Here is a 57,205-nt window from a genome sequence, read left to right as displayed (position 1 = left end):
GCTGGCGCCGACCGCCACGTAGAACAAAGTTCCAGCGCACGAACAAAGTTCTGGCCCGCGAACTGACGCTGGTTGCGGAGCATCGGCGTGGTCACGGCGCGATGTATGACGGGCTGAACCAGGGCCGGATCGACGTCGAACGGCTGCGTACGGCCCTGGCCGGGCTCGGGTTGCCGCGGGCGCGGGACGGGCGGTTGATGCTCGCGGTCGATGTCAGTTCGTGGCTGCGGCCGGACGCGGCGACGAGCCCGGACCGGTTGTTCTGCCACGTCCACGGTCGTGGCCGCAACGCCGATCAGTACATTCCGGGCTGGCCGTACTCGTTCATCGCCGCCCTCGAGTCGGGCCGGGCGTCGTGGACGGCGGTCCTCGACGCGGTCCGGCTGGGACCGGACGACGACGTCGCCGAGGTCACCGCCGCGCAGGTCCGTGCCGTGGTGGGCCGCCTCGTGACGGGCGGGCAGTGGCGTGCCGGCGACCCGGATGTGCTGCTCGTGTTCGACGCCGGGTACGACCTGGCCCGGCTGGCGTTCCTCCTCGCCGATCTGCCGGTCGAGGTCCTGGGCAGAATCCGCGCCGACCGGGTCCTGCGACTGCCCGTCGCGGCCCGGGAACCCGGTTCGAACGGACGGCCGTCCAAGCACGGCAGGGAGTTCCGGCTCGCTGACGCCGACACCTGGTCCGACCCGGCGGTGATCACATCGACCGCCACGACCCGCTACGGCACCGCGATCGCCATCGGCTGGGATCGGCTGGCAACGTCGGCCACCGTCAACACCGCGCAATCAACGTCGACCATTGTCAACACCGCGCAATCAACGTCGACCATTGTCAACACCGCGCAATCAACGTCGACGATTGTCAACACCGGGCAGTCAACGTTGACCACTGTCAGGTCACGCGATCAGCACCACGCCATCGACGTCGACCATGACCCGGGCGGCCCGCGTCAGGCACGTCGGCCGGCGCTTGGGGCGGGTGGCGTGTGGGTTGACGGTTGGATGTGTAAAGAATCCTTGACACGGTGTCGCGATCGCTTTACCTTCTTGGTGTCGAAGATGTTTGACATCGGAGTTGGAGTGGAGGGTGGATCGCTGTGTCCTACCTGGAGAAGCGGGCCTGGATTTATGCCGTTGTCGCGGTTGTGGTGCCGGTCGTCTACGCGATCGTGCTGGTCGCTCGGGCGCCGGCGGGCGGGCTGGCTGGGAGTGACTACACGCGGGCGCTGACGATCGCGGTCGGCGTGTCGATTGTGCTCAATGGGGTTGCCGGGGCGCTCGCGGGCGGGAGCGGGAAACGGGAGGCCGCCGACGAGCGGGACCGGGCGATCGGGCAGCGTGGCGAGTACATCGGGTTCTACGTCATGAGCATCGCCGCGATCGTGCCGCTGGGGCTGGCGATGCGTGAGGCGCCGTACTTCTGGATCGCGAACTCCCTCTACCTGTCGTTCACGCTGGCGGCGCTGGTGTCGGCGGTCGTGAAGATCGTCGCGTATCGGCGGGGGATGTAACCCGTGGGCAAGCCGACCCGCGTCACGAACTCGATCCGGGCACTGCGCTTCGCGCACAACGAAATGACGCAAGCGGAACTGGCGGCCCGCATCGGTGTCACCCGGCAGACCATCAACGCGATCGAGCAGGGAAAGTACTCCCCCACGCTGGAAGCCGCTTTTCAGATCGCGCGGGCGTTCGCAGTACCACTGGAAACCGTTTTTCAATATCCGGAGGAGGAGCCGTGAGAGCCATCGTCCGGGCGCGATATGGGGCGCCGCTCGAGGTCCAGGACGTTGCCGTGCCGGAGATCGGGGCCCGCGAGGTGCTCGTCGAGGTCCGGGCGGCCGGGGTCGACCAGGGTGTGTGGCATCTGGCGACGGGCCGGCCGTATGCGATCCGGGCGGCCGGGTTCGGACTGCTCCGGCCGAAGCTGGCGGGGCTCGGGATGGACGTGGCCGGGGTCGTCGCCGCGGTCGGCGCGGAGGTGACCCGGCTGCGCCCCGGCGACGCGGTGTTCGGGGTCGGCGACGCGACGTTCGCCGAGTTCGCCAAGTCCGACGAGGACCGCCTCGCCCGCAAGCCTGACAACGTCTCGTTCGTCCAGGCCGGGGCGGCCGCCTGCTCGGGCCTGGCGGCGCTGCAGGGCCTGCGCGACAAGGGCCGGCTGCGGGCCGGGCAGCGGGCGTTGGTCCTGGGCGCGGGCGGTGCGGTCGGCTCGTTCGCGGTACAGATGGCGAAGCACCTCGGCGCGGAGGTCACCGGCGTGTGCTCGGCCGCGAAGATGGACCTCGTCCGGTCGCTGGGCGCGGCGCATGTCGTCGACTACGCGGCGGCCGAACCACAGGGCACCTGGGACGTCATCCTCGACACCGGCGGCGGCCGCTCACTGCCGGCCCTGCGCCGCCTGCTGACCCCGACCGGCACGCTCGTCATCGTCGGCTCGGAGCAGGGCGGCGGGCAGTGGCTGCAGGGCAGCGACCGCCAGCTGCGGGCGGGCCTGCTCAACCCCTTCACCCGCCAGCGGCTGACCGGCCTGATGTCGAAGCCCGCACCAGAGCCCTTGGACACGCTGCGGCAATGGATGGCCGATGCCGCGGTGATACCCGCCATCGACCGCACATTTCCGCTTGCCGACGCCGCCAAGGCCATCGAACACCTGCGTGCCGGCCACCCGGGCGGCAAGATCGCCCTCACCGTCTGACGCCGCGCCAGCGGCACGGACATCAACGTCCGTCGTCAACCCGCCGCCCCTTACCGCGGGAGCCGGCGAGCGAACCTATCGGCCAGTTGCAGCATGGCGCCGTCCCGGCTCTGTCCGTGCGGGAGCGACATCGCCGCGTGGACCGCCTGCCACACCCGCCGGTCTTCGGCCGCCGCCTGGGTTTTGCGTTCGCGGGAGCGCTGCAGCGACGCGGCCATCGTGCGCAGCGCCGCCGTACCGGCAGCGGGAAGCACCGCGACGCCGGCGGTGACGATGCCGATCGCGAGACTCCCGAAGAACGCCAGCAGCACGCCGAGGACGGCCAGGATAAAGGTCAGCACGGCGGCGACCAGCATCGAGAAGAACAGCACGCGTTCCCGTGCCCGCAGGTCTCGAGCGTCCTGCTCCGCCAGCTCCGCCGCGGTTCGAATGTCGGCCTCCAAGCGGTGCAGGAACGCATCCGCCTGCGGCACGGACATCGCTGTTCCGGCCGGTTCGCCGTCCGCGGCCGACGCGACGGACCCGTCATCGGCCGCCTGCGATACCGGGTCGTCGGTGCCGACCTCGGACCCTCCGGCCGACCGGGACGCCACCAACGCGCGACGCGCGACATCGTCGATCGACGGTGCCGGGTTCCCGGCCGACACGGCGGCCCAGATTCGGGCCAGCAGGTCGAGCAGCCGCAGCATGAGCCGGGTCCACAAACGGGAAAGCGTCGAGGTCGACGCGTTCGGCCGGGCCGAGACCCGGATCGCGAGCCGTCCGAGAAGGCTGTCCTCCGGCAGTGTGGCTGGGTCGAACGCTCTCGGCCGCGATCCCGGCCCATTGATCGACGTCACCGTGAGACTCTCTGATAGTCGTCATGGAGCAGTCTGCGGCCGATCGGCTCCGCTCGCTGTCTTCCAGGGGACAACCCGTGCGACAGATCTTCGACGAACCGGCCTGCGCCCGTTGACACGTGGCCGCGTGCGGGCGGCCGAGCGCGTCGGGTCGGGACCTCGCATCTTCTGCTGTACGCGTTAACGTCGTCGCATGGGCGTACGGCTCCGGACCAGACAGGGTGGCCGGCGGGTCGACCTCGTGCTGGGACTCCTGCTGCTGGCCGGGGTCGCGACCGGCCTCGGCGCCAACACCGTCGGCGTCGACTGGCCGCTCGACCTCATCCAGCTGCACGCCGCCGGCGCGCTGGCCATGCTGCTGGTGGCACCGTGGAAGTACGTGGTGATCCGTCGCGGTCTGCGGCGGCCCGGGCGGCGCCCGGCCGTGAAATGGCTGTCGATCACGCTCGCGTTCCTCGTCCTCACCACCATCGCCAGCGGCCTGATCCACTCGACCGGCCACCTCGAGGACGTCGGCCCGTTGACACTCATGCAGATCCACGTCGGTGCCGCGGTGACCGCGCTCGCCGTCCTCGCCGCCCACTTCGGCACGCATGTCGTGCGGCCACGCCGCGCCGACGTCGACCGCCGGGCAGTGCTCCGGCTCGCCGCCCTGACGGCGGGAACCGCAGCCGTGACCACGATCTGGGACAGAGGACCCGGCGCCGGCCGGCGGTTCACCGGGTCCGTGCCCAAGCCCGATCTGCTCGTGACATCGTGGCTCGACGACAGTGTCCAGCGCATCGACCCGGCACATTGGACGCTGCGAGTCGGCCCGACCGCATTCGACCTCAACGCCCTGCACGACCTTCCACACGAGCGGTTCACCGCCGTGCTCGACTGCACCAGCGGCTGGTACAGCGAACAGCAGTGGGACGGCGTGCGGCTCAGCGTCCTGCTCGCGGCGGCGGGAGTACCCCGCAACGGCTGGCGCAGCGTCGAGGCCCGCTCAGCAACCGGCTACAGCCGCTGGTTCGGCGCCGCTACGCTCACCGACGTCTGGCTGGTGACCGGCGTCGCCGGCCGGCCGTTGTCATACGGCCACGGCTTTCCGGCCCGCATCGTCGCACCCGGCCGCCGCGGCTTCTGGTGGGTCAAATGGGTCACGTCCATCCAGCCGTCAGCACGACCGCCCTGGGCGCAGCCGGTGTTCCCCCTCACCTGAACCGGCCGCCGGATCTGCTCGCCGGCCGGGCCCGCCGGCCAGCGGGTCGGCCTGCCGCTACGACACGGCCCGCATGCACCAGACGGCTTTGCCGTCGGCGGTCGGGCGGGTGCCCCAGCGGTCGCACAGGGAGGCGACCAGTTGCAGGCCGCGGCCGTGTTCGTCGTCCGGGGACGGGCGTTGTTTGCGGGGGAGGTAGGGGGCGGTGTCGTGCAGTTCCAGGACGACGTGGGTCTGGGTGCGGCGGAGGCGGAGCTGGATCGGGGGGCGGCCGTGCAGGACGGCGTTCGCGGTCAGTTCGCTCACGACCAGGACCATGTCGTCGACGATGCGGGGTGGGGCGTTCCAGCGGCGCAAGGTTGTGTCGACCAGGCGGCGGGCGTCGCGGACCGCGCGTTCGTGGGCCGGGATGTGCTGGATCACCGACTGTTCCTCGCCGGGCTCGCCGACGACGCGGGTCATCAGCAGCGTGATGTCGTCGTCGGGGCCGTCCGGCAGGAGGTGGGCGACGAGGCGGTCGGGGGCGTCGGACAGCGGGCCCCGCAGGTCGCCGACGAGCGCGGCCAGGGCGAAGATGCCCGCGTCCAGGTCGCGGTCGCGGTGCTCGACCAGGCCGTCGGTGTAGAGGGTGAGCAGGGCGCCGACCGGGAGTTCGACGCGCTCCTCGGCCAGTGTGAGCGGGCCGGTGCCCAGAGGCGGTCCCGATGAGGTCAGCGGGCGGGGGGCGGTGCCGGGCAGGAGCAGCAGCGGCGGGAGGTGCCCGGCGTTGGCGTAGGTCAGGCTGCGCTCGCCCGGGTCGTAGACGGCGTAGACGCAGGTGACGATCTGGTCCTCGCCCAGGTCGCGCACGACGCCGTCGAGGTACTCCAGGACGTCGGCCGGGGGCAGGTCCAGGCGGGCGTAGGCGCGCACGGCCGCGCGGAGCTGGCCCATCACCGCGGCCGCCTGGACGCCGCGGCCCATCACGTCGCCCATGACGAGGGCGGTGCGGTCGGCGCCGAGCTCGATGACGTCGTACCAGTCGCCGCCGACCTGGGTGCCGGCCACGCCCGGGCGGTAGTAGGCGGCCAGTTCCAGGTGCTCGGGGGCCAGGGTGACCGGGGGCAGGAGGCTGCGCTGCAGCTGGTCGGCGATGCTGTGCTCGCGGGCGGCGGCCTCCTGGGCGGCGGCCGCGGCGGCGATGGCCTGCTCGGCGGTGCGCTGCTCGGTGATGTCCTGGTTGGAGCCGCGCAGCCGTAGGGGGTGGCCGGCCGGGTCGCGTTCGAGCTCGCCGATGGTGCGGAAGACGCGGACGGTACCGTCGGCCATGCGCACCCGGGACTCGTAGTCCAGCGGCGCACCACCCGCGGCGGCGTCGATCGCGGCGTCGACCCGGTCGCGGTCGCCGGGCAGGACCCGGCTGTTGATGACGTTGCGGCCGTGCTCGTCGAGCAGCTCCTCGGGGGTGACGGCGAACTGGCGCAGGAACTCCTCGGAGCCGCGGATGTCGCCGGTGGCCAGGTCCAGCTCCCACGAGCCGACCGCCGCCAGGCGCTGCGCCTGGTCGAGCAGCTCCCGGTTGCGTTGCAGCTCGTCGCGGGTGCGCCGGATGCGGTCGAACTCGAGGTTGGCCCGGACCCGGGCCCGCAGCTCCCGGGCGCTGAACGGCTTGACCAGGTAGTCGTCGGCGCCGGCGTCGAGGCCCTCGATGGTCGCCTCGTCGCCGGCCCGGGCCGACAGGACGATAACCGGCAGGTGGCCGAAGCCGTCCTCGGCGCGGATGGCGGCGATGAGCCCGAAGCCGTCGAGGTTGGGCATCATCACGTCGGTGAGCACCAGATCCGGCGCCTCCGCGCGCAGCCGCCGCAGGGCCTCCACGCCGTCGGCCGCCTCGACGACCTGGTAGTCGGCGCCGAGGACGCGGCGGATGTACTCGCGCATGTCCGCGTTGTCGTCGACGACCAGGACCCTCGGCCCGGCCGGGTCGGACGCCGCCGGTGCCACGAACGTGGCGGGGGCACCGACCATCCGTTCGACTTCGGCGAGGTATCCGGGCACATGCGGTACCACCGTGGAATCTGCTGTTGGAAGCACTGGGCCGGCGCCGAATGGGACCCGGACGGTGAACGTGGAGCCCTGGCCCGGGGCACTGCGCACGCCCACCGAGCCGTCGTGCAGGGCGGTCAGCTCGGCGACCAGGGCCAGGCCGATCCCGGAGCCTTCGTGGGTGCGGGCCTGGACGCCCTGGACGCGGTGGAAGCGGTCGAAGAGGCGGGCCTGGTCGGCGGGGTCGATGCCGACGCCGGTGTCGGTGACGGCGAGCTCGACGTCGTCGTCGGTCGACGAGAGGCGAACGGTGATCGTGCCCGTGAACGTGAACTTGAGCGCGTTCGACAGGAGGTTGAGCACGATCTTGGCCCACATCTCGCGGTCCGCGTACACGGGGCGCGGCAGCGGCGGGCAGTCGATCTCGATGCGCAGCGCCGCCCGGGCCGCGGCCTCGGCGAACAGCCCGGCCAGCTCGGCGGTGAGCCGGGCCAGGTCGAGCGGCTCCCGGTGCGGCTCCAGGCGGCCGGACTCCAGCTGCGAGAAGTCCAGCAGGGTGTTGACCAGCTTGAGCAGCCGTTCGGCGTTGCGGTGGACGACCTCGACCCGGGACCGCTGCACCGGCGGCAGCGGCCGCGCCTGGTCGGCCAGGGCGTCCTCGGCCGGGCCGAGCAGCAGCGTGAGCGGGGTGCGGAACTCGTGGCTGACGTTGGTGAAGAACGCGGTCTTGGCCCGGTCGAGCTCGGCGAGGCTCTCGGCCCGCTGCCGCTCGCTGTCGTAGGCGCGGGCGGCGGCGAGGCGGTCGGCGATCTGCCCGGCGACAAGGTCGACGAAGCCGCTGTAGACGTCGTCGAAGGGCCGGTAGCGGTTGAGTCCGGCGACCAGGAACCCGTAGTGGCCCAGGGGTACGACCCGGGCCGCGGAGGGCGGCTCGTCCCAGGCGCCGCTGGGCAGCCCGGACAGGCCGCCGACGGTGTGCGCGGCGCCGTCCGGAGCCGGCCACAGCGCGGGGTCGGTGCACGGGTGACCGGCGGGGACGCCGGTGGAGCAGGTCAGCACGGGCTCGTCGTCGGCGTCGTACAGGTACACCAGCGAAAATGGCAGGTCGTCCGAGCGGGCGCCGAGCGCTCCCGCGACCGCGGTCCACAGCTCCGTCTCACTCTGTGTCGTGCCCAGGTCGCGCAGGGTGGTCACGCGGCGTTCGGCGATGACGCGGTCGGTGTCCTCGCTGACGACGCACAGCATGCCGGCGATCGTGCCGTCGTCGTCGGTGAGCGGGCTGTAGGAGAAGGTGTGATAGGTCTCCTCGGTGTACCCGGCCCGGCTCAGGAACAGCCGCAGCGCCTCGTCCCAGGTCGCCTCGCCGGTGTCGATGACGCCGCGGATGCGCGGGCCGATGTCGGGCCAGATTTCCGCCCACACCTCGCTCGCCGGCCTTCCCAGGGCCCACGGGTACTTCTTGCCGAGCGTGTCGCGCCTGTATGCGTCGTTGCACAGGAACGTCAGCTCCGGCCCCCACGCCATCCACATCGCGAAGCGGGAGCCCAGCATGATGCGCACCGCCGAGCGCAGGCTCGGCGGCCACGCCGCCTGCGGCCCGAGCGGTGTGGCCGCCCAGTCGACCGCCGCCAGGTCGCGGCTGACCTCCGTGTCGCCCATCCGTCCCAGCTTAGGCAACATAATGCGTTTCCTGCAGTGCGGTGGCATCGTTGCTGGGCATGACACAGTTGTCTTACTCCGTCGGGTCCGCCGACGGGCCGATGCTGGGTGAGACCATCGGCGCCAACCTCGACCGCACCGCCGCCCGCGTCCCCGACGCCGACGCCCTCGTCGACGTCCCCACCGGCCGGCGCTGGACCTACCGCGAGTTCGCCGCCGACGTCGACGGGGTCGCCCGGGGCCTGCTCGCCCGCGGGATCGCCAAGGGCGACCGGGTCGGGATCTGGGCCCCGAACTGTCCGGAGTGGACGATCCTGCAGTACGCCACGGCCAAGATCGGGGCGATCCTGGTCAACATCAACCCGGCCTACCGCACCCACGAGCTCGCGTACGTCCTCGAGCAGGCCGGTGTGGGTCTGCTGGTCGCGGCCGAGCGCCTCAAGGCCTCCGACTACCGCGCCATGGTCACCGAGGTCCGGCCGGGCCTGGCCGACGTGATCTTCATCGATTCACCCGACTGGGCGTCCCTCTTCACAGACCAAGCCGCCGCATCGGTACTGCATGAGCGTGCGTCCCAGCTCGCGTTCGACGACCCGATCAACATCCAGTACACCTCCGGCACCACCGGGTTCCCGAAGGGCGCGACCCTGTCGCACCACAACATTCTCAACAATGGCTTCTTCGTCGCCGAGACCCAGGGCTGGACCGAGGCCGACCGGGTCTGCCTGCCGGTGCCGTTCTACCACTGCTTCGGCATGGTCATGGGCAACCTCGGCGCGACCACGCACGGCGCCTGCATGGTGATCCCGGCGCGGGCGTTCGATCCGGCCGCGACCCTTTCGGCAGTACAACTGGAGCATTGCACTGTGCTGTACGGCGTGCCGACGATGTTCATCGCCGAGCTCGCGCTGCCGGATTTCGCCGCCTACGACCTGTCCACGTTGCGGACCGGGGTCATGGCCGGGTCGCCGTGCCCCGTGCACGTCATGAAGCGGGTCATCGCCGACATGGGCATGGCCGAGGTGACGATCTGCTACGGCATGACCGAGACGTCGCCGGTGTCGACGCAGACGGCCCGCGACGACGACCTGGAGCGGCGGGTCGCGACGGTCGGGCGGGTCGGCCCGCACCTCGAGGTGAAGATCATCGACCCGCAGACCGGGCTGCTGGTGCCGCGGGGCGTCGCCGGGGAGCTGTGCACGCGGGGGTACAGCGTCATGCTCGGCTACTGGCGCCAGCCCGACGCCACCGCCGAGGCCGTCGACGCGGCCCGCTGGATGCACACGGGCGATCTGGCGACGATGGACGACGGCGGATACGTCAACATCGTCGGGCGGATCAAGGACCTGGTGATCCGCGGCGGCGAGAACGTCTATCCGCGCGAGGTCGAGGAGTTCCTCTACGGCCACCCCGACATCGTCGACGTGCAGGTCATCGGCGTGCCCGACGAGCGCTTCGGCGAGGAGCTGATGGCCTGGGTGCGGCTGCGCAACGGGGCCGAGCCGCTGACCGCCGCGGCCGTGCGGGCCTACTGCGAGGGGCGGCTGGCGCATTACAAGATCCCGCGGTACGTCAAGATCGTCGATGAGTTTCCGATGACCGTGACCGGCAAGATCCGCAAGGTCGAGATGCGGGCGGTGTCGGCGCGGGAGCTGGGTCTTACGATGACTGACTCATGAGACGGCGCACCGCCGGTGGTGCGGCCGCCCCCGTTGCAATCGGTCGCACCACCGGCCTGCTCCATCGTATATGATCTATCGTATATGATTGTGGGCCCGGGTGGTCCTGTCAAGAGTGGATGTGGCACGTGCACCCTGAGCCGTCCAAGCACGAGCTGGCCTACCGGGCGATCCGGGAGCGCATCATCGACGGCCGGTTCGGCCCGGGCAAGCGCCTCGTGCTGAGCAGTCTGGCCCGGGAGCTGGACGTGTCGCCGGTGCCGGTGCGGGAGGCGATCCGCCGCCTGGAGGCGGAGGGGCTGGTGCACTTCGAGCGCAACGTCGGTGCCCGGGTGGCAACGTTGCAGGACGACGAGTGGGAGCAGCTCGTCGAGATGCTGGCGCTGCTGGACGGCTTCGCGTTCGCCCTGGCCGCGACCCGCGTGAAGGTGTCGGACCTGGCCGAGGCGCGGGGGTTCAACGGGCAGCTGCGGGCGGTGGCGTCGGCCGAGCAGATCGACCACGCCCTGGTCATGGCGCTGCACCGGCAGTTTCACCGGGCCCTGTACCGCTGCTGCGGCAACCGCTATGTCGTCGAGTCCCTCGACACGATCTGGGACCGGATCGACGCGTCGCGGGTCCTGGCGACGTTGTATCCGGCACTGCGGCTGGCGACGGCCGTCGAGGAGCACGACGCGCTGCTGGACCGCCTGGATCGGGGCGAGGACGACTCGTCGGTCCTGGAGGCGTGCGCGCGCGAGCACAATCTGAACGCGATCCGCACGATCCGCAAGAACGCGGCCCTGGAGAATTAGAAGACCGGCATCCACGGGGGAAGATGCCGGTCTCGTGTTCGACTATACGACGCGGTTGCGTGTCCTGCCAGTGGCAGTTTGCTGACTTTTTGTTTACGAAATTTTCGTCAACGGACACCAGCTGGCGTTTTGGGTACTGTCCGCAGGCCCCGCGGCAGCGTGGGCTCGTTGGCGGCGATCTCGACCTCGAGGAAGCTGGTCTCGTGCCGCTCGGCTTCGTGGGCCGCTTTGCCGCCGCGGAGCCCGAAGAGGCGCTTGGACAGCAGGATGTAGAGCACGGCGATGATGTTGATGATGAGCGCGCCGATGCGGATGACGGTGACCTTCTCGGTCAGCTCGTAGATCTCGATGGGCAGGCCGAGGGAGGTGGCGACGACGGCGAAGTACTCGCCCCAGCGCTTCAGCATCCACAGGCCGACGCCCTCGATGACCTGCAGGGTGCCGTAGAGGGCGAGGCCGGCGGCGACCCAGAGCAGGGTCCGGGACTCGGCCTCGATGACGGTCCGGATGGTGTGGATCATCGCGGAGTCCTCGAACTTCCAGCCGACCTTGTCCATGAACGGCCGCAGCAGCGGCACGTCCTCGTTGAAGGCCTGCTCGACGCCGTTGCGGTGGGTGCGGAAGTGGAAGACGCCGTAGGCGGCGGCGAGGCAGAGGATGCCCTTGATGAACCGTTCGAGGGACAGCAGGCGCAGGATGAGCGCGTCGCGCAGGGCCCGGCCGCGCAGGACGATGGGCGCCCGGTCGGCGGGGCCACGCTGGTGCGGTTCGCCGATGACGAAGTCGCCGCAGCGCAGGCAGCGCCAGGCCGGGCCGACCGGGGTGGGCGTGTGCAGCCGCTCCCGGAACGTGTCCTCGGTGGGGGCGTAGGTCACGTGCCCTTTGCGCGCGCAGGTGCGCAGGTTCCAGTCCACGCGATCTTTGATACCGCATGGGTGCACGTTTTTATGTCGTCTTTGTGCCTTGGGCCGTGCGCTTGTTCGACGCGATGGTCCGCTGGACCTGCAGCGGTACCCGCGGCGACGGATGCTGGTGCCGGCTCGTCATCATGAGCAGGACCCCGACGATGATCCCGGCGATGACGCCGTCGAGCCAGTAGTGGTTGGCGGTGCCGGCGACGACGAGCATGGTCAGGATCGGGTGGGCCAGCCACAGCCAGCGCCACCGGCTGCTGGTGGCGTGGATGAGCCCGGCGGCCATGACGATCGCCCAGCCGACGTGCAGGGACGGCATCGCGGCGTACTGGTTGCTCATCGTGTCGGTCTGCGGCGGCCCGTAGACCGACGGCCCGTAGACGGCCGCGGTGTCGATCATCCCGAGGCCGCTGAGCATCCGCGGCGGGGCGAGCGGGAACGTGAAGTGCACGAGCAGCCCGATCGCGGTGAGCCAGGCGAGGATGCGGCGGAACCGGATGTAGTGTTCGGGCCGGAACCAGTACATGAAGATCAGGAACGCGATCGTGGCGGGGAAGTGCACGACGGCGTAGAACACGTTCGCCGCCCGGACCAGGGCGTCGGCGCTGAGCAGCAGGTGCTGGACGGCGGCCTCGTCCGGCAGGCGCAGCGCGCGCTCGAGGCTCCAGACGAGCCGGGCGTCGTCGAAGGCCGCGCTGACCCGCCCGTCGACCGCCAGGCGGCCCGCCTTGTAGGCCAGGAACAGACCCAGGACCAGCAGCAATTCGGTCCAGGCCCGGGGCCTTAAACGCGTGGTGGGTTCGTGTTCACCAACGTAGGCCCCCGTGTTCATCATGTGAAGCTACCCGATGTTGCGGTTCGCGCAAGATTTCTGATTCGTCGGTACCGTGTTGTGTGTCACGACTTTCGTTGACGCTTCAATTTTTTGAGGGAGTTGCATTGAGCACTCGGGCAGATCAGGCGATCGCCGCCCTGCGCAAGGGCCACGACGACCTGTCGGCGCTCGTCGCCGGCCTGACGGCGGAGCAGCTGACCGGCCCGTCCGCGGCCGACGAGTGGGACGTGTCGCAGGTCGTCAGCCACCTGGGCAGCGGCGCCGAGATCAACCTGGAGGTCGTGCAGGCCTCGCTCGAGGGCCGCCCCGCCCCCGAGTTCGAGTTCAACAAGGGCGTGTGGGCCCGCTGGGACGGCATGACCCCGCAGGAGCGCCAGGCCGCGTTCCCGGTCGCCAACCAGCGCCTGGTCGAGGCCTACGAGGCGCTCACCCCCGCGCAGCGGGAGACGCAGAAGATCGACGTCGGCTGGATGCCGGAGCCCGTCGACGTGGGCACCTCCGCGCTGCTGCGCCTGACCGAGTTCGGCTACCACGACTGGGACGTGCGCGCCGCCCTCGACCCGGCCGCCGAGCTCGCCCCGGAGGCCGCGGCCCAGATCGCCGACCGCGTGGAGGGCCTGTTCGGCTGGATCGCCAAGCCGGCCAACCTCGACGGCCGCACCGCGAACCTGCTCGTGCGCCTCACCGACACCGGCGAGACGCTCGGCCTCAACCTGACCGACCCGGTGACCCTGGGCGCGGCCCCGGCGACGCCCGACGGCGAGCTGGTGCTGACGCTGGAGGCGTGGCTGCGGCTGGCGGCGGGCCGGCTCAAGCCCGCCTACACTCCGGCGTCGGTCCAGATCGCGGGCCCGATCAGCCTGGACGATTTGCGCGCGGTCTTCCCCGGCTACTGAGCCTTTCCGCCGCGCCGGCCTTTCCGCCGCGCCGGTCTTTCGGTTTTTCGCCTTGGCCGCTCGAGCTCTTTCGTCACCGGGCTCGAGCGGCGGTCAGGTCGACGCCGATGCGCGGCAACGCTAGTTTTGTGAGGCGGGCCGGGCTCTCCTGGCCCGCCTCGTGCAGTCCAGTTCCTCGGTCGCTATTTCTTGGTGGACTGCAGGCAGAGAACGTCGCCCTTCTTGCCCGACTCGCCCTGCCAGAACGTATTGGTGCTGTCCGGCCACTGATCACACACGGACGTGAACGGGCTGGTGGCCTCGGTCTGCTCCTTGTCAGCAACCTTCCCGAGCACCTTGTAGTCAGCGTCCGCGCTGTCACACTTGACGATCTTCAGCTTGTCGTCGCCAGGATTGTGCAGGCAGTCGCCGACGTTCGCGTTCGTCGCCGCGTCGCGGTTGAAGAACCACGCGAGGCCGAGCAGCACCCCGAGCAGCACAACCAGCGAGAGCAGAATCGTGACCTGCCGCCGCTTGCCACCTTTACCCACCGCCGGCGACGCCCCGGGAATCGGCGACGGCTGCCCCGGCGGCATCGGGGCTTCGGCCGGCGCCCCAGGAACTCCGGCCGATGACGCCAGGTTTCCGCCCGCCGCCCCAGGAACTCCGGCCGATGACGCCGGGCTTCCGGCCGCCGGCCCGGGCACTCCCGACCATGGCGCTGGGTCTCCGGCCGACGGCACAGCCGCTCCCGTCGGTGGCGCCGGATTTCCAGCCGGCGGCGCAGCGGCTCCGGATGGTGGCGCCGGGTTTCCAGCTGGCGGCTGCGGCTCGGCCGGCGGCCCGGGCTGCGCGGGTGTGGTCATGGTTGGAGCCTCCAGGAATCCGGAAGGGTACCGGCTAGGCCTATCGGCTCCTGGTCGCACTTGCACCCAACTGTCCGCATTCCGACTGGCGTTGCCCCGAACGATAATCAACGTTGATTTTCGTCAACATTGACTCAAGCAACATGCACTACGCCCAGCCACGCTCCGGTGTTGATTACGGTGCCGGTTACGGTCAACCCAGCCGGTCCCGGGCGGCAAACGCGGGGTCCACATCAACGGCCGGCGGGATAAACGTCAACGGCCCGGGCCACCAAGTCAGCAGCCCGCGGGGTCCCAATCAACGGCCGGCGGAGTCAACGTCAGCAGCCGCGGTCACCACGTCAGCAGCCCGCAGGGTCCAAGTCATCGGCCGGCGGGTTAACGTCAACGACCCGCGGTCATCAGGTCAGCAGCCCGCGGTCACTGCGTGGATCGGCACCTCGGGCGGTCGGGCCGGACGATGGCGGCGGCCCGGGTCACCATGTGGATCGGCACCTCGGGGGGCGCCGGACGGTGGCGGCGCCCGCGGTCACCGGGCAGCCGCCATGACGGCGTGGACCTGACCGTTCTCGTCAGCGTTCGACCACCCGGCGCAGGGAGTAGGTCACCGCGTGGAGCCGGTGCGGCTGGCCGATGATCATCGCGGCGCGGTCGTAGGCCTGCCAGCCCTCCGCCCCCGCGCGGTTGAGGTGCCGCAGGTCGTTGAAGCGCTCATCGGTGCCCCAGCGCTGCACGCCTCCCGGGTGGTGGAAGACCGCGTCCCAGTCCTCGAACTTGTCCGTGCCCAGCGTGCCGGCCGCACGGTACTCCAGTCGCGCATATTCCCATTGCGTCACGCGATCCATCATGCCTGACATCGAGCGACCCCACCGTCACGGATAACCATGAATTACGCTGGGCGACGTGGAGCAGGACCGGGATCGCGACGCGCAGGGCCGAGCCCGCAACGCCCGCCCCCGCGACGAACTCGGCCGCCCGCTGCCGCACGGCACCCCCGGCATACCGACCATGCCCGACGACCTCGACCTCACCCCGGCCGAAGCCCTGCACCAGGCTCAGCACCTGCTCGACACCGGCCGCCCGTTCCACGCCCACGAGGTCCTCGAAGCCGCCTGGAAGACCGCCCCCGACGACGAACGCGAACTCTGGCGCGGCCTCGCCCAACTCGCCGTCGGCCTGACCCACGCGAAACGCGGCAACCCCGACGGCGCCACCCGCCTCCTCAACCGCGCCGCCCTGCGGATCGCGGCCTACGCCGACGCCCCACCCCACGGCATCGACGTCCACGGCCTGGTCGCCTTCGTGCACGCCGGTGCAGCGGGCACACCCCGCCTGCGCTCCTGACCTCATGCCGGCCGCCGCGCGATTATGCGCACACCGAGACGGCGGCGCCGGGCCGAGCGCCGCCGACGTCGGCGCGGACGTCGAGGTCGCGCACTCCGGGCGCACCGGGCAAGATTCGTGATTTTCGTCAACGTTGATTGCGGACGTTGATTTTCGTACGTGCCGGCAGAGTCAACACACCCGCTTGCGATCGCGAGCTCCCAACAGACGGCTCGCCTGCTACTCGCGTGGCCGGGGAGAACGCGGCCGACGACAACAGGACGAACGCACCACCCTCATCGCGGGTCGATCCGTACATCGCGACGGGTCCGCTCCGGCATGGAGTCGCGTTGCTCGTTCACAGAGCGGACTGGAACGCGTCGTTACCCCTGCGGCGGCGGAGAGCGGCGGCGGAGCAAGGCGGCAGAGAGCGGCGGCGGAGCAAGGCGGCAGAGAGGCGGCGGTAGAGCGGCGGTAGACAGCGGCGGTTGAGCGCGGCGGCGGCAGGGAGGGGCGGCGGCGGAGAGCACCGATGGCTTGCGGCGGTTGAGCGCGGCGGCGGCAGAGAGCGGCGGCGGTTGAACGCGGCGGCGGCAGAGAGCGGCGGCGGTTGAACGCGGCGGCGGAGAGCGGCGGAGAGCGGCGGAGAAAAACGGCAGGGAAGGGCGGCGGCGGAGAGCGGCGATGGCTTGCGGCGGTTGAGTGCGGCGGCGACTTCGGGAGGCGTCTCGTTGGGCTGCTGCATGGGCGCCGGAGCAGCCTGTGCTCGTTCAGGAAATCGGGGCGTAGAGGTCGCGGCGGGTGTGGACGAATGACTCGATCGTCTCCGGTGGGTGGCCGGTGATCAGCTCCACGTCGCTGGTCAGGCGGTCGTAGCGGTTCTCGCGGTGCAGGCGGGCGGTCGCGGCCACGTGATTCTGGACGTGGGGTGGCAGGCCGGAGCGGGCCAGGACCTGAGCCTCCCAGACGGCCGGGTCCACGTCGACGTAGACGATCTCGCGGGCCAGGGCCCGTGAGTACTCGGCGGCCATCGTCGGCATGTCGACGGTGCGCGGGCCGGTCAGTTCGAACACGAAACCCGTGTACGGGGCCGGGTCCCGCAGGATCGTGGCGGCGACCCGGGCCACGTCGGCCACCGCGACCGGCGACGTGCGGCCCCGGCCGAACGGCAGGACCAGCGCGCCCTCGCGGCGGATCGAGGCGGCGGCGAGGGTGGTGAAGAGCGGGTTATCGAGAAAAACAGTGGGCCTCAGGTGTACTGCCGGCAGCCCCGACCAGTTGAAGACCGCCTCGGCGAGGAAGTGCAGCCGGTGCTGGTCCGACTCTCCGGCGCTGGTCGTGGTCATCTGCGACACCGTCATCTGTGACAGGTCGACCAGGGCGCACAGCCCGCCGCGGTCCCGGGCCACGCTGGCGACCACCGTCGCGGCCAGAAGGTGGTCGCGGGACACCGGCATCGCGAAGCACACCGCGTCGACCCCGTCGAGGGCGGCCGCCACCTGCTCGGGCCGCGTCGGGTCGCCGACGACCAGCTCCGCCCCGCCCGCGTCGAACCACGCGTCGGCCTGCGGCACGAGCCCCCGCACGGCGACGCCGGCGGCCCGCAGCTCGGCCAGCACGGCGCGCCCGACACCGCCGAGGCCGGCGACCAGGACCAGGCTCACGGTCGGGCGCTACCCCTGGCCGGGGTCGGCAAACTCCAGGTCGGCGAGGATCGCGGCTCGGGTCGGGCGGCGGTCGATCTCCATGAAGCGCTGCGGGGCGGCGACGGGGGCGAAGCCGCTGCGGCGGTACACCTCGTGGGCGTCGCGGGTGCCGAGCAGGAACCGGTCGATGCCGGCGGCCGTCAGGTCCGCGACGATGCCGTCGACGAGCCACCCGCCGAGCCCGCGGCCGCGGTGCGGGCGGTCGACGTACACGTCGCAGATCCAGGCGAACGTGGCCCCGTCGGTGACCGCCCGCGCGAACGCCACCGGCACGCCGTCGCCGGTCAGCACCGAGTAGGGCCGCGAACCGTCGATCGAGCGGGACACGAGGTCGAACGCGCGCCCGGCGGCCCAGTAGGAGTCCTCCGACAGCCAGCGATGCACAACCGTCTTGTCGACGTCGGAGGGGTCAGTGCTGAGGCGGTACCCCGGACGAACGCGTTCGTTCACGCACTGACAGTACCGCCGCCGCAGTTTGCTTTGAAAAGAGCCACTTTCGGGTCAGCGGACCGGGTCCCAGCCGTCGGGACCGGCCAGGTAGGCGGCGATCGTGTGGGTGGCGGCCTGCTCCCGGGTCAGTTGCGGGCGGTCGGCCGTGATCGCCGCGCCGGGGCCACGGTTGCAGAACTCCGCGTACCGGGCGTCACGCCACGGCCACGTGCCGAAGTCGGTCCACGGGGCGGGGTTGATGTGCGCGCCCAGGACCGAGTCGCGGATCGTCACCTCGGCGACCGCGTTCGGGTCGTTGCTCGGGTGCCACGGCCGGCCCAGGTACACGGTGCCGGCCGGGGCGTCGCTGGTCAGCTTGCACTCGGTGAGCAGGAAGCCGTGCGGGTTGGACAGGTCGGTGCTGGCCGCGGTGACATACCCGTTGTTCGTCGCCGAGCCGCGGGTCAGCGAGTGGATGCCGCAGCGGTCGAGCACGGCGGTGGCCCGGCCGAAGATGAAGTCGACGTCACCCTCGATGTAACATTTGCGCAGGTACACCCGGCTGATCGTGGTCGCGGCCGGGCTGTTCAGATACAGCGTGTCCTGGTTGGCCAGGAACCGGCAGTTGTCGAACACGATCCGGTCGGCCCGGGTCAGCACGGCGACCGCCTGCCGATTGGTGATCTCGGGGTGGGCGGCCTCGTCGAACGTGTTCGCGAACGTGAGGTTGCGGGCGTAGAAGTCGCTGCCGGAGATCGTCACCGAGGCGCTGCCGGAGGTGCCCCACGGCGTGCCGTCCGGCTTCAGGGTGCCGTTGGCCCGGTCGTCGCTGATCACCACGGCGGTGGGGTCCGGCCCCTGGCCGCGGAAGGTGATGAACGGCTTGTCCGCCGGAATGATGACCTGGCCGTGGTACTGCCCGGGCTGGATCTTCAGCGTGAACGGCCCGGTGTTCCCGGACGGCACCGCGTCGACGCCGGCCTGGATGGTGCTGACGTCGCCGCTGCCGTCGGCGGCAACGGTCAGATACGGCCCCGGCCAGGCAGACGCCGGACGACCCGCCGCGGTCACGCCCGCGACACCGGCCAGAGCCCCCGCGAGCAGCACGGATCTACGTCGCATGCGAGCCACCTCCTAGAGGAATGCGCTTTCCTCGCGCAACCCTAGGGCCGCCAACGAACACGGTCAATGAAAACCTTGTTGCAGTGAGTTGCAGCCGCCCCCCGCCGCCCGCCTTCCGCCCACGCGCACGAACTTCGTTCGCGCGCCAAAACTTAGTTCGCGAGCAGAAACTTAGGTCGAGTAGCCGGGCCGGAGTCTCACCTCCCGGCTCTCACAGAGCTGGGCGTGGCAGTCTCCCGTCACCCAGCTCTTGTCATCTTGTCTGCCAGGGTGTGTGGACCCATGCCCAGTGGGCGAAGAGTCTGGGGTACTGGCTGGTGATGCGTTGCCAGGCCGCCATCGCCTTCGTGTAGGACCGCAGCCGTTTGTATTTCTTGCGGATCCAGCGCACCAGGTAGGCGTTGATGCGCGCGAGGAGAGGACACAGCGCGGGCGGTAAAACGCTCCGTAGTACCGGATCCAGCCGCGAACGATCGGGTTGATCTTCTTTGCGATCTCGCCGATGGTGAGGAGGTTCTGCGGTGCAGCCGCCAGCGGCGGACCTCACCGCTGATCTTCTTGAGGGCGTTGGTGCTGATCGCGGGCAGGAACGAGGTGAACTTCCTGCCGTGCCTGCTCCGCGCCGCGCGGGTGCGGAACGTGAACCCCAGGAAGGTGAACGAGGTGTGCTCGTAGGTGCCCCGTCGGTCGCCGTCCTTGCAGTACACGATCCTTGTTTTGGTCGGGTGCAGTCGCAGCCCGACCTGTTCCATCCTGTCCGCGATCGCCACCCGGTCGCGGTACCGTTCGAACGGGACGGACGGGTATTCCCGGGCCATCCACGCGTCGAACGCGTAGTGCAGGTCGGGCGGATGTTTCGGAACCCGCGCCGGACGCGTGCCGGGGTGAGCCGGCCGGGAAGGGCGGGGCGTTCCCGGGGCCGGCGCATATCAGCGGCCAGGACGCGAGCCAGCCGTAGCTGGGTGTGGCAGGCGACGACCAGCCAGGTCCAGCGGTCGGCGGCGAGTGGGTCGCGGAGTTTCGGCCGGGTCCAGCCGAGGGTTTGCTTGAACAGGCGGAAGGTGTGTTCGAGGACCGCGTGAGCTGGCGGTGGTCAACGTTGACTGCGTGGTGTTGACAATGGTCGACGCGTTCATGGCGTGGTGCTGACTGCGTGAGCTGGCGGTGGTCGACGTTGACTGCGTGGTGTTGACCGCGTGGGCTGACAGGGGTCGACGTTGATTGCGCGGTGTTGACGGTGGTCGACGTTGATTGCGTGGGAGGACGATCGTCGACGTTGACGAAAATCAACGTTGATTGGACGGGTCGTCAACGTGTGGGGAGTTCGCGCTCCACTGAGATTTGGAAGGCCTCGATGCGGCTTACCACGTGCATGAGGCCGGCGAAGTCGACCGGCTTCGGGATGTAGTCGTCGACCTGCAGCGCGTGGCTGCGTAGGAAGTCTTCCTCGACGGTGGAGGAGGTCAGGACCACGACCGGGATGCGCCGCAGGTCCGGGTCGGCGTGGATCGTCTCCAGGACGACGCGGCCGTCTACGCCCGGCAGGTTGAGGTCGAGCAGGATGATGTCGGGGCGGGCGGCGGTCGTGTGTTCGCCGGTGCGGCGTAGCAGGCGCAGGGCCTCCGCGCCGTCGGTGCAGACGGTCAGGCGGTTGCGCAGTTTGTTCTCCGCGAACGCCTCGCGTGTGATGAGCACGTCGCCCGGGTCGTCCTCGACCAGCAGGATCTCGATGGGGACGGCCCGCGCGCTGCTCATCGTGCCCCTTCCGACACAGTTCGCACCACAGTAACGCTTTCCGCAAAGCCGATGCCTTTGGCCGCCGAAAGCCGATACCCGGCCCCGCATCCCCGGGCCCAGGAAGCGTGCGCCCGAGGCCCGCGGCCTCGGCCCGGAAGGCACGCGGCCCGGCCCGCCTCCGCAATCGCGGAAGTCGATGCAACGCGCTGTGTGCGGGCCCGAAAGACTCCGCCCCGGGCCCCGCGGTGGGCTCGGGACCGCTACCGTCAAACGCGTGACGTTCACGGTCGGCACGGCAGGCGGCGGGCACGGTGGTGGCGGCGAGCGGGAAGGCGACGGCGGCGGGCGTGGGGGTGAGCACGGCGTTGTGCGGGCCGAAGGTGAGCTCGACGTCGGCAACGCTCCCGAGCTGCGGGTCGCGGTCAACGCCGCCCTCGACGCGCACCCCACGCTGGTGGTCGACCTGACCGCGGTCACGTTCATGGACTCGGTCTCGCTCGGCGTGCTCATCGGCGCCTACAACCGGGCCCGCGAGGCCGGTGGTGCGTTCGTTGTCGTCTGCACCGACGAGCGGGTCGGGCGCATCTTCCGGATCACGGGGCTGGATCAGGTTTTCACGATTGTCGCCTCACCGGAGGCGGCGGCCGAGGCCCTCTGACGGCCGGAGCCGGCTGACGTCGGCGCCCGGGAGGTGGAGCACCTCGTACTGGCCGCGATGGGCGGTGCTCCACAGCTCGAACCGCAGGACCTCCCACCGATGTGGGCCGAGCGCCACAACCGCCGTGTGCAGGGCGGGAGCGGCGGCCGGGGTGGGCAGGTCGGCGCCCGGTCGTCGAGCGCGTGGCCGTTGCGGCGCGCGCGCCTCGGGGGCTAGGTGTGCCGCAGGATGGCGTCGATCTCGGCGATCTCTTCCTCGGTGTGCCGGCCCAGGATCAGGTCCAGCTCGAGCCGCTCGGCCGGCGTCCGGTAGGCGCCGATCTCCCGGGCGAGCTGGCGGCGGGCGCGACGGGCCTGGATGTGCCCGCTGATTGCAGTGCGCACTCGGCGCGTGGTGGTCTCCATGGGCTCTACTGTATCGATTCAGAAAGATCATCTCAGGCGAATGAGCAGTTCGACCGGAGTGACCGCGCGCACGCACCGGCTGAGCAGCGCAAGGAGCCGCCCGACGTGCGCGAGGTCACCCCCCGGGAAGTGAAATCAGCTGACGACGACGTCCCGGAAGTAGTTCGTGTTGTTGAAAGACGTCGTGGGCATCGCACCGAGCGTCGTGGAGAAGACCCCGCTGCCGGTGTACGTGTGCAGATTCCCGTTGACGATCGGGCTGTCGAACCCGTGCGCCGTGTACGGGTACCAGTTGTCGCCGCTCGTGGAGACCGACACGACGTAATCCGTCCCCGCGGCCAGGCTGTAGGCGGCCGGGAGCGGGAACTCGCGCCAGCCCTGGGTGCCGGCGGTGACGTTCCAGGTGTACGGACCGGCGACGACGGTACCGGTGGCGGCGTTCCAGAGCCGCACCGTGTGGTTGCCGCCCTCGCTCGCCCCGGTGTAGATCCGCACCTTGGTGAGTGAGCCGGCCGCGGTGGAGGAGAACCGGGTGCCGAGCTCGTATCCGCCCGGGTCGCTGAGGAATCCGGCCGGCGTCTGGGTGGTGAGGATGGTGCCGCCGCCGGTACCCCCACCGGTCGACGTGAAGCTGACGTCGGCGAAGTAGTTGCTGTTGCCGAAGCTCCCGGTCGGGAACGTGCCGATCGGGCCGTAGACGCCGTTGGCCCCGTCGGCGACCGCGGTGAGCGGGCCGTTGACCAGCGGGCTGTCGAAGGCGTTGTTGGTCTGGTTGTAGTAGCCGTGGACGCCGACGGTCACGACATAGACGGTGCCGGCCTGGATGGTCACCGGCGGCGACAGGGTCGCCTGCTGCCAGCCGACGTGCGACTCGCCGGTGAAGTTCACGGTCGCGAGCGAGGTGCCGCCGCTGGTCCACAGGTGGCCGGTGTGCGTGCCGGTCTCGCTGAAGCCGCGGTAGTACCGGATGGCGGTGATCTGGCCGTTGGTCGCGGCCTGGAACTTCATGCCCATCTCGTAGGCGGCGCCGCCGTCGGTGACGTTGATCCGGCCGGGGATCTGGGGGCCGAGCACATTGGCGCCGGAGTCGGCCGTCCAAGTGCCGGCGCCAAGATCCAGATGCCAGGTGTTGTACCAGTTCAGCGCCATCGTGTTGCCGGTGAAGGTGAGCGGCAGCCAGGCGTAGGTGGAGGCGCTCAGGTCGCACTTGGCCTGCGGGCAGTCCCAGCGGTCGCCGATCCAGACGTACGTGGTGCCCGCGGTGCCCTGGACCGGCAGGATGTCGAAGGCCTGCGTGTTGTAGGTGACGCTGTTGCCGAGGTTGCCGTCCGGCTGGCTGTTCCAGGGGCCGGCGAGGCTGGTCGCGTGCCGGTAGTGGTTCTGGTTCGCGGCCCAGCCGGAGCAGTACGAATTGGTCAGGAAGTAGGTGCCGTTGTTCTTCACCACGGCCGGCGCCTCCTCGCACTGGCCGCTGGAGAAGTTGGCGACGCGCTGCGCGACCGAGAGGTAGTCGGTGGCGAGCCGGTCGATGCTGACGGAGCTGTTGCCGTCGGAGTACAGGACGTAGGCGGTGCCGTCGGTGTCCTGGAACGAGCCCATGTCGTAGACGCTGGAGGCGTTCGGCGGCCACTCGTCGCGCACGAAGGTGAACGGCCCGGCCGGCGTGGTCGCCGTCATGAAGACGAGGTGGCCGGTCTCGAGCTGGCCGTTGGTGCCGTCGCCGCAGCACTCGCTGAGGACCATCACGTACTTCGCGGTGCCCGCGTTGTAGAGCACCCGCGGGTTGTACGCGACCAGCTTGTTCGACAGCGTCCCGCTGGTGGTGGGGGAGACCGCCAGGCCCTGATAGTGCCAGGTGACGAAGTCGGTGGACGAGTACACGTTGATGCCGCCGAAGGCCGCGAACGGCAGGGCGTTGTTCGTGTCGCGGGGCGCCGAGCCGTACCAGTACCAGGTGCTGCCGAACTTGGTGACGTCGCTGCCGTGGGCCTGCAGCGGGTTGCCGCTGTCGTCGTCGATGCCCGCACCGGCCCGGATCGTCACGACCGGGGCGGCCGACGCCGGTCCGGCGATGAGGACGGCCGGGACGGCTCCGAACAGGCCGGCGACGAGGAGGAGGAGTGCACGGATTTTCATTGAATGAAATCGACTGTCACTCATAGGAAATATGAGCAGCCGATCCTGGGTGCCGTCAAGGGCGTCCGCGCTGTCACTTTCCGTAGTTACGCTCTGACTGATAGGGGATCTTGACGGCATCTGGCGGGCAGTGCTTGCATTGAGTGCAACACGTTTTCACTGGATGAAAATCAGTGCGGGAGTTGCCGATGAGACTTCGTTGGGTTCTCTGTTCAGCCACGCTGCTAGGCCTGGTCGCAACCGCGGGTTGCGGCGCCACATCGGATTCGACGTCGCCGGCCCCGAGCGGGTCGGCGAAGCAGGGCGGCGTGCTGACGATCGGCGCCGCGCAGAGCATCGCCGAGCTGAACCCGGTGACCAAGGCCAACGCCTGGGAACAGGTGCTGTTCAGCCTCATGTGGGACGGCCTGGTGAAGACCGGGCAGGACCAGAAGACGATCGAGCCCGATCTGGCCACGACCTGGACGCCGTCGAGCGACCTGAAGACCTGGACGTTTCAGCTGCGGCCGGGCGTCAAGTTCTCCAACGGCAACGCGCTCAACGCGGCCAGCGTCGTCTCGACGATCAAGTACTACCAGGACCCCAAGACCACCACGCAGCTGAAGAACAACGTGGCGCCCATCGCCGACGTCAAGGCCGACGGCGACACCACGGTCGTGTTCACGCTGTCGGAGCCGAACGCGCTGTTCCCGTCCTCGATCGAGATGGTGAAGATCGTCGACACGGCGGCCATGGGCACCATGGAGAGCCAGCCGGCCGTGACCGGGCCGTTCAAGGTCAAGGAGTTCGTCGCGGACGACCACCTGACCCTGGAGCGCAACCCCGGCTACTTCGGTACCCCGGCCAAGCTCGACGGCATCAAGCTGGTCAAGGCGGCCGACGCCTCCTCCGCGGTCACCGCGCTGCAGTCCGGCGACCTCGACGCGCTGTGGTCGGCGCCGCTGTCGCAGGTGGCGGCGATCTCGGCCAACCCCAACCTGGCGGTCATCAAGCCCTCGGTCATCGGGCAGTACGTCAGCTGGGAGGTCGACACCACGGCGCCGCCGTTCAACAACCCCGTCGCCCGCCAGGCCCTGGCCTACGCGATCGACGCGAAGTCGATCCTCAAGGCGGCCTACTTCGACCAGGGCGTCATCTCGACCACCAACAACCCGCTGACGACCAACAACCCCGACTACGGCGGCACCCTGACCGACTACTCCTACAACCTGGACAAAGCCAAGGAACTGTTCGCGCAGGCCGGCATCACCGCCGGTGCGACGTTCACCTGGTGGGGCGCGTCCAACCAGTATCCGGAGTGGAACACCAGCGCGCAGATCCTCCAGGCGAGCCTGAAGCAGATCGGCATCGACCTGAAGATCCAGAACACCGACATCGCGTCCTGGCCGACCAAGTTTTACCCGGCCGGCAAGTCGTTCCCCGGCCTGATCGTGCCCAACTTCCAGTCCTACACGCCGGCCGCGCCCGACCAGTTCCTGTTCCTGCGCACCGGCCGGTGCGAGTGCAACTGGAACAACACCGCGTTCGACCAGCTCTACACCAAGGCCCTCGCCACCGCCGACCCGGCGGCCCGCAAGGACGTGTGGGGCCAGGTCCAGGCCATGGTGAACAAGGAGGTCCCGATCTACGTGCCGCTGCAGTTCGCGACCGTGACCGCGACCAAGCGCACGGTGGTCGGCCTGTGGGTCGACGGCGGCGGCAACCCGCACCTGGAAAGCGCCGGGTTCGCGGCCTGACGCGGGAAGGAGACAAGCGGTGCGCCACATCGTCAACCGGGTGATCGTCAGCATCCTGATGCTGGTCGCCGCCTCCATCCTCATCTTCGTCGTCCTGCGGGCCCTGCCAGGGGACCCGGTGCTGACCCGGCTGGCGGGCTCGCAGGGCGTCGACCAGAACTCCATCCAGCGGCTGCGGGCCGAGGCCGGCCTCGACCGGCCCCTGATCGCCCAGTACTTCGGCTGGGTGACCGGCATCCTGCACGGCGACCTCGGGCAGTCGTACTTCTCGCACCAGCCGGTCGCGGCCCTGCTGACCCAGCGCATCGGCCCGACCGTCGAGCTGACCGTCCTGGCCGTCCTGCTCTCGGTCGTGCTCGCGCTGCCCGCCGCCGTGGCCGCCGCCGAGCGGCCCGGCGGCTGGGCCGACCGGCTGGTCACCTCCTTCGCCGCGGCCGGGATGTCGTTCCCGCCGTTCGTGGCCGGCATCGCGCTGATCCTGATCTTCAGCGTCGGCCTGCACTGGCTGCCGGCCCGCGGCTACACGCCGCTGACCACCGACCCGGTGCAGAACCTGCGGGACATGACGCTGCCGGCCATCGCGCTGGCCATCGGCGCCGCCCCACTGGTGTACCGCTACCTCAAGGGGGAGCTCATCACCGCCTTCGACTCCGACTACGCCCGCACCGCGGAGGGCAAGGGGGTGCCGCGCTCGCGCGTCGTCGTGCGGCACGCGCTGCGCAACGCGGCGCTGCCGAGCCTCACGATGATCGGGCTGATCGTCGGGTACACCCTCGGCGGCAGCGTCATCGTCGAGTACGCCTTCGGCATCTCCGGCCTCGGCTCGCTCTCGGTCGAGGCGGCGTTCCGGCGCGACTACGCCGTGCTGCAGTCCGTCGTCCTGCTCGTCAGCGCCCTGTTCATCCTGGTGACCCTGGCCGTCGACGTGCTCACCGGCCTGCTCGACCCGCGCACCCGGACCCGGCATGGCTGAACCCGCGACCGCCGTGCGCCGCCGCGGCCGGCGCCGGCGGCCGGTGAGCCTCGCCGTCTTCGGGCTGATCGCGGCCGCCTGCGTCCTCGCGCCGGTCGTCGACCCGAACCGCCCGACCACCCCCGACCCGGCGAACGCGTTCGCACCCGCCTCGGCCGCGCACTGGCTCGGCACCGACGAGCTGGGCCGCGACATGCTGGCCCGGCTGCTGTACGGCGGCCGGCTCTCCCTGGGGGTCGCCGCCGGCGCGGTCGTCATCGCGCTCGTGCTCGGCACCGCCTGGGGCCTGCTCGCCGCGTCGACCCGCGGCCTCGCCGACCAGCTGCTCATGCGCACCGCCGACGTGGCCATGGCCGTGCCGCAGATCCTCTTCGCGCTCGTCTGCGTCGCCGCGTTCGGCGCGTCGCTGCCGTCGCTGATCATCATCGCCGGCCTGCTGCTCGCCCCGACGTCGGCCCGGATGGCGCGGGCCGCGGTGATCCAGGAGATGACGCTCGACTACTACCTCGCCGCGGTGGCCAGCGGCACCGGCCGGGTCCGGCTGCTGCTGAGCGAGCTGCTGCCGAACGTGGCCCCGGCCCTGGGCTCGCAGGCCGTCATCAACGCCGCCAGCGCCATCATCCTGGAGGCCAGCCTGAGCTTCGTCGGCCTGGGCGTGCAGCCGCCGCAGATGTCCTGGGGCGGCCTGCTGCAGCAGGGGTACGCGTTCCTGTTCAGCGACCCCAGCTACGCCCTCGGCCCGGCGGCCTTCATCCTGCTCACGGTGCTCTGCCTGAACCTGGCCGCGGACCGCCTCGGCGGCGCCGGCCTGCTCGGCCCGAGGAGCGCGCGGTGAAGCCCGAGGAGCGCGCGGTGAAGCCCGAGGAGCGCCAGGTGAGCGCCGACCGGTCCGGACTGCAGGTGGAAGACTTGCGGGTCGGGGTGGGGGAGACGCCGATCGTGCGGGGCGTGAGCTTCACCCTCGCCCCCGGCGCCCGCCTCGGCCTGGTCGGCGAGTCCGGCTCCGGCAAGTCCCTGACCGCCCTCGCCGTGATGGGCCTGATCCGGCCGCCGCTGCGCATCGCCGGCGGCGCGGTCCGGGTCGGCGGCACCGACCTGCGCACGCTGCGCCGCCGCGAGCTCGACCGGGTCCGGGGCCGGCGGATCGCGATGATCTACCAGGACCCGGCGGCCGCGCTCAACCCGCTCATGACCGTCGGCGATCAGATCGGCGAGGTCGTGCGCCGCCACGCCGGGGCGAGCCGGTCCGCGGCCGTCGCCCGGGCCGTCGAGCTGCTCGGCGAGGTCGGCGTGGCCAACGCGCGGACCCGGCACCGTTCGTATCCGCACGAGTTCTCCGGCGGCATGCTCCAGCGCGTGATGATCGCGATGGCCCTGGCCGGCGACCCGGACGTGCTGCTGTGCGACGAGCCGACGACCGCGCTCGATGTCACCACCCAGCTGCGGATCATGAACCTGCTCGACCGGCTGTGCGCGGCCACCGGCGTCGCCGCGCTGCTGATCACCCACGACCTCGGCGTCGCCGCCGGGTTCTGCGACGACATCGCCGTCATGTACGCGGGCCGGATCGTGGAGCGGGCCGCCACCACGGCGCTGTACGACCGGCCCCGCCACCCGTACAGCCGGGCGCTCATGTCCGCGATCATCGACCTCGACGCCGACCTGGGCCGCCCGGTCCCGGCCATCCCCGGGCAGCCGCCGGCCCCGGGCGAGCTCGCGAGCGGCTGCCCGTTCCGGCCCCGCTGCCCCTTCGCGATCGACGCCTGCGCGGCCGCCGAGCCGGACCCGCGCGAGATCGACGGGCATTCGGTGCGCTGCATCCGGGCCGAGGAGGTGGCCGTATGAACACATCGCTGCTCACCGTGACCGACCTGGTGAAGACGTACCCGGGCCGCGGCGGCCCGGTCCGGGCGGTCGACGGCGTGTCCCTGGACATCGCCCCCGGCGAGACGTACGGCCTGGTCGGCGAGTCCGGCTCCGGCAAGTCCACGCTCGCCAGGTGCGTGCTGCGCTTCACCCGGGCCGACAGCGGCACGATCGAGTTCGCCGGCCACGACCTCGGCCGCCTGCCGGAGCGCGAGCTGCGCCGGTTGCGGGCCCGCATCCAGATCGTCTTCCAGCATCCGCACGGGTCGCTCAACCGGCGGCACGCGATCGCCGACATCATCGCCGCGCCGCTCGTCGCCCACCGCACCGGCTCCCGCGAGGCGCGGGCCGCCCGGGTCCGGGAGCTGCTGGACCTCGTCCAGCTGCCGGCGGCGATCGCCCGGCGCCGGCCGCGGGAGCTCTCCGGCGGGCAGGCCCAGCGGGTCGCGATCGCCCGGGCCCTGGCCCTGCGCCCCGAGTTCGTCGTGCTCGACGAGGCCGTCTCGGCCCTGGACGTCTCCGTGCGGGCGCAGATCCTCAACCTCCTCGCCGAGCTGCAGCGCGAGCTGGGTCTGACGTACCTGTTCATCTCCCACGACCTGGCGGTCGTCCGCTACGTCGCCCAGCGGGTCGGCGTCATGTACCGCGGCCGGCTGGTCGAGCAGGCCGGCCGGGCGGACCTGTTCGGCGCGCCGCGGCATCCCTACACCCGGATGCTGCTCGACGCCGTCCCGGTCGCTGACCCCGGCCGGCAGCGGGAACGGATGGCGGCCGCGGCCGGCGGCGGCGACCCGGCCGACGACACCCCGGTGACCGGCTGCCGGTTCCGGCCCCGCTGTCCCGTCGGGCGCGACGACGCGCGCTGCGCCACCGAGGACCCCGCACTGACCGCGCCGGGCGGATCGGCCACGCTGGTGGCCTGCCACTACCCGGACCGCACCGCGGCCGGGCCACCGTCCACCCCGTCCACTCTGGAGTCCAGGTGACCGACACGCCACCCGTCCGCCTCGGGGACCGGCTCGTCACGATCGTCGAGACCTTCCTCGCCGCACCCCGGCAGAGCCTGTCCGAGGTGTCCGCCGCCTGCGGCATGGAACCCTCCACGACCTCGCGGTACCTGCGCCAGCTGGTCGAGCACGGCTGGCTGGAGCGCGACGAGGAGACCCGCCTGTACAGCCTCGGCGTCCGCATGATCGCGATCGGGCACGCGGCCCGCTCGGCCCGGCCGCTGCGGGCCCGGCTCCTGCCGCACATGCGCGAGCTCGTGATGCGCTTCGACGAGACCGTCAACCTGGCCGTGCACCAGTCCGGTGAGGTGGTGGTCATCGAGGCGGTCGAGGGGGGCCGCTCGATCCGCCGCGGCGCCAGCGTCGGCGACCGCGACAACTGGTTCACCTCCAGCCTCGGCAAGGCGATCATGGCGCACCTGCCCGAGTGGCAGGTCGTCCAGCTGTGGGAGCGCCACCGCCCGGACCGCCGGACCCAGCACACCCTCGTCGAGCTGGACGCGGCCCTGGCCGACCTCGAAGCGGTGCGGCGCAACGGCTACGCGCTGGACGACGAGGAGGAGGAGATCGGCCTCAAGTGCGTCGGCGTGGCCATCAGCGACGCCCGCGGCCAGTACACCCACGCGCTGAGCATCAGCGGCCCGACGGCGCGGATGAACGAGCGGCTGACCGAGACGATCGAGGCGCTGCAAAGCGTGGCCCGATCGGTCGACGGCGGACGGCGGGAGGCCCGATGAGCCCCGAGGTCGAGGTCGAGGTCGACGTGCACACCCACCTCGGCGAGCACGGCACGCACGTGCACGCGCCCCTGGCGGAGCACGAGATCCGGGCCTGGGGCCGGGTCAGCTGGGACGTGACCACCCAGGAGCACGCGGCCGCCGCGAACTCCGCCCGGACCTCGATCGTGCTGGCCTTCGACGCCGAACCGGTAGGGGTGGTCGTGCCCAACGACTACGTCGCCGCGGCCGTCGCCGGCCAGGACCGGCTGATCGGGTTCGCCAGCGTCAACCCCAACCGGCCCGACGCCGCCGCCCGGCTGGAGACCGCGGTGCGCGACCTCGGGCTGCGCGGGCTGAAACTCGGCCCCACCTACCAGCACTTCCACCCGCACGACCGGGCCTGCCTGGACCTGCTCGAGGTGGCCGACCACTACCGGCTGCCGGTCATCTGGCACCAGGGGACCACGTTCACGTCGGCCGCGATCGCCGAATACGCCCGCCCGGTCCAGCTGGACCTGGCCGCCCGGACGTTTCCGAACCTGCCGATGTGGATCGCGCACTTCGGGCACCCGTGGATGGCCGAGTGCGTGGCCACCGCCCGGCGGCACGAGCACTTCTTCATCGACGTCTCGGCCCTCGACACCCGCCCGTGGCAGCTGGCTCAGGCACTCGCGGCCGCGTACGAGTACCGAATCATGGATCGCATTTTGTTTGGTAGTGACTATCCCTTCTCGACCGTCGAGCGGACCGTGGCCGGGCTGCGCCGCGCCGCCGCGTTGTGCCGCCGCCTGGGCATCGCCGAGGTGACCGACGACGACGTCGACGCGATCTGCCGGCGGGACGCCCTGTCCCGGCTGGGCCTGCGGCCACCCGCACCGCAGGCGACCTGACCAGTTTTTCTCACCGCAACAAGGAGGAACGATGGGCGTGGCCCTCGGTGGCGTCCTGGCCGTGTTCCAAACCCCGTTCACCGCCGACGGGGCCGTCGACCGGGCGGCGCTGGAACGGCAGTTCGACTGGCTGTTCGCCAACGGCGCCGACGGCGTCGTGTTCGGCATGGTCTCCGAGGTGCTGCGGCTGTCCTCCGAGGAGCGCGACGACGTGGCCCGGCTGGCCTGCAAGCTGGCCGACGGCCGGGGCCACTCGGTCATCAGCGTCGGCGCCGAGTCGACCGTCGTCGCCGTCCGCCACGCCAAGCACGCCGCCGCCTGCGGCGCCACGGCCCTGATGGCGGCGCCGCCGGCCCTGCACCCGGCCGGCGACGACGAACTGTTCGGCTACTTCGGCGCGATCGTCGAGGCGGTCGACGTGCCGCTGGTCGTGCAGGACGCCAGCGGCTACGTCGGCACCTCGCTGTCGATCCCGCTGCAGGCGCGGCTGCACGCCGAATACGGCGACCGCGTGATGTTCAAACCCGAGGCCCCGCCGATCGGGCCGCGGCTCACCACCCTGCTCGACGCCACCGGCGGCCGGGCCCGCGTGTTCGAGGGGACCGGCGGGCTGTACCTCATCGACAGCTTCCGCCGCGGCGCCGTCGGCACGATGCCGGCCGGCGAGACCGTGTGGGCCCTGTCCGCGCTGTGGCGGGCCCTGACCGCCGGGGACTACGCCCGGGCCTACCGGATCTCCGGACCCCTGGCCATGCTCGTCTCCCAGCAGACGTCCCTCGACCTGTTCGTCAACGTCGAAAAGCATTCGCTGGTACGGCAGGGAGTCCTGCCCAGCGCGGTGATGCGCGGCCCCACCGGCGAGCCCGCCGACGCCCAGATGACGGAGGAGATCAACCGGCTGATGGACCTGCTGCGCGCGGCGGTCGACGATGCCTGACCGGGTCGCGGTCGTCGTCGGCGCGGGCGGTGACATCGGGGGTGCCTGCGCCCGGCGGCTGGCCCGCACCCACGGCGCGGTGCTGTGCGTGGACCGCGACCCGGCCCGCGTCGCGCCGGCCGGCTGGGCGCGAACCCTGACCGCGGACGCCGCCGACCCGGCCTTCGCCGACACCGTGGTGGCCGCGGCGGCGGGCATCGGGCCGGTCGGCGCGGTCGTGCACGCCGTCGCGTTCGAGGAGCACGCGCCGGCCGTGACGGTCACGCGGGCGAGCGTCGAGCGCAGCCTGGCCGTCGGCCCGCTCGCGGCGCTGAGCCTGTTCCGCGGGCTGGTCGCGGCCGAGGCCCTCGCGGCCGGCGCGTCGCTGGTCGCGATCGGCTCCCTGCACGCCACCGTGCCGTTCCCGGACTGCGTCGGCTACAACGCCGCGCACGGCGCCCTGGCCCAGATCGTGCGGACCCTGGCCCACGAGTGGGCGCCCCGGCGCATCCGGGTCAACGCCGTCGTCCCCGGCTGGATCCGCACCGCCGGGGAGGCCGGCCTCTACGGCGACGGGCACCTCGACCGGGTCGCCGCGCTGCTGCCACTGGGCCGGTTCGGCACCGCCGAGGACGTCGCGGCCGCGGTCGGCTACGTCTGTTCCGACGAGGCCGGCTACGTCTCCGGCAGCTTCCTCACCGTCGACGGCGGCCTCGGCGCCTCCCTCGCCCGGCTGCCCGGCGGTGCGGCGTGAACGTCACCTGCGTCTTCGCCCACCAGGACGACGAGATGCGCTGCCTCGGCACGCTGCTGCGGCTGCACGCCCGCGGCCACCGCATCGGCTTCGTGTGCGTCACCGACGGCGGGGGCGGGCTGCCGTTCGGCGGGCCGGACGGCGAACCGGCGGCGGCGGTCCGCGAGCGCGAGATGCGGGCGGTGGCCGAGCGGTTCGACGCGCAGTACCTGTGCCTGGGCCGGGAGGACGGCTTCACCACCGGCGACGCGGCCCTGCGCCGGGACCTCATCGCGGCGCTGCGCCGGCTCGGCTCGGAGCTGATCATCACCCACTGGACCAGCGACTACAACGACGACCACGTCGTCACCGCGAAGGCCGTCACCGACGCCGCGCTCTTCGTCAACCTGGCGTCCTTCGAGCCGGCCGTCGCGGCGCTTCCATCGGTACCGCGAGTGCTGTACGCGCACCCCGGCGAAGGCTACGGCTTCGAACCGACGCACTTCGTCGAGCTCTCCGCGGCCCACGTCGCCGAGAAGAGCGAGCTGATCCGCCGGCACGACAGCCAGATGGCGGTCATGCGGCGGCTGCGCGGCTACGACTACGCCGACGAGATGGCCGCGGAGACCCACCGCACGGGGGCCCGGCTCATGGTGGCGCACGCCGAGGCGTTCCGGCCGTGCCTGGCCGAGCGGCGCATCCCGTGGCCGACCGACCTGCCCGGCCCGCTGTCCGAGTCCGGCCCGCTGTCCGAGTCCGGCCCGCTGTCCGAGGAGGGCGTATGAAGATCACCAGCGTCACGCCGATCCTGCTCGGCGGCGACGAGCGCTACGGCTCCCACGACGGCGCGGCCGAGGCCACCGACCAGGGCGACCGGCTCCTGCTCGTGCGCGTCGGCACCGACGAGGGCCTGGCCGGCTGGTCCGACGTGGAGACGTTCGGGCCGGCGGCGGTACCGGTGCTGCAGGGCACCGGCATGAGCGGCCTGGGCTTCCGGACCCTGGCCGAGGAGCTCATCGGCCGCGACCCGCTGCAGCCGGAGCGGCTGTGGGACGAGCTGTACCTCGCCACCGCCTACTACGGCCGCCGGGGCGTGGTCATGCACGCCATGTCGGCCGTCGACAACTGCCTGTGGTCGATCCGGGCCCAGGCCGCCGGGGTCGACCTCGCGACCACCCTCGGTGGGCGGCGCCGGGACCGGCTGCCGGCCTACGCCTCCACCCTGTTCCGCAAGACCCCGCACGACAACGCGGCCGCCGCCGCCCGCTACGTGGACCTCGGCTTCCGGGGCGTCAAGTTCGGCTGGGGCGGCTTCGGCGTCGACCCCGCCCGCGACCGCGACAACCTGGCCGCGATCACCGAGGCGCTGCCCGCCGACCGCGCGCTGATGGTCGACCCCGGCTGGTACGTCCACGACGGCGACCGGGCCCGCGTCCGCGACCGCCGCCAGACCGAGGCGATGCTGGCTCTGCTCGACGAGGTGCGCCCATACTGGGTCGAGGACTTCGTCCACCCCGAAACGCCGCGGGTGTACTGCGAACTGAAGACCGAGTTCCCGAGTCTGCGGTTCGCGGCCGGCGAGCAGCAGTCGACGATCTGGGACTTCCGGCGGCTCGTGGAGGAGGCCGGTGTCGACGTGCTGCAGCCCGACCTGTCCCGCTGCGGCGGCCTCACCGTCGCCACGCAGGTCGCGGCGGCCGCGCCGGACCGCGAGATCGTCACCCACTCCTGGCTCACCGACCTGCTGCACGGCTACAGCCTGCACTTCCTGGCCGCCCTGCCCGCGGCGACCTGGGTCGAGTTCAACGTCGCGCAGAGCGTGCTCAGCCGCGGCGTGGCCCGCGAGCACCTGCGCCTCGACCCGGACGGCACCGTCGCCGTACCGGCCGGCCCCGGCATCGGCGTCGAGGTCGACGAGGACTTCGTCCGCGCCCGCCGCCTCAACGACGCGGACTGGTAGCGCCGCCCGTGGATGTCCTGACCGCCGGTGAGGCGATGGCGCTGCTGCTGGCCGAGGACGCGGTGCCGCTGGGGCGGGCCGAGCGGTTCGCGCGCAGCGTCGCCGGGTCGGAGAGCAACGTCGCGATCGGCCTGGCCCGCCTGGGGCACACGGTCGCCTTCTGCGGCCGGGTCGGCGCCGACGCCGCCGGTGGGTGGGTCCGCGACACCCTGCGCGCCGAGGGTGTCGACGTCACCGCCCTGCACACCGATCCGCGGCGCCCGACCGGCCTGCTCCTGCGCGACCGGCCGGCCGGGGGCCGCCCTGTCTCCGTCGCCTACTACCGCACCGGCAGCGCGGCCACCGCCCTCGCTCCGGCCGACGTCGACGAGGCCCGCGTCGCCACGGCCCGGATGGTGTTCGTCTCCGGCATCACGGCGATGCTCTCGCCATCGGCCGCCGACTTCACCGACCGCCTCATCGCGGCCGCGTCGGCGGCGGGCGTCCCGGTCGCCTTCGACCCCAACGTCCGGCTGCGGCTGGCCGCTGCCGAGGACTGGCGGCGCATGTATGCCCGCTTCGCCGGCCGGATGGACACCCTGCTGCTCAGCGGCGAGGAGCTCCGCCGGCTGGGTCTGGCCCCGGACGCCCGCACGGACCCGGCCGGCCTGCTGTCCGGCCGCACCACCACGGTCGTCGTCACCCACGGCGCGGCCGGTGCGACGGCGACCACCGCCGCGGGCACCGTCCACGCCGCCGCGAGCCCGGTCTCCGCGCTCGACCCGGTCGGCGCCGGCGACGCCTTCACCGCGGGCTGGCTGTCGGCCCGGCTGCGCGGCCTACCCCCGGCCGACGCGTTGCGCGAGGCCGCCGCGGTCGCCGCGCTCGTGGTCGCCGTGCCCACCGACATCGCCGGCCTGCCCACCCCGGCCGAGCGCGACCGGCTGCTGTCCACCGGAGGAGACGACGTTGACCGCTGAGGACGAGGTACTCGAGGCGCTGCGGCGGCACCGGATCGTCGCCATCGTGCGGGCGCCCGACGCCGGCACCGCGCTCCGGCGGGCCCGGGACCTGCTCGCCGCCGGGCTGCGGGTCGTCGAGATCTCGCTGACCACCCCGGGCGCGTGGACGGCGATCGAGTCGCTGGCCGAGGAGTGCGCCGGCCGGGACGACGTGACAATCGGCGTGGGTACGGTCCTCAGCCCCGCCGACGCCGCCCGGGCCGCGGCCGCCGGGGCTCGCTTCGTCATCGCCCCGACGCTCGACCGGTCCGTGATCGCCGCCGCCCGCGACGGTGGGCTGGCCGCCATACCCGGCTGCGCCACCCCGACCGAGATGTGGCGGGCGACGCGGTGGGGCGCGACCGCCGTGAAGATCTTCCCGGCCACGCTGTGGACCCCGCGCGCCCTCGCCGGCGTGCTGGAGGCGCTGCCGGACCTGCGCTGCGTGCCGACCGGCGGCATCGGCCCGGACGACGTGGACACCTGGGTCGCGGCGGGCGCCCTCGCGGTCGGGATCGGCTCGGCCCTGACCCGGCCGGCCGTCAGCGATCCATCGCGTCCGGAGCCTCCGCGGTAGCGACCTCGAAGCCGTTGGTGGCGATGGCCTCGCAGTACCAGCGGCCGCTGCCCTTGATCGTGCGCTCGAGGGTCTCGTAGTCGACGCGGATCAGGCCGAAGCGGCGGCTGAACCCGAACGCCCACTCGAAGTTGTCCAGCAGCGACCACACGAAGTAGCCGCGCAGGTCGACGCCGGCCGCGATCGCCTCGTGGACCGCGGCCAGGTGCCCGCGCAGGTAGGCGATGCGCTCCGGGTCGTCGATGCCGCCGTCGGGGCCGGGCCGGTCGTCGTAGGCGGCCCCGTTCTCGGTCACGTACAGCGGGCGGTCGCCGTAGTCGCGGCGGATGCGCAGCAGCAGGTCGCGCAGCCCGGTCGGGTCGACGGACCAGCCCATGTGCGTCACCGGGCCCGGCGTGGGGTGAAACTGCACGTGCTGCGCGGTCGGGTAGCAGGTGCCGTGGTCGAGCACGCCCGGCGGGGCGGCGCTGACCAGGTCCGGCTGGTAGTAGTTCACGCAGATCGCGTCGACCGGGGCCGAGATCGCCGCCAGGTCGCCCGGGTGGACGAAGTGCCAGTCGGTCAGGTCCCGGGTGTCCTCGACGGTGTCGGCCGGGTAGGCGCCGAGCAGGATCGGGTCGAAGAAGATCCGGTTCAGCAGGCCGTCGATGCGGCGGGCGGCGTCGGCGTCCTCGGCGCTGCCGGTGAGCGGGCGGACGGCCCCGGCGTTCAGGGCGACCGACAGCTGACCGGTGGCCCCGGACGCGCGCAGCGCCTCGATCCCCAGGCCGTGCGCCAGGAGCAGATGGTGGGTGGCGGTCAGAGCGCCGACGTGGCCGCGGCGGCCGGGGGCGTGCCCGCCGGTGCCGTAGCCGAGGAACGCCGAGCACCACGGCTCGTTGAGCGTGTTCCACATGGCCACCCGGTCCCCGAGGCGGGCGCCCATGACGGCGGCGTAGTCGGCGAAGCGCAGGGCCGTCTCGCGGTTCGTCCAGCCGCCGGTGTCCTCGAGCTCCTGGGGCAGGTCCCAGTGGTAGAGGGTGGCGACCGGGCGGATGCCGGCGGTCAGGAGCTCGTCGACCAGGCGGTCGTAGAAGTCCAGACCGGCCTCGTTGACGCCGTGGCCGCCGGCCGGGCGGATGCGGGGCCAGGCGATCGAGAACCGGTACGCGGACAGGCCCAGCTCGGCCATGAGCTTGACGTCCTCGCGGAACCGCTCGTAGTGCCCGGTCGACACGGCACCGGTGTCACCGCCCGCGATCCGGCCCGGCTGGGCCGCGAACGTGTCCCAGATCGACGGGGTGCGGCCGTCGGCGTCCACGGAGCCCTCGATCTGGTATGCGGCCGTGGCGGCGCCCCACCAGAACGTTGAGGGAAAGGTCAGCCGGGCCGGCTGGGCCTGGACCGCCGTCGTGCTCACACACATCAACCCCTTCGGAGGTTTGGAGAGCGCTCTCCAAACTGTGTGACCAGACTGCGACCGGCTGTGCGCGCTGTCAAGGTCTGGTGGCGTCGCGGGCGGGCCAAAGTACCCCCGCTGGGTCCTTCGGCCCTTGACATGACGGAAATGGCGGGGCAACACTGCGTGCAATCGGAGAGCGCTCTCCAAACCGCCGCCATAGCGCTCTCCACCACACCCCGCAAGGAGCCTCCTCGTGCATCCGGCGCACACGCCCGCCCCCGCTTGGCGGAGAATCCTGACCTCGCGATGGCGCATCGTTCTGGTGCTCGCCGTCGTCGCCGCCGTCGCCGTCGTGGTCGCGCCCTTCGCGCGCGCCGCCGACGGCCTGATCTCCCAGGGCAAGCCCGTCACGTCCTCCTCGGACCAGGCCCCCGACGTCGCGGCCAGTTTCGTCAACGACGGCAACGCGGGCACCCGCTGGAGCAGCCAGTGGAGCGACCCGCAGTGGATCCGCATCGACCTCGGCGGGACCGCCACGATCAGCCAGGTCAAGCTGAGCTGGGAGGGCGCCTACGGCAAGGCCTTCCAGATCCAGACCTCGGCCGACGACCAGAACTGGACGAACATCTACAGCACGACCACCGGCACCGGCGGCGAGCAGACGCTCAGCGTGACCGGCAGCGGGCGGTACGTCCGGATGTACGGCACGGTCCGCGGCTCCGGCTACGGCTACTCGCTGTACGAGTTCCAGGTCTTCGGCACGATCGGCGGCACCAACCCGACCGGCGGCGCCTGCGACACCACGGCCAACGTGGCCCAGGGCAAGACGGCCACGGCGTCGTCGTCGGAGGGCGCCGGCAACGGCCCGCAGTACGCGGTCGACGGTGACGCCGGCACCCGCTGGAGCAGCTCCTTCAGCGACCCGCAGTGGCTCCAGGTCGACCTGGGCTCGTCGCGGTCGATCTGCCAGGTGGTCCTGCAGTGGGAGGCCGCCTACGGCAAGTCGTTCCAGATCCAGACGTCGGCCAACGGCACCGCGTGGACGGACGTCTACTCCACGACCACCGGCACCGGCGGCACACAGACGATCCCGGTGACCGGCACCGGCCGCTACATCCGCATGTACGGCACCGCGCGGCCGGGCGGCTACGGCTACTCGCTGTGGGAGTTCAAGGTCTACGCGGGCGGCGGCGGCACGACGTCGAACCCGCCGAGCTCGCCCCCGCCGACCTCCACGTCGCCGGACCCGACGAACTGGACCACGGTCTGGACGGACACCTTCGACGGCGGCGCCAACACCTCGCCGTCGGCGGCCAACTGGCTCCTGCGCACCGGCACGCAGTTCCCCGGCGGCGCCGCCAACTGGGGCACCGGTGAGGTCGAGACCGCGAGCAACAGCACGGCCAACGTGTACCTCGACGGGGCCGGGAAGCTCAACATCAAGGCGATCCGCGACGGGGCCGGCAACTGGACCTCCGGGCGGCTGGAGACCCAGCGCACCGACTTCCAGGCCGCGCCGGGCGAGCAGGTCAAGTTCACCGCCCTCGTCAAGCAGCCGGACGTCGCCAACGCGGCCGGGTACTGGCCGGGCTTCCGGGCCACGGGCGCGGCGTACCGCGGCAACTACAACAACTGGCCGGGCGTCGGCGAGACCGACATCATGACCGACGTCAACGGCCGCAGCCAGCTGTCGCAGACCCTGCACTGCGGCACCGCGCCCGACGGCGTGTGCGGCGAGTACAACGGCCGCTCCTCCGGGCTGGCGTCCTGCGTCGGGTGCCAGACCGGGTATCACGAGTACACCCAGGTGATCGACCGGACGAAGACCGACGAGGAGATCCGCTTCTACCTCGACGGGAAGCAGTCCTGGGTCGTGCGGGAGAGCCAGGTCGGCGTGACGGCCTGGAACAACGCCGTCCACCACGGCTTCTACCTGCGCTTCGACCTGTCGATCGGCGGCTCGCTGCCCAACGCGATCGCCGGGTTCACCACGCCCACCCCCGCCACGACGTCCGGCGGCGTCCTCTCCGTCGACTCGGTGACCGTGGCCAGGTCGACCGGCACCGCCCCGGCCGCGATGACCGACCCGGCCACCCCGGCCGGCCCGAGCGTCGTCAAGGTGACCGGCGGCCAGGGCAACTGGCAGCTGCAGGTCAACGGCCAGCCGTGGGAGGTCAAGGGCCTCACGTACGGGCCGCCGCAGGGTGCCGCGGACGGATACGTGCGCGACCTGAAGAACATGGGCGTCAACACGATCCGGACCTGGGGCGTCGACGACGCGCAGACCCCGGAGCTGCTCAACCGGGCCGCCCAGCAGGGCCTGAAGGTCGTCGTCGGGCACTGGCTCAACCAGGGCGCCGACTACGTCAACGACACCGCCTACAAGAACGCCACGAAGACCGAGGTCGTCAACCGGGTCAACGCGCTCAAGAACAACCCGGGCGTGCTGCTGTGGGACGTCGGCAACGAGGTCATCCTCACGATGCAGGACCACGGCCTGTCCGCGGCCGACGTCGAGGCCCGGCGGGTGGCCTACGCCAAGTTCGTCGACGAGCTCGCCGTGGCCATCCACGCGGCCGACCCCAACCACCCGGTGACGTCGACCGACGCCTACACCGGCGCCTGGCCGTACTACAAGGCGAACGCGCCGCACCTGGACCTGCTGGCCGTCAACTCCTACGGCGCCATCGGCAACATCAAGCAGGACTGGATCAACGGCGGGTACACGAAGCCGTACATCGTCACCGAGGGCGGGCCGTCCGGCGAGTGGGAGGTGCCCAACGACGTCAACGGGGTGCCGAACGAGCCGACCGACCTGCAGAAGCGCGACGGGTACACGGCCAGCTGGAACGCCATCAAGTCGCACCCCGGCGTGGCCCTCGGCGTGACCGAGTTCCACTACGGCCTGGAGAACGACTTCGGCGGCGTGTGGCTGAACACCTACCCCGGCGGTTGGCGCCGGCTGGGTTACGGTGCTTTGAAACAGGCCTACACGGGTACTCCACTGCCGAACACGGCCCCGCAGATCACCTCGATGACCGTCAGCAACCAGACGGCCGTCCCGGCGGGCAGCCAGTTCACGGTCAACGTGGCCGCCAGCGACCCCAACGGTGACGCGATCCGCTACAACCTGATGGCCAGCGACAAGTACATCACCGGCGGCACCGGCTTCCGCAACGTCAACTTCACGCAGAACGGCAGCTCGTTCTCGGTCACCGCGCCGGAGAAGCTGGGCGTGTGGAAGATCTACGTGTACGCGTTCGACGGCTTCGGCAACGTCGGCATCGAGACCCGCTCGTTCAAGGTCGTGGCGCCCTCGATCCCGGGGACGAACCTGGCCCTGAACAAGACGGCGACGGCGTCGAGCTACCAGCCGACCGGCACCAACGGCCCGCAGTTGCCGTCCTACGCGGTCGACGGCAACTACGGCACGCGGTGGGCCAGCGAGTGGGTCGACACCGCGTCGATCACCGTGGACCTGGGCTCGAAGCAGGCGTTCAACAAGGTGTTCCTGGCCTGGGAGGACGCGTACGCGAAGGGCTACCAGATCCAGACCTCCGACGACAACGCCAACTGGACGACGATCTACACGACCACGTCCGGCGACGGCGGGTTCGACGATGTGAATGTCAGCGGGAACGCGCGGTACGTCCGGATCAATGGCCAGACGCGGGCGACCGCCTACGGTTACTCCCTCTGGGAGTTCGGGGTGTACCGCTCGTAGGTCGTGCTTGGCGCGCTGCCCTGCTCGTGCGCCTCGCGCTCGTGCTTTGGTATGTGATGTGCGGTGAAAGCGCTCTCTGGGCCGAATGCCTGGAGAGCGCTTTCCGTAGGCCGTGCTATAAACCTTCGTGATGAGCGACAAACGGCGACCGACCTTGGAGGACGTGGCGGAGGCCGCGGGCGTGTCCCGCGCGACCGTCTCGCGGGTCATCAACGGCGTGCGCAACGTCGACCCGAAGCTGCACGAGATCGTGTGGCAGGCCGTCGACGCCACCGGCTACGTCCCCAACCGCGCCGCCCGCTCCCTGGTCACCCGCCGCAGCGGCACCGTAGCCCTGGTCGTCTCGGACTCTGTCTCCCACGACGACGACCCGTTCATGCGCCGCTTCTTCGCCGACCCGTTCTTCGGCCGCATCGTCGGCGGCGTGATGAGCGTCCTGCGCCCCAAGGGCATCCAGCTGGCCCTGCAGATCGTCGGCACCCAGGAGGCCCGCACCCGCCTCGTCGGCGACCTCGGCCAGGGCCAGGCCGACGGCGCCGTGCTGCTCTCCCTGCACCCCGAGGACACCCTGCCGCAGCAGCTGTGCGACGCCGGGATCGCCGCCGCGCTGGTCGGCCGCCCGGCCCAGCCCGTCCCCATCTCCTACGTCGACCTGGCCAACGACGCCGGCGGCGCCCTGGCCGCCGACCACCTCGTGGCCCGCGGCTGCACCCGCCTGGGCATGATCACCGGCCCCGCGCACGTCCCCGCCTCCCAGGACCGCCTGACCGGCTTCCGCCAGGCCCTGGCGCGACACGGCCACGCCTGGTTCCCGACCGTCGAGGGCGGCTTCACCTACGAGTCCGGGGAGTCGTCGCTGTTGATGCTGATGAAGCAGTACCCGGACCTGGACGGCGTCTTCGTGGCCAACGACCTGATGGCGCAGGGCGCGCTCATGGCGCTACGGTCGCTGGACCGGCGGGTGCCGGAGGATGTCGCGGTGATCGGCTTCGACGACAGCAGCGCCGCTCTGGATGCCCGCCCGCAGCTGACGACTGTCCGCCACCCTCTGGAAGACATGGCCGCGGAGACAACCCGCCTGGTCCTGGCCCGAATCGACGACCCCGCCTTGCGCGTGGAGTCCGTAATCTTCGACCCGAAGCTGGTAGTCCGCCAGTCAGCTTGATTTCCATCCACATCGACAACCCAACGTCGATTTTGGCGACGAACTAAGTTCGCATGCACAAACCGCACTTTCATCCACCAGCCGCACCTCCCGAACCGCCAGCACCCGCCACACGCCATGCCACGCTGCAACAGAGGCGGCAGACCGCGCCGGCGCCGCGCGGTGCGGTGTTGCACTGCGCCGCTGGTTGTCCGCCAGCAGCTTGATTTTCATCAACGTTGACGACTCAACATTGATTATGGTGGCGAACTAAGTTCGTGTGGACAGGCCTGACTTTCATCCACGAGCCGCATCTCGTCGCGGTGCAGGTTGGGGGCGGGTGTGAGTTGGGGGTGGAGGCTGGTTGTGGGTCCTGGTCGGGGTGGTGGCGGCGACGGAGTGGAATCCGTGATGTTGTGTGATCCGGAGCTTGTCGTCCGGCGGTCGGCTTGAATGTGTCGTTGTGGAACTTGGGTGGGTTGATGGACGCTGACATCGAGGTCTCGGTCGACGTTGTGCGGAACCTGGTTCGTGGCCAGCATGCTGATCTCGACGGACCGCTGCGGCTCGTCGCGAACGGGTGGGACAACGCCATCTTCCGGCTCGGGTCGGACCTCGCGGTGCGGGTGCCGCGGCGGCGGATTGCGGCGGCTCTGATCGAGCATGAGCAGCGTTGGTTGCCGGAGTTGGGTCCGGTTCTGCCGATTGCGATCCCGGCGCCGGTGCGCATCGGGCGGCCGTCTGCTGAGTATCCCTATCCGTGGACCATCACTGCTTGGATCGACGGCACCGTGGTCACCCGGGTGCCGGTGGGGGAGCGCGGGGTGTTCGCTGAGCAGTTGGCCGGGTTCCTCAACTCGCTGCACCGGCCGGCGCCCGTGGACGCGCCCGTCAATCCCGTTCGTGGCGTGGCTCTGGTTGCCCGGTCCGAGGTGATGGGCGAGCGGTTCCGAAAGTTGGGCGAGCGGTTCCAGCCGATGGGGGAGCGGTTCGAGATGGTGACCGGGCGGTTTGATGAGGTGGGCGGGCGGTTCGAAGGGGTGGGGGAGCGGTTCGACGGGGTGGGGGAGCGGTTCGACGGGGTGGGTCAGCGGTTCGAAGAGGTGGCCGAGAGGGGTGCGTCCGGACGGATTGCACAGGAGCTGTCGGAGCTTTGGAACGACCTCGCCGCGGTATCGCCCTGGGCCGGACCGCCGCAATGGGTCCACGGCGACCTGCACGCCGCCAACCTGCTGACGGGGGCCGATGGTTTCCTGGCCGCGGTGCTGGACTTCGGTGACCTCACCGCCGGTGATCCGGCCACCGATCTGGCCGCGGGGTGGCTTGTGTTCGACGCTCCGGCCCGTGCCCGCTTCCGGGCCGCGCTCGACGTCGACGAAGATACCTGGCAGCGGGGGAGGGGCTGGGCGCTGTGCATGGCCGCCGCGATCGCTGTCGACGTGACCGGCACGCCCGAGATGTACGCGATGGCGGCCCACGCCCTGCGCGAGATCCGCTGACCCGTCCCCCCGGCGCTGACCTGAGGGTGAGAGGTCGGCATCAATGTAATCCGGAGAGCGCTCTCCCTCGTGGCGGATGAGAGTGGGTTCAAGAGGGCTGATCGGTGTTGACAGGGTCTTGGTGAGCCACGAAACTGGTGACTACGGAGAGCGCTCTCCAAAGGATCGGGTGCCGGCGGAGAGCGCTCACCGGGGCGGACAGCTCAGTGGTCAGCGGGCCTGACGGGGGCTGACTGGACCGTCCGGTGAAGGTGTCCGGCAACGGTGGTCCGGGTGGTCATCCAGGCGGGGGCTGCCCGCGAATCAGCGTTGGCTCCGGCGCCTTCAGGGTGCGGTCGGCCGGTTCGCTCCGGGTGATCCGCGCCGGCGTTGTGGCGGTGACCGGGTTGGGGTTCCCGCCACCGGGCGCGCCCGTGCGAGCGGGCGCACCCGAGCCAGGCGCACGCGACGCAAGGAACAGACGCGCCAGAGCCGCCCGCCGCAAAGAAGACGAACGCGCCAGAGCGCCGCCGCCACAAAGGAGACGAACGCACCAGAGCGCCGCCGCCACAAAGGAGACGAACGCACCAGAGCGCCGGCTGTCGCAAGGAAACGAACCCACCAGCGCCGACCGCCGCAAGCGACCGGCACGCCGGAGCCGACCGCCGCAGGGAACGGGTACGGAGGCACGAGTCGACGCAAGGAACGGACGCGCCGGAGCCGGCCGCGCGCGAGGCAAGGACGCGCTCGAGCTGACCGCCGCCGGTGGCGGCGGTGTGCGCCAAATCGGGCGGGCCGGGTTCGAGAAAGCGCTCTCTCAGCCACACTCGTCAGGACACGACAATTGCACACCGGGCAGAGGAGGCCGCACCGCCATGCGACTTCGAACGTTCCGACGACGACTCCTGTCGCCGCTCGCCGTGCTGGCTCTGGGCGGCCTGCTGGGCGGCCTGCTGGGCGGTTGTGGGGGGTCGGCCGAGTCCGGGCCGCCGCCGGCGGCGGCTGCGCCGGGGGTTGCCGTGTCCGAGTTCGGGGGGACGGACCTGGCCTGGGTCGAGCTCATGATCCCCATGGACGAGCAGTTGCTGCCGGTGCTGGAGCTGGTCAAGGCCAAGGCGTCCGACCCCGGGCTGGTCGCCGTCGCGGTGGAGTTGCAAGGGGTGTACGCCGCGGAGCTGCCCCGGCTCAAAGCGCTCTCCGACCAGGCCGGCCTCCCCACGGACAGCCCGCACAAGGGCCACAAGATGCCGGGGCTCGTCGACGCCGACCGGCTCGAGGCGCTGCAGGCCGGTACCGGTGCGGACTTCGAGAAGCAGGCCACCGCCGTCCTCCGCGAGCATCTCACCCAGCTGACCAACCTGGCCGGGTCCGAGCTCGCCAACGGCACCAGCCCCACGGTCAAGGCCATCGCCGAGCACGTGGCCAAGACCCGTGGGGACGCCAACGCGAAGCTCAGCGGCGCAGCAGCGGGCGGCTGACGACGGCCACCAGGAAGGTGATCGCGGCCGCGAAGCCGAGCAGGGCGACGGGGGCGCTGACCAGCTGCGTCAGCACGCCCAGGCCGAGGACGGGGACGGCCAGGCCGAGGTACCCGCCCAGGAACAGCCCGGCCAGGGACTCGCCGCGGATCTCGGGCGGGGCCAGGCCGACGACCGTGGAGATCGCGCCCTTCAGCAGCGCGCCCGCGCCCGCTCCGGCCAGGACGCCGCCGGTCAGGAACGCGGGCAGCGACTCGGCCCACACCGCGGCCGTCACCGTGGCCAGGCCGAGGACGATCAGGGCCAGGCCGGTGCCGAGCGTGCCCCGGATCGACCGGTGCCGCAGCAGGATCTGCGCGGCCGCGCCGGAGGCGAAGACCAGCGAGGCGACCGCACCGGCCAGCGCGCGGGACGGGTGGTGCAGGGTGCCGGCGACGAACGCCGGGGCCAGGGACGTGAACAGGCCGAGGACCGACAGCGCGGCGAACGCACCGGTCGCGGCGGCGAAGTAGCGGGGGCGGGCGGCCGCGGGCACGCCGACGCGCTGCGGGCGGTATCGGCGCGACTCGACGGCGACCGTCTCCGGCGCCAGGGCCACGGCCAGCGCGGCCAGGAGCAGCAGGCCCAGGAATACCAGGTACGGCGTGCGCAGCGGCGCCCCCACGTACTCGGCCAGGAGGCCGGACGCGACCGGGCCGAGCGCGAACCCGCCGAGGTTGGCCACCGTCGCCACCAGGTCGCCGCGGGCCCGGGACGCGTCCGGGCGGGCCTTCGCGTGCAGCTCCGACAGGTGCGCGGTGGCCGTCGCCGTGATCATGCCGATGCCCAGGCCGGACAGGACCCGGGCGGCGATCACCACGGCGAAGCCGGTCGAGGTCAGGAACAGCGCGGCCGCGATCACCTCCAGGAGCACGGCCGGGAGCAGGACCCGGCGCCGGCCGAGCCAGTCGGACACGTGGCCGGCGAGGAACAGTGACACGATGACGCCGAACGCGTAGGCGGCGAAGGCGATGGTCACGGCGATCGTGGAGTATCCGTCGTGCCGCTGGTAGATCGCCCACAGCGGGGTCGGGACGACGGTGAACGCGAGGGACACGGCGAACGCGGCCGCGATCGCCCAGAACCCCTGCTCATGGCTGAAGCGGCGGCGGCGGTCGGTCGGTGCCCCGGCCGGGGCCGGGCGGGTCTCCACGATGGTCATGATGGCAGGTTCCCTCGCCGGGACCAGCACCGCCAACGAATCTTCGTGCTGGATAGCATCACCAAACATGATGGAGCTGCGGCATCTGGTGTACTTCGTGACCGTCGCCGAGGAGCGCAATTTCACGCGCGCGGCGCAGCGGCTGCGGGTCGTGCAGTCGGGAGTCTCCGCGGCCGTGCGCACCCTGGAGCGGGAGCTCGGCGCGCGGCTGTTCGAGCGCAGCTCGCAGCGGGTCACGCTGACCGACGCCGGGGCCGCCCTGCTGCCGGAGGCCCGGGCCACGATCGACGCGGCCCAGGCGGCCCGCGACGCGGTCCAGGAGGTCCGCGGCGGCCTGCGCGGCACCCTGCGCATCGGCACCCTGATCTCGGTGCCGTTCGTCGACCTGCCCCGCCTCCTCGGCCGGTTCCGCGCCGACCACCCGGCCGTCGACCTGCGCCTGCGGGCCGCTCCGACCGGTTCGGCGGGCCTGGCAGCGAGCCTCGCCGACGGGGAGCTCGACGTCGCGTTCCTGTCGCTGCCGGGTCGCACACCGCCCGGCCTGTCCTGCCGGATTCTCGCTGAAGAGCCGATTGTGGGGGTACTGCCTGTAGCCCACCGGCTCGCCGAGCGCCCGGAGCTCACCCTGGCCGACCTGGCCGACGAGCCGTTCGTGGACTCGCCGCCCGGCTACGGCAACCGGACCGAGGTCGACCGCGGGTTCGCGGCCGCGGGCCTGCACCGGCGGGTCGCCCTCGAGGTCGCCGACATCGCGACCGTGCGGCAGTACGTCCGCGAAGGCCTCGGCATCGCGCTCATCCCGCGCTTCTCCGTGCCGGACGAGCCCGGCCTGCGGGTCGTGCCCGTCACCACCGACCTGCGCTGGACGTTCGCCGTGGCCACCGCCTCGGCCCGCCGCCCCACGGCCGCGGTCCGGGCGCTGCTGAGCCTGGTCGACCGGTATCGGTAACCTATTGCCTCTTGCCCGCCGGGCATGCACTCGCCAGCATGAGCGGGACGCGTCCGCCGTCTGCGTGGAGTATCGATGACGTCTCGGCACGCCCTGGTGATCGGCATCCCGGCCGGCCCGCGTGACTCGCTGCCCGAGCCGATCCCGGAGGACGTGGTCCGGGCCGACGTGTCGGCGGTGTGCCGGGCGCTGCACCGGTCCGGCTACACGATCACCGTCCTGGGCACCCGCCCGGCCGGCGACGTCCCCGTCACCTACCTCGAGGAGCCGGCGACCCGCAACCGCTGCCTGGACGCGATCGAGGCCGCGGCCGAAGCGGCCCCGGCCGGCGGGACGCTGCTCGTCTACTTCCGCGGCCACGTCACCCGGATCGACGGCGCTGACTATCTGGTGCCGCTCGACGTGGCCCGGATCGCCCCGGACCGCCTGATCCCGGTCGACCTCGACGTCGCCGGGACGGTGTGCTTCGCCGACCCGCGGCCGGATCACACACTCAGCCGGGCGCTCGCCCGCGGCCTGCGGCCGACCTCGTCCCCGCGCACGCTCCGCGAGCTCCTGCCGGCAGTACCCCCGGAAATCGTGTGGTCTTCCAACGGCGAACCGGACCCGGTCCTCTGTGAGGGGATGCCGCCGCTCGACTACTGGCCCGGCGGGGCGGCGACGACCGCGTTGTGGTCGCTGACCGACGGCGACGACCTGATCCTCGCCGGTCTGCGGACGGCCGTGCGGGACCAGGTGGCGGCGGCCGCCCGCACGGTGCGGGCAGGCCGGGCGGCCCTGGCCGAGCGGACCGGGCTCGCGGACCGGTGGAGCGACGACGAGTACCCGCTGCGGATCCTCGACGCGCTGTACCGGCTGCTGGAGCGGACCCGGCTGCTGCCGGGCGAGGTGGCCGACCTCGTCACCGCCCCGTTCCGGCGGGAGGCGGCCCTGGCCCTCGCCCTCGACGGTGTCGAGGCCGACCCGGCGCGGCTGCCCCGCCGGGCCGCCCGGCTGACCGCGACCGAGCGCGACGACCTGGCGATGTGGCTCGCCTACCGGGACCTTTTCGACCGCGACGACCGGTGGGAGGACAACACCCTGCTCCGGGTGGCCGGGGTCCTGGCCGCCGACCCGCGCCGGATGAGCGCCGTCCTCGCCGACCACATCGGCGGCCCCGACCCGATCGACCTCGCCGCGCTCCACGAGACCCTGGCCGCGGCGGCGTGGCACCGCGGCGGCGACGCCCTCGTCCTGGAGGCCGACTGCGACCACCCGGCCGTGCACGCGGCCCTCGAGGATGTGCTCGCCGCGGCCGGAGCGGCCGGCGTACCGGCCCGCCTCGACGCGACCGCGCCCGGCGAGCCCCGGCCCCGCTTCGAGGTGGCCGGCGCGGGCGTCCGGGAGCTGCTCACCGGCCCCGGCCTGTACGGCGACCCGGCGATCGCGATCCGGGAGCTGTACCGCCGCGCCGCGCACCGGCCGGACAGCGGCGACGGCCCGATCGTGTTCCGGCAGGGCGTGGACGAGCGGGGCCGCGAGTACGTCGAGTGCGAGGACACCCGCGCCGCCTGGACCGAGGCCGCGATCCTCGCCGCGTTCACGACCGTCACCGGCGGCTCCGGCATCGGCGCCCTCACCTGGTTCACCGTCGCCGACGAGGTCCTGGTGTGGACGGCCGACGGCGTCCACGCCCGCATCCCCGGCCACGGCGGCCTGTTCCGCATCCGGCACGACCCCGACGTCCGCACCGGCGGCACCCTCGTCCGCCTGCTCCTCGCGGCCGACGTGGCCGTCGACGTCCTGGCGGTCCTCGCGGAGCACCTCGTCGTGGCCGAGCACGAGGTCGAGGTGTACCGGGCCGGGGCCCGCGTCGGCCGCTGGGAGCCCGGCGTCCCCCAGCATCCGCGGCTGCGGCAGCGCGCCCGCGCGGGCGCCGACCAGGTCTGGTGGATCGACGGCGACAGCATGCTCCTCGCCGACGGGCTGCTCGTCGAGCGCCCCGCCGGCCGATACGGCTGGATCGCCAACCTGACCGGCGCCCACCGCCCCCGGCTCGGCCCGGCCGGCGACCGCCTCATCGGCTACGACGAGGCCTGGGTCGCGGCCGCGGTGGCGGCGAGCATCGCGACGCTCGCCGGCTGGGACGGCTTCACCCACCGCTGGCTGTGGACGCTCACGGCGGCCGACCCGCGCCTGGCCCAGCTCGTCTACGAGTGGCACCGCTCGGAACGCCTGCCGGTCGACGCGTCCGCCGCCCCCGGTCCGGCGCCGCTCGGTGCGCTCGGCTGTCTGGTGCAGGACGCGGCATTGGTACTGCCGGCAGAGCGTCGACCCGCCACGTTCCTCGACGGCTGGCGGAGCGCGGTCTGGCGCCAGGCCACGGCCGCGCCCGCCCCGGCCGAGGCCGCGGGCTTCCCGGTCCCGGAGCCCCTCGACGGCTACGTGCTGCACCTGATCGACTCGGCGCACGCGCAGGTCGCGGCGGGCGAGGGCGCGTTCGTGGCGCCGGCCGTGCGGACCAGTGACGTGCGGTACCGGGCCCGCCGGTTCGTCCTGGCCGGCCTCGACCTGGCCCCGGCCCGCCCGGTCGGCAGCGGCGACCCGATCGCCACGCTCCTCGCGCTGGGCTGGCCCGCCGAGCCCGGCCCGGCGTCGGTGCGCCTGCTGGTCGTCGCCGCCCGCCTCGGCATCACCCTGCGCGTCGCCGCGACCTGGTTCGGGTCCGGCCCGGAGCAGGGCTTCGTCCCCGACCGGTACGACGTCGCCCTGTTCGCCGCCGCCCCCGGCCACACCGCCGCACCGTGGAACCCGGCCGTCTCGCACCGCCGCCTCCAGTGGGCCCACGACAACTGGCCCCTCACCGCCGACGAGCTCCGCTTCCGGGCCGACCGCCTCCGCGGCGCCGGCTACCCGGTGGCGTTCTGGACCGCCGCCGACGCCCCCGAGGCGGCCGACCCGGTCACGGCCTTCGTCCGCCACCTCACCGACACCCCGGCCCCGCACCGGCTCGCCGACCTGGCGCAGGAGCTGGGCGCCACCCTCGAGGAGACCCACCACCTGGTCGCGGAGGCGGCCGCCCGGCTGAACGCCCCATCCCCGGCCCCGCTGCGCACCCCGGCCGACCGCGCCCATCCGGCCGAGATCCTCCTGGCCGCGGCCGCGCAGGGGCTGTCGGTGCAGCAGGCCGCGGCCGGCCGGGCGCTGCTGCAGCCGATCCCGGCGGTGGCCGGGGCCCTGCACCCGGCCCCGGACGTCGTCGCCGCGCTGGTCCAGGAGCACGGCGACCACGGCGATTGGCGGCCCCTGGCCCCGCACGCCCTGGCCCGCCTGGCGGAGCGGGCCGGTCGCAGCCTCGAGCAGCAGCTGACCGCCCTGGCCCCGTACCGGCACCTGGGCGCCCCGATCCCGGCGATCGACCCGGCCAGCGCCGGCTACCGCCCCGACCGCTACGACGCCGCCCTGATCGAGGCGGCCGTCGCCGGCCCGGACGACTGGACCGTGGACGCGCTGCGGCTGCTCCTCGCCGCCGGCCGATACGGCCTGCCGATCCGGGCCGCCCACGCCCGCCTGGCCCGGTTCCGCTCCTACGGCCTCACCCTCGACGTCGACGCCGCCACCTGCCCCGACGGCATCGTGTACTGGCCCGACCCGATCGTGCTCACCGAGTTCTACGACGGCGCCGCCCCGGCGATCCGCGGCCCCGTCGACGCGAACGCGATCCGGGCGGCCGCGGCGTCGGTGCGGGAGAAGCCGGCTGAGACCCGCGAACGCCTCCTCCGGTACGCGCCGATGTTCAACCTGGAGGTTGCCGACTAAATACATATGGTCGGGTAGACGACCTCGGTGACTGTCCGTGCACGGACGGTGATCTACTGGAAGTGCAGCACTCCGTCGTGATCACTGTCAGGCGACACAGGCCTCGTCGGCACGGACGTCGTCGGCCGGCGGCAGGTCGGGGTCCTCTCAGGGGCTCGTGTCGGGGGCGCGCCGGGGTGCGGCCCGGATGCGGGTGGGCACGCCGTCTCCGTACGGTGTGAGCAGGGTGAACGTTCCAGGAGGTGCGAGATGCCCGACGTGTTGGCGATTGCGCGTGCGGAGGCCCTGTTCGTCTCCAGCGTGCAGTCCTCGGAGTCCCCGGCGCCGGTCGTGGTGCGGCGCGCGGTCGCGGAGTCGTTCGCGCGGCTCGGCAGCCGCGGCTGTGCGACGTGCGTGGCCGGCGAGTTCGGCGACCATCCGGAGGTCGCGGTGGCGCGGATGCGGTGGGCGATCGCCATGGTGGGCGCCGTGTATGAGCGGCGCCGCGCGTCGGCCCGCGGCCTGGCCCTGACCGGCGCGGCCTGCGCCGGCTAGGACCTCGGCGAGTTCAGCATTTCCAGCAGTATCGGCAGGATCAGCGCGAGATAGAGCAGTGCGCTAGCGACCCGCGACGCGGCCATGGGTGTATCCGGTCAGCGCCGCCACCACCGCCGCCCGCGCGCCCGGGAGATCGACCCCTTGGGCGCGCAGTGTGCGGCCCGCGAGCCCGTCCGGCTCGGCGAGCAGCCCGAGCAGCAGGTGCTCGCCGCCGACGTAGTTGTGGCCGAGCCCCGTCGCCTCCAGGTGGGCCAGCTCCAGGGCGGCCGCCGCCGATCCGCCGTCCGCGCCGTCGACGGCGATCCGGGCCGGGTCGACGCCCAGGGCCGGCAGGAGCCGGACGGCCAGATTCTTGCCCTCCGTCAGGAGTCCGTGCAACAGGTCCGCCGTGGTCGCGGCCGGCCCGCCGCGCTCGAACGCCAGCCGCACCGCGGTCCGGGCCCGAGCGGTGCAGTGCGGCAGGGCGGCCTCGTCGTCGAGGGCGGCGGGGTCGAGCCCCTGGAGGGCCGTGGCCCGGCCGACCGCCTGCTCCAGCGCCCGCTCGCACAGGGTGGCCGCCGGCAGGCCGGTGCGCTCCAGTGCGGCCGCGAGCTCATCGGGGATCGTCAGCTCAATCTGCATGCCCCCTATGTAACCCCATTGGGGTTAGTGACGCAAGGAATAGCGCGAAGCCACGCGAATGTTTTTAGACTGACTGGTCAGTTCAAGAACTTGGGGAGGCTGCTGTGGCCGACGAGGTGCTCGTCGCCGAGGGGCTGGGCGCGCGGACGCGGCGCGGCTGGGTGTTCCGCGACGTCGACCTGGCCGTCGCGGCCGGGGACATCCACACCATCGACGGTGCCGCCGGGAGCGGGCGGACGTCGCTGCTGCTGGCCCTGGCCGGACACTTCCGCACGACCGCGGGGACGGTCCGGCGCACCGCCCGGCCGGCGCTCGGGTTCGTCGCCGGGGTCAACGAGCCCGAGCCGGGCCTGACCGTCGCCGAGCACGTCGAGGAGCGGCTCGTGCTGCTCGGCCGGGCCCCCTTCTCGTTGCGCAAGCGTCGGCGGCAGGCCCTGGCTTTGCTCGAGGGGGTACCGCTCGATCCGCGGACCCTCGGCCGGGACCTGGACCGGCTTCAGGCGCAGCTGCTCGGGCTGACCCTGGCCCGGGTCGGCGAGCCCGGGATCCTCTTCGCCGACGACGTCGACACCGGACTGTCCGAAGTGGAGCGCCAGGAACTGTACAAAGCGTTGCGGGAGACCGGATCCGCCGTCGTCGTCACCGCCCGGGAGCGTCTGGCATGAGCCTGTTCGAACTGCGCCGGTTCTTCCGCGCGCCCATCACCGTCGCCGCGCTGGTCGTCCTCGCGCTCATCCCGCTGCTGTACGGGGCGCTGTACCTGTGGGCGTTCTGGGACCCGTACGGCAACATGCGCCACATCCCCGTCGCCGTCGTCAACGCCGACCGGCCCGCGACCGCCCAGGACGGCAGCACCCTCGCCGCCGGCCGCGACCTGGCCGACGAGCTGCGGCACCGCGACGTCTTCGGCTGGCAGCCCGCCACCGCCGAGCAGGCCCGCCAAGGCCTCGAGGACGGCCGCTACCAGCTCGTCTTCACCATCCCGGCCGACTTCTCGGCCGCCCTCGTCACACCGCCGGACCCGCGGCGCGACCCGGCCCGCGGCCGCCTCACCGTGGTCAACGACGACGCCACCAACTACCTCTCCGGCCAGCTCGCCCGCAGCGTCTTCACCGAGGTCCGGGCGAGCGCGTCGGCCACCGCCGCCCGCGGCTACTTCGACCGGATGCTCATCGGCTTCACCGACCTGAAGACCCAGACCCGGCAGGCCGCCGACGGCGCGTCCCAGCTGGCCGGTGGCGCCGCCGACGCCCGGAGCGGAGCCGGTGACCTGGCCGGCGGCATCGACCGGGCGCACACCGGCGCCGGGCAGCTCGACAGCGGCCTGGCGGCGGCGACGGCGGGCTCACAGCAGCTGTACGACGGCCTGGTCGCCCTGGACGCGGGCGCCGCCCAGCTCGAGGACGGCACCGCCCAGGCCGCCGCCGGAGGCCGCCTCCTCGCGTCCAAAGTGGACACCGCAGCCGACCGCATCGAGCCGGTCCTGCGCGACAACGCCGACCTCATCGCCACCGCCGCGACCGCCATCGCCGACGGCGCCGACCTGATCCTGGAGCACCTCGACGCCCTGCCCGGCCTCGCGAAGACGGCCGCCGAGCAGACCGCCAAGACCAAAACCGATGTGCAGAAGCTCGGTCAGGTGTACCCGCAGATCGTCGACAGTCCCGAGTACCGGTCGGCCCTCGCGGCCGCCGACAACGCCGCCAAGGCCGCCGCGGCCCTCCAGACCCGGCTCGACACCGGCGACCTCGACCAGCTGCGCCAGCAGATGACCGACGTCGCGGCGACCGCGCGCCGGATCGCGCAGGCCGCACCGCACCTCGCCGACGACGTCGCCGCCGCCCGCACGCAGGTCGACCAGCTCGCCACCGGCCTGAACGCGCTCGCGGGCGGTGCCGCTCGGCTTCATGGCGGTACCACCGGAGCAGTCAATGGGGCGAAGGACCTCAGCGGCGGTCTCTATCGGCTCTCGACCGGGGCGCGCCAGCTGGATTCCGGTCTGGGCCCGCTGTCCGACGGCGGCCACCGGCTGGCGAGCGGCCTGACCAGCCTCGGCGACGGCGCCACCCGCCTCGCCGACGGCCTGGCCACCGGGGCCGACAAGATCCCCGGCTACGACCCGGACACCGCCGCCGAACGGGCCGGCGTCCTCGGCGACCCCGTCGCGCTGAGCCGCGAGACCGAGCACCCGGCCGCGACGTACGGCGCCGGCTTCGCCCCGTACTTCCTCGGCCTCGCCCTGTGGGTCGGCGCGATGATCAGCTACATGGTGCTGCGCCCCCTGACCCGCCGCCACCTGGTCTCCGGTGCCCGGCCGTGGCGCGCCGCCCTGGCCGGCTGGCTGCCCGCGCTGCTGATCGGCGTGGTCCAGGCGACCGCGCTGTTCCTGGTGGTCCGCTTCGCGCTCGGCCTGCACCCGGTGCACGCCCTCGGGATGTATGCCTTCCTGGCCCTGACCGCGGTCGCGTTCACCGCCCTCATCCAGTGGTTCGGTGCCCGTCTCGGCCCCGCTGGACGCCTGGTCGCGCTCGCGGTGCTGATGCTGCAGCTGACGTCGTCGGGCGGCACGTACCCGATCGAGACGACGCCGGGCTTCCTGCAGGCGATCCACCCGTTCCTGCCGATGACGTACGTGGTGTCGGGGCTGCGCCACCTGATCAACGGCGGCCCGGACGGTACCGTGATGACCGGAGCCCTGGTCCTGACCGGCTTCGCGGCCGCGGCGTTCGCCCTGACCACGCTGGCCGCGTGGCGGGGCCGCCGCCTGACCCCGGCCAAGCTCCACCCGGACCTGGTGATGTAAGGGGAGTGTGCCGTGAATGCCGTGCCCGACGGCCGGACCCGCCGCCGCGACGACACCCGCCAGCGCCTGTACGACGCCGCGATGGACCTGATCGCCGAGCACGGCTTCTCCAACACCACGGTCGACGACATCGCCCTGGCCGCCGGTGTCGCCAAGGGCACCGTCTACTACAACTTCCCGTCGAAGAACGCCCTCTTCGAGGCCCTGCTCCGGCACGGCGTCGGCCTGCTGACGGCCGACTTCCAGGCCGCGGTCGCCGCGGTCGGGACGCCGCCGGAGCAGGCGGTGGCGCTGATCCGGGCCGAGCTGGCGTACATCCAGCGGCACCGCGCCTTCGCCCAGCTGCTGCTGTCGGAGATGTGGCGCACCAACCGCGAATGGCACCAGACCCTGCACCTGCTGCGCGACGAGGCCGTGGGCGTGATCGCGGAGGTCCTGGCCCGCGGCGTGGCGGAGGGCTCCTTCGAGGCGTCACTGGACGTCCGCATGGCCGCGGCCGCCCTGTTCGGCGTCTGCCTGGTCGTGGCCGTCGACTGGCTCGTCTTCGAACCCGACCGCACCCTGGAGTCGGTTCAGGACTCCCTGGTCGCCGTCATCCGCGCGAGAGTCGGCATCTGAGCGGACCGATGCTTGTGCCCGAACCGGCGAAACGTTCCGGCCGGCCCGGCTCATAGGGTTTGCTGTGTGTCGCGGTCACCCTTCTCGTTCACACAGGCCCTGAAGCTCGTCGACGAACACGGCGCCTCGGCCGGCCTCGACCGCATGCTCGGCGGAGCCCTGTTCGTCACCGCCGCGGCCACCGCCGGCCCGGCCGCGCTGGTCGTGCTCAGCCTGGTCGACCCGAAGAACGAGGCCACGAAACTCCTGGCCGGCTCGGTCGACAAGCTGGCCGCGAAGGCCCGCGGCACGTCCGGGCGCACCAGGCAGGACCTCCTCGTAGCCGCGCACACCATCACGGTGCTGTCGGCCTTCTTCGACGCCGTCGCCGAGCAGACGGGCCTGGACCTCACCGACGACGACAAGCGGCGGCTCGCGGGCGTGGAGTCGCCGCCCGGCTTCGTGGACCAGGCGCTGACCGCCGACGTGCCCTTCCCCTCGGCCGACCACCCGCTGCTCGACAACCTGCACACGCGCATCCGCCCGCTCTACGCCGACCTCGCCCCGCGAAGCCTCGAGTTCCTCGCGGGCCTGGACGGATTCCACGGGCCGGCCGATCCGTCGTTCCTGGTCGAGCGGGCGGTGGTGCTGTACCTCGACCGGATGCTGCGACTCGGCTCGGAGCCGCCGTTCGCCCTGTGGCTGACCTTGACCGAGCACGGCGCGACCCAGCAGGCGCTCGGCGCGCTGCGGCAGCTGATGCGCCAGGTCATGCCGGGCACGGCGCCGGCTGACCTCCGCGCCCGCCTGGCCACCCACGCTCGCGCGGTGCTCGGCGAACACCTGCTGCGCACCGGCGGGGAAGCGCTGCTCACGCCCACCATCGAAGCGGGATTCGTCGAACCGGCGTTCCGGCTCGCACGCTACGAAGCCGGCAGCCGGCCGTCCGACTCCTCGTGGTGGGACGAGCAGCCCGAGCACGAGGGCCTGGTCGAGTTCCTGGCCGCATACCTGGCCAGCGAGGCCGGCACGGAGGTGCCGCTGCTCGTGCTCGGCGACCCCGGGGCCGGCAAGTCACTGCTCACCGAGGTCCTCGCGGCCCAGCTGCCGGCCGAGTCGTACGCGGTGCTGCGGGTCCCACTGCGCGAGGTCAACCCCGGTGATCGCCTCGACGTGCAGATCACCAAACGGCTCCGCCAGACCCTGCAGACCGAGCGGGTCGAGCTGCAGGACGTCCG

At 72.0% G+C, this 57,205-nt stretch carries 50 protein-coding genes and 2 pseudogenes (2 of these 52 cut by a window edge); 35 read left to right on the top strand and 17 right to left on the bottom strand.

Annotated features, from left to right (window positions below):
- The 5 genes and pseudogenes from ACIA8L_RS21610 to ACIA8L_RS21590 form a co-directional block, all read left to right on the top strand.
- Window positions 1-22: the end of a methyl-accepting chemotaxis protein gene (locus ACIA8L_RS21610; RefSeq protein WP_395907116.1), read on the top strand. Its footprint begins 2,030 nt before the window's first position; 22 of the gene's 2,052 nt are visible here — the last part of the coding sequence; its start codon lies off the left edge, out of view; it ends in the stop codon at window positions 20-22.
- 37 nt (window positions 23-59) lie between these two features.
- Window positions 60-782: pseudogene (locus ACIA8L_RS21605) on the top strand (transposase); the annotation flags it as partial.
- A gap of 461 nt (window positions 783-1,243) precedes the next feature.
- Complete coding sequence (locus ACIA8L_RS21600; protein ID WP_395907114.1) at window positions 1,244-1,510, top strand: hypothetical protein; 267 nt, start codon at window positions 1,244-1,246, stop codon at window positions 1,508-1,510.
- 3 nt (window positions 1,511-1,513) lie between these two features.
- Window positions 1,514-1,738, top strand: coding sequence for a helix-turn-helix transcriptional regulator (locus ACIA8L_RS21595; protein ID WP_395907112.1), 225 nt, complete (start codon window positions 1,514-1,516; stop codon window positions 1,736-1,738).
- The gene (locus ACIA8L_RS21590; RefSeq protein ID WP_395907110.1) at window positions 1,735-2,694 is read left to right on the top strand and encodes an NAD(P)-dependent alcohol dehydrogenase; all 960 of its coding nucleotides are present in this window, start codon (window positions 1,735-1,737) and stop codon (window positions 2,692-2,694) included. Before ACIA8L_RS21595 ends, ACIA8L_RS21590 begins: the two co-directional genes overlap by 4 nt.
- A gap of 50 nt (window positions 2,695-2,744) precedes the next feature.
- On the opposite strand, the gene ACIA8L_RS21585 is transcribed toward ACIA8L_RS21590, so the two are convergent.
- Window positions 2,745-3,398: a hypothetical protein gene (locus ACIA8L_RS21585; RefSeq protein WP_395907108.1), complete on the bottom strand. Its 654-nt coding sequence runs from the start codon at window positions 3,396-3,398 to the stop codon at window positions 2,745-2,747.
- A 328-nt stretch (window positions 3,399-3,726) separates the two neighbouring features.
- Here ACIA8L_RS21585 and ACIA8L_RS21580 point away from each other — a divergent pair, with 328 nt between their 5' ends.
- Window positions 3,727-4,737 (top strand): molybdopterin-dependent oxidoreductase, encoded by a 1,011-nt coding sequence (locus tag ACIA8L_RS21580; RefSeq protein WP_395907106.1) that lies wholly within the window; start codon window positions 3,727-3,729, stop codon window positions 4,735-4,737.
- A gap of 57 nt (window positions 4,738-4,794) precedes the next feature.
- Here ACIA8L_RS21580 and ACIA8L_RS21575 read toward each other — a convergent pair whose 3' ends face one another.
- Entirely contained in the window at window positions 4,795-8,421 is a 3,627-nt protein-coding gene (locus ACIA8L_RS21575; protein WP_395907104.1) for a SpoIIE family protein phosphatase, read from the bottom strand.
- Window positions 8,422-8,480: 59 nt separating this feature from the next.
- Here ACIA8L_RS21575 and ACIA8L_RS21570 point away from each other — a divergent pair, with 59 nt between their 5' ends.
- Together ACIA8L_RS21570 and ACIA8L_RS21565 are read left to right on the top strand one after the other, a co-directional pair.
- A complete protein-coding gene (locus ACIA8L_RS21570; protein WP_395907102.1) occupies window positions 8,481-10,100 on the top strand; it encodes an AMP-binding protein in 1,620 nt (539 codons plus the stop codon).
- Window positions 10,101-10,228: 128 nt separating this feature from the next.
- Window positions 10,229-10,894 (top strand): GntR family transcriptional regulator, encoded by a 666-nt coding sequence (locus tag ACIA8L_RS21565; protein WP_395907100.1) that lies wholly within the window; start codon window positions 10,229-10,231, stop codon window positions 10,892-10,894.
- 107 nt (window positions 10,895-11,001) lie between these two features.
- On the opposite strand, the gene ACIA8L_RS21560 is transcribed toward ACIA8L_RS21565, so the two are convergent.
- Window positions 11,002-11,808 carry a DUF2127 domain-containing protein gene (locus ACIA8L_RS21560; RefSeq protein WP_395907098.1) on the bottom strand — a complete coding sequence of 269 codons (807 nt, stop codon included), beginning with the start codon at window positions 11,806-11,808 and terminating at the stop codon, window positions 11,002-11,004.
- A gap of 31 nt (window positions 11,809-11,839) precedes the next feature.
- Window positions 11,840-12,640, bottom strand: coding sequence for a phosphatase PAP2 family protein (locus ACIA8L_RS21555; protein ID WP_395907096.1), 801 nt, complete (start codon window positions 12,638-12,640; stop codon window positions 11,840-11,842).
- A 107-nt stretch (window positions 12,641-12,747) separates the two neighbouring features.
- Here ACIA8L_RS21555 and ACIA8L_RS21550 point away from each other — a divergent pair, with 107 nt between their 5' ends.
- Window positions 12,748-13,539, top strand: coding sequence for a maleylpyruvate isomerase family mycothiol-dependent enzyme (locus ACIA8L_RS21550; RefSeq protein WP_395907094.1), 792 nt, complete (start codon window positions 12,748-12,750; stop codon window positions 13,537-13,539).
- Between the two features lie 182 nt (window positions 13,540-13,721).
- Here the strand turns inward: ACIA8L_RS21550 and ACIA8L_RS21545 are convergent, their stop codons facing one another.
- Together ACIA8L_RS21545 and ACIA8L_RS21540 are read right to left on the bottom strand one after the other, a co-directional pair.
- Entirely contained in the window at window positions 13,722-14,114 is a 393-nt protein-coding gene (locus ACIA8L_RS21545; protein WP_395907092.1) for a hypothetical protein, read from the bottom strand.
- Window positions 14,115-14,956: 842 nt separating this feature from the next.
- Entirely contained in the window at window positions 14,957-15,220 is a 264-nt protein-coding gene (locus ACIA8L_RS21540) for a hypothetical protein (RefSeq protein WP_395907090.1), read from the bottom strand.
- Between the two features lie 67 nt (window positions 15,221-15,287).
- Here ACIA8L_RS21540 and ACIA8L_RS21535 point away from each other — a divergent pair, with 67 nt between their 5' ends.
- Complete coding sequence (locus tag ACIA8L_RS21535; RefSeq protein ID WP_395907088.1) at window positions 15,288-15,728, top strand: DUF309 domain-containing protein; 441 nt, start codon at window positions 15,288-15,290, stop codon at window positions 15,726-15,728.
- A 749-nt stretch (window positions 15,729-16,477) separates the two neighbouring features.
- Here ACIA8L_RS21535 and ACIA8L_RS21530 read toward each other — a convergent pair.
- The 6 genes and pseudogenes from ACIA8L_RS21530 to ACIA8L_RS21505 all read right to left on the bottom strand — a co-directional run bounded on the left by ACIA8L_RS21530 (window position 16,478) and on the right by ACIA8L_RS21505 (window position 20,719).
- Complete coding sequence (locus ACIA8L_RS21530; RefSeq protein ID WP_395907086.1) at window positions 16,478-17,371, bottom strand: NAD(P)H-binding protein; 894 nt, start codon at window positions 17,369-17,371, stop codon at window positions 16,478-16,480.
- Between the two features lie 9 nt (window positions 17,372-17,380).
- Window positions 17,381-17,863, bottom strand: a complete 483-nt coding sequence (locus ACIA8L_RS21525; RefSeq protein WP_395907084.1) for a GNAT family N-acetyltransferase — start codon at window positions 17,861-17,863, stop codon at window positions 17,381-17,383.
- Window positions 17,864-17,914: 51 nt separating this feature from the next.
- A complete protein-coding gene (locus ACIA8L_RS21520) occupies window positions 17,915-18,964 on the bottom strand; it encodes a pectinesterase family protein (RefSeq protein ID WP_395907082.1) in 1,050 nt (349 codons plus the stop codon).
- 171 nt (window positions 18,965-19,135) lie between these two features.
- On the bottom strand, window positions 19,136-19,468 hold the full coding sequence (locus tag ACIA8L_RS21515) for a group II intron maturase-specific domain-containing protein (protein ID WP_395908052.1): 333 nt from the start codon (window positions 19,466-19,468) through the stop codon (window positions 19,136-19,138).
- Window positions 19,469-19,810: 342 nt separating this feature from the next.
- Window positions 19,811-20,036: pseudogene (locus ACIA8L_RS21510) on the bottom strand (transposase); the annotation flags it as partial.
- 236 nt (window positions 20,037-20,272) lie between these two features.
- The gene (locus tag ACIA8L_RS21505; RefSeq protein WP_395907080.1) at window positions 20,273-20,719 is read right to left on the bottom strand and encodes a response regulator; all 447 of its coding nucleotides are present in this window, start codon (window positions 20,717-20,719) and stop codon (window positions 20,273-20,275) included.
- A 256-nt stretch (window positions 20,720-20,975) separates the two neighbouring features.
- Between ACIA8L_RS21505 and ACIA8L_RS21500 the strand changes: the two genes are divergently transcribed.
- Window positions 20,976-21,359, top strand: a complete 384-nt coding sequence (locus tag ACIA8L_RS21500) for an STAS domain-containing protein (RefSeq protein ID WP_395907078.1) — start codon at window positions 20,976-20,978, stop codon at window positions 21,357-21,359.
- Between the two features lie 212 nt (window positions 21,360-21,571).
- Here the strand turns inward: ACIA8L_RS21500 and ACIA8L_RS21495 are convergent, their stop codons facing one another.
- Window positions 21,572-21,763, bottom strand: coding sequence for a hypothetical protein (locus tag ACIA8L_RS21495; protein WP_395907076.1), 192 nt, complete (start codon window positions 21,761-21,763; stop codon window positions 21,572-21,574).
- A gap of 135 nt (window positions 21,764-21,898) precedes the next feature.
- Window positions 21,899-23,899: a DUF4082 domain-containing protein gene (locus tag ACIA8L_RS21490; protein WP_395907074.1), complete on the bottom strand. Its 2,001-nt coding sequence runs from the start codon at window positions 23,897-23,899 to the stop codon at window positions 21,899-21,901.
- 308 nt (window positions 23,900-24,207) lie between these two features.
- Here ACIA8L_RS21490 and ACIA8L_RS21485 point away from each other — a divergent pair, with 308 nt between their 5' ends.
- The 13 genes from ACIA8L_RS21485 to ACIA8L_RS21425 are packed head-to-tail and all read left to right on the top strand — an operon-like array spanning window position 24,208 to window position 36,256.
- Entirely contained in the window at window positions 24,208-25,635 is a 1,428-nt protein-coding gene (locus ACIA8L_RS21485) for an ABC transporter substrate-binding protein (RefSeq protein WP_395907072.1), read from the top strand.
- Window positions 25,636-25,654: 19 nt separating this feature from the next.
- Complete coding sequence (locus ACIA8L_RS21480) at window positions 25,655-26,608, top strand: ABC transporter permease (RefSeq protein ID WP_395907070.1); 954 nt, start codon at window positions 25,655-25,657, stop codon at window positions 26,606-26,608.
- Window positions 26,601-27,443 (top strand): ABC transporter permease, encoded by an 843-nt coding sequence (locus tag ACIA8L_RS21475; protein WP_395907068.1) that lies wholly within the window; start codon window positions 26,601-26,603, stop codon window positions 27,441-27,443. Before ACIA8L_RS21480 ends, ACIA8L_RS21475 begins: the two co-directional genes overlap by 8 nt.
- Window positions 27,440-28,453 carry an ABC transporter ATP-binding protein gene (locus ACIA8L_RS21470; RefSeq protein ID WP_395907066.1) on the top strand — a complete coding sequence of 338 codons (1,014 nt, stop codon included), beginning with the start codon at window positions 27,440-27,442 and terminating at the stop codon, window positions 28,451-28,453. Before ACIA8L_RS21475 ends, ACIA8L_RS21470 begins: the two co-directional genes overlap by 4 nt.
- The gene (locus ACIA8L_RS21465; protein WP_395907065.1) at window positions 28,450-29,460 is read left to right on the top strand and encodes an ABC transporter ATP-binding protein; all 1,011 of its coding nucleotides are present in this window, start codon (window positions 28,450-28,452) and stop codon (window positions 29,458-29,460) included. Before ACIA8L_RS21470 ends, ACIA8L_RS21465 begins: the two co-directional genes overlap by 4 nt.
- Window positions 29,457-30,218 carry an IclR family transcriptional regulator gene (locus ACIA8L_RS21460; protein ID WP_395907063.1) on the top strand — a complete coding sequence of 254 codons (762 nt, stop codon included), beginning with the start codon at window positions 29,457-29,459 and terminating at the stop codon, window positions 30,216-30,218. Before ACIA8L_RS21465 ends, ACIA8L_RS21460 begins: the two co-directional genes overlap by 4 nt.
- The gene (locus ACIA8L_RS21455) at window positions 30,215-31,090 is read left to right on the top strand and encodes an amidohydrolase family protein (protein WP_395907061.1); all 876 of its coding nucleotides are present in this window, start codon (window positions 30,215-30,217) and stop codon (window positions 31,088-31,090) included. Before ACIA8L_RS21460 ends, ACIA8L_RS21455 begins: the two co-directional genes overlap by 4 nt.
- A gap of 31 nt (window positions 31,091-31,121) precedes the next feature.
- Window positions 31,122-32,027: a dihydrodipicolinate synthase family protein gene (locus ACIA8L_RS21450; protein ID WP_395907059.1), complete on the top strand. Its 906-nt coding sequence runs from the start codon at window positions 31,122-31,124 to the stop codon at window positions 32,025-32,027.
- Window positions 32,020-32,760: an SDR family NAD(P)-dependent oxidoreductase gene (locus tag ACIA8L_RS21445; RefSeq protein ID WP_395907057.1), complete on the top strand. Its 741-nt coding sequence runs from the start codon at window positions 32,020-32,022 to the stop codon at window positions 32,758-32,760. Before ACIA8L_RS21450 ends, ACIA8L_RS21445 begins: the two co-directional genes overlap by 8 nt.
- Window positions 32,757-33,524 carry a PIG-L deacetylase family protein gene (locus ACIA8L_RS21440; RefSeq protein ID WP_395907055.1) on the top strand — a complete coding sequence of 256 codons (768 nt, stop codon included), beginning with the start codon at window positions 32,757-32,759 and terminating at the stop codon, window positions 33,522-33,524. Before ACIA8L_RS21445 ends, ACIA8L_RS21440 begins: the two co-directional genes overlap by 4 nt.
- A complete protein-coding gene (locus tag ACIA8L_RS21435; protein ID WP_395907053.1) occupies window positions 33,521-34,699 on the top strand; it encodes a mandelate racemase/muconate lactonizing enzyme family protein in 1,179 nt (392 codons plus the stop codon). Before ACIA8L_RS21440 ends, ACIA8L_RS21435 begins: the two co-directional genes overlap by 4 nt.
- Window positions 34,700-34,707: 8 nt before the next feature.
- Window positions 34,708-35,658: a sugar kinase gene (locus tag ACIA8L_RS21430; protein ID WP_395907051.1), complete on the top strand. Its 951-nt coding sequence runs from the start codon at window positions 34,708-34,710 to the stop codon at window positions 35,656-35,658.
- Window positions 35,648-36,256 carry a bifunctional 4-hydroxy-2-oxoglutarate aldolase/2-dehydro-3-deoxy-phosphogluconate aldolase gene (locus ACIA8L_RS21425; RefSeq protein WP_395907049.1) on the top strand — a complete coding sequence of 203 codons (609 nt, stop codon included), beginning with the start codon at window positions 35,648-35,650 and terminating at the stop codon, window positions 36,254-36,256. Before ACIA8L_RS21430 ends, ACIA8L_RS21425 begins: the two co-directional genes overlap by 11 nt.
- On the opposite strand, the gene ACIA8L_RS21420 is transcribed toward ACIA8L_RS21425, so the two are convergent.
- Window positions 36,222-37,661 carry a GH1 family beta-glucosidase gene (locus ACIA8L_RS21420; RefSeq protein ID WP_395907047.1) on the bottom strand — a complete coding sequence of 480 codons (1,440 nt, stop codon included), beginning with the start codon at window positions 37,659-37,661 and terminating at the stop codon, window positions 36,222-36,224. The two genes, ACIA8L_RS21425 and ACIA8L_RS21420, sit on opposite strands and share 35 nt — an antisense overlap.
- Before the next feature lie 229 nt (window positions 37,662-37,890).
- Here ACIA8L_RS21420 and ACIA8L_RS21415 point away from each other — a divergent pair, with 229 nt between their 5' ends.
- The 4 genes from ACIA8L_RS21415 to ACIA8L_RS21400 all read left to right on the top strand — a co-directional run bounded on the left by ACIA8L_RS21415 (window position 37,891) and on the right by ACIA8L_RS21400 (window position 45,461).
- Window positions 37,891-41,361 (top strand): discoidin domain-containing protein, encoded by a 3,471-nt coding sequence (locus ACIA8L_RS21415; RefSeq protein WP_395907045.1) that lies wholly within the window; start codon window positions 37,891-37,893, stop codon window positions 41,359-41,361.
- Window positions 41,362-41,491: 130 nt separating this feature from the next.
- On the top strand, window positions 41,492-42,526 hold the full coding sequence (locus ACIA8L_RS21410) for a LacI family DNA-binding transcriptional regulator (protein WP_395907043.1): 1,035 nt from the start codon (window positions 41,492-41,494) through the stop codon (window positions 42,524-42,526).
- 461 nt (window positions 42,527-42,987) lie between these two features.
- Window positions 42,988-44,004 carry an aminoglycoside phosphotransferase family protein gene (locus tag ACIA8L_RS21405; RefSeq protein WP_395907041.1) on the top strand — a complete coding sequence of 339 codons (1,017 nt, stop codon included), beginning with the start codon at window positions 42,988-42,990 and terminating at the stop codon, window positions 44,002-44,004.
- An 854-nt stretch (window positions 44,005-44,858) separates the two neighbouring features.
- Window positions 44,859-45,461: a DUF305 domain-containing protein gene (locus tag ACIA8L_RS21400; protein WP_395907039.1), complete on the top strand. Its 603-nt coding sequence runs from the start codon at window positions 44,859-44,861 to the stop codon at window positions 45,459-45,461.
- On the opposite strand, the gene ACIA8L_RS21395 is transcribed toward ACIA8L_RS21400, so the two are convergent.
- On the bottom strand, window positions 45,436-46,662 hold the full coding sequence (locus tag ACIA8L_RS21395) for an MFS transporter (RefSeq protein WP_395907037.1): 1,227 nt from the start codon (window positions 46,660-46,662) through the stop codon (window positions 45,436-45,438). The genes ACIA8L_RS21400 and ACIA8L_RS21395 overlap by 26 nt on opposite strands.
- 67 nt (window positions 46,663-46,729) lie before the next feature.
- Here ACIA8L_RS21395 and ACIA8L_RS21390 point away from each other — a divergent pair, with 67 nt between their 5' ends.
- The 3 genes from ACIA8L_RS21390 (at window position 46,730) to ACIA8L_RS21380 (ending at window position 51,943) form a co-directional block, all read left to right on the top strand.
- Window positions 46,730-47,611, top strand: coding sequence for a LysR family transcriptional regulator (locus tag ACIA8L_RS21390; protein ID WP_395907035.1), 882 nt, complete (start codon window positions 46,730-46,732; stop codon window positions 47,609-47,611).
- Window positions 47,612-47,686: 75 nt separating this feature from the next.
- On the top strand, window positions 47,687-51,409 hold the full coding sequence (locus tag ACIA8L_RS21385) for a hypothetical protein (protein ID WP_395907033.1): 3,723 nt from the start codon (window positions 47,687-47,689) through the stop codon (window positions 51,407-51,409).
- Between the two features lie 249 nt (window positions 51,410-51,658).
- Complete coding sequence (locus tag ACIA8L_RS21380) at window positions 51,659-51,943, top strand: hypothetical protein (RefSeq protein WP_395907031.1); 285 nt, start codon at window positions 51,659-51,661, stop codon at window positions 51,941-51,943.
- Between the two features lie 63 nt (window positions 51,944-52,006).
- Here ACIA8L_RS21380 and ACIA8L_RS21375 read toward each other — a convergent pair whose 3' ends face one another.
- The gene (locus ACIA8L_RS21375) at window positions 52,007-52,567 is read right to left on the bottom strand and encodes a Clp protease N-terminal domain-containing protein (RefSeq protein ID WP_395907029.1); all 561 of its coding nucleotides are present in this window, start codon (window positions 52,565-52,567) and stop codon (window positions 52,007-52,009) included.
- Window positions 52,568-52,671: 104 nt separating this feature from the next.
- Here ACIA8L_RS21375 and ACIA8L_RS21370 point away from each other — a divergent pair, with 104 nt between their 5' ends.
- The 4 genes from ACIA8L_RS21370 to ACIA8L_RS21355 form a co-directional block, all read left to right on the top strand.
- The gene (locus ACIA8L_RS21370; protein ID WP_395907027.1) at window positions 52,672-53,232 is read left to right on the top strand and encodes an ATP-binding cassette domain-containing protein; all 561 of its coding nucleotides are present in this window, start codon (window positions 52,672-52,674) and stop codon (window positions 53,230-53,232) included.
- Window positions 53,229-55,370, top strand: coding sequence for a YhgE/Pip family protein (locus ACIA8L_RS21365; protein WP_395907025.1), 2,142 nt, complete (start codon window positions 53,229-53,231; stop codon window positions 55,368-55,370). Before ACIA8L_RS21370 ends, ACIA8L_RS21365 begins: the two co-directional genes overlap by 4 nt.
- Window positions 55,371-55,391: 21 nt before the next feature.
- Window positions 55,392-55,988 carry a TetR/AcrR family transcriptional regulator gene (locus tag ACIA8L_RS21360; RefSeq protein WP_395908050.1) on the top strand — a complete coding sequence of 199 codons (597 nt, stop codon included), beginning with the start codon at window positions 55,392-55,394 and terminating at the stop codon, window positions 55,986-55,988.
- Window positions 55,989-56,054: 66 nt separating this feature from the next.
- Window positions 56,055-57,205, top strand: partial view of an NACHT domain-containing protein gene (locus ACIA8L_RS21355; protein WP_395907023.1) — the beginning only. 2,146 nt of this gene lie beyond the right edge of the window; 1,151 of the gene's 3,297 nt are visible here — the first part of the coding sequence; its start codon is at window positions 56,055-56,057; its stop codon lies beyond the right edge, outside the window.

The sequence above is a fragment of the Dactylosporangium sp. NPDC051541 genome (assembly GCF_044454505.1).
In the GTDB taxonomy this organism is placed as follows: Bacteria; Actinomycetota; Actinomycetes; order Mycobacteriales; family Micromonosporaceae; genus Dactylosporangium.
This window is presented reverse-complemented; position numbering and strand designations above follow the sequence as displayed.

What these genes read in the sequence shown, in the direction of transcription:
- ACIA8L_RS21580 (WP_395907106.1), top strand. Translation starts at nt 3,727, where the DNA reads ATGGGCGTACGGCTCCGGACCAGACAGGGTGGCCGGCGGGTCGACCTC.
- ACIA8L_RS21575 (WP_395907104.1), bottom strand. Translation starts at nt 8,421, where the DNA reads ATGGGCGACACGGAGGTCAGCCGCGACCTGGCGGCGGTCGACTGGGCG.
- ACIA8L_RS21570 (WP_395907102.1), top strand. Translation starts at nt 8,481, where the DNA reads ATGACACAGTTGTCTTACTCCGTCGGGTCCGCCGACGGGCCGATGCTG.
- ACIA8L_RS21555 (WP_395907096.1), bottom strand. Translation starts at nt 12,640, where the DNA reads ATGAACACGGGGGCCTACGTTGGTGAACACGAACCCACCACGCGTTTA.
- ACIA8L_RS21545 (WP_395907092.1), bottom strand. Translation starts at nt 14,114, where the DNA reads ATGCCGCCGGGGCAGCCGTCGCCGATTCCCGGGGCGTCGCCGGCGGTG.
- ACIA8L_RS21520 (WP_395907082.1), bottom strand. Translation starts at nt 18,964, where the DNA reads ATGCGACGTAGATCCGTGCTGCTCGCGGGGGCTCTGGCCGGTGTCGCG.
- ACIA8L_RS21505 (WP_395907080.1), bottom strand. Translation starts at nt 20,719, where the DNA reads ATGAGCAGCGCGCGGGCCGTCCCCATCGAGATCCTGCTGGTCGAGGAC.
- ACIA8L_RS21495 (WP_395907076.1), bottom strand. Translation starts at nt 21,763, where the DNA reads ATGGAGACCACCACGCGCCGAGTGCGCACTGCAATCAGCGGGCACATC.
- ACIA8L_RS21490 (WP_395907074.1), bottom strand. Translation starts at nt 23,899, where the DNA reads ATGAAAATCCGTGCACTCCTCCTCCTCGTCGCCGGCCTGTTCGGAGCC.
- ACIA8L_RS21475 (WP_395907068.1), top strand. Translation starts at nt 26,601, where the DNA reads ATGGCTGAACCCGCGACCGCCGTGCGCCGCCGCGGCCGGCGCCGGCGG.
- ACIA8L_RS21465 (WP_395907065.1), top strand. Translation starts at nt 28,450, where the DNA reads ATGAACACATCGCTGCTCACCGTGACCGACCTGGTGAAGACGTACCCG.
- ACIA8L_RS21455 (WP_395907061.1), top strand. Translation starts at nt 30,215, where the DNA reads ATGAGCCCCGAGGTCGAGGTCGAGGTCGACGTGCACACCCACCTCGGC.
- ACIA8L_RS21450 (WP_395907059.1), top strand. Translation starts at nt 31,122, where the DNA reads ATGGGCGTGGCCCTCGGTGGCGTCCTGGCCGTGTTCCAAACCCCGTTC.
- ACIA8L_RS21445 (WP_395907057.1), top strand. Translation starts at nt 32,020, where the DNA reads ATGCCTGACCGGGTCGCGGTCGTCGTCGGCGCGGGCGGTGACATCGGG.
- ACIA8L_RS21435 (WP_395907053.1), top strand. Translation starts at nt 33,521, where the DNA reads ATGAAGATCACCAGCGTCACGCCGATCCTGCTCGGCGGCGACGAGCGC.
- ACIA8L_RS21420 (WP_395907047.1), bottom strand. Translation starts at nt 37,661, where the DNA reads ATGTGTGTGAGCACGACGGCGGTCCAGGCCCAGCCGGCCCGGCTGACC.
- ACIA8L_RS21410 (WP_395907043.1), top strand. Translation starts at nt 41,492, where the DNA reads ATGAGCGACAAACGGCGACCGACCTTGGAGGACGTGGCGGAGGCCGCG.
- ACIA8L_RS21405 (WP_395907041.1), top strand. Translation starts at nt 42,988, where the DNA reads ATGGACGCTGACATCGAGGTCTCGGTCGACGTTGTGCGGAACCTGGTT.
- ACIA8L_RS21400 (WP_395907039.1), top strand. Translation starts at nt 44,859, where the DNA reads ATGCGACTTCGAACGTTCCGACGACGACTCCTGTCGCCGCTCGCCGTG.
- ACIA8L_RS21395 (WP_395907037.1), bottom strand. Translation starts at nt 46,662, where the DNA reads ATGACCATCGTGGAGACCCGCCCGGCCCCGGCCGGGGCACCGACCGAC.
- ACIA8L_RS21390 (WP_395907035.1), top strand. Translation starts at nt 46,730, where the DNA reads ATGATGGAGCTGCGGCATCTGGTGTACTTCGTGACCGTCGCCGAGGAG.
- ACIA8L_RS21385 (WP_395907033.1), top strand. Translation starts at nt 47,687, where the DNA reads ATGACGTCTCGGCACGCCCTGGTGATCGGCATCCCGGCCGGCCCGCGT.
- ACIA8L_RS21380 (WP_395907031.1), top strand. Translation starts at nt 51,659, where the DNA reads ATGCCCGACGTGTTGGCGATTGCGCGTGCGGAGGCCCTGTTCGTCTCC.
- ACIA8L_RS21375 (WP_395907029.1), bottom strand. Translation starts at nt 52,567, where the DNA reads ATGCAGATTGAGCTGACGATCCCCGATGAGCTCGCGGCCGCACTGGAG.
- ACIA8L_RS21365 (WP_395907025.1), top strand. Translation starts at nt 53,229, where the DNA reads ATGAGCCTGTTCGAACTGCGCCGGTTCTTCCGCGCGCCCATCACCGTC.